Consider the following 56,890-nt stretch of genomic DNA (forward strand, 5'->3'; position numbering starts at 1 on the left):
GAAGGTGAAGACGCCGGGGCTGGATTCGGTGGCGTCGGGTTTCATTTCGTTGACGGCGGTCATCATGTCGAACTCGCGGTTGGCGATGGTGAGGAAGCCGGAGTCGCTGAGCCGGTCTCCGCCCATGGCGGCGCCGAAGTAGCGGCCGCTGCGTTCGGCGGCGGCTTTGAGGGTGGTGCCGGGTTGGCCGGGGAGGTCGGCGTGGGCCATGGTGGCCATGGCCATCGAGGAGATGGCGGTCACCGCGGCGCAGACACCGCCGAGGAGTAGTCGGGTACGCCGGTTGGTACGGCGTTGTGGTGGAGCGGGAACGTCATTCATGTGGGTGTTTCCTCCTTGATGTTTCGGCTGGACCGTCACCGGCCACGACCTGACCTCGACCCGAGTCACCAACCAACCGGTCGGCGGCTGGCTGCTCGACCCGTTCGCCAAGCACGTGCCTCCTCCGATGTCGGGTCCTCGCACCGCGCGGCACCGCCCTCCCGGAAGCGGGCATGGTGGCGCTACGTCCCGACGATGATATATCGAGCTAAGTCGATCGGCGATATTCGGCCTCACCTGAGCCGTCGAGGATGCGGTTGCGGGACATCCGGCAGCGGCACGGCAGGGGATCGCATCAGATGGCAGATCGCTGTGCGCTTTTTGCAGGAATCTGACGTACGATTTCCGGCGTGACGAGACGACTCACCGAGGTTGCCAAGAAGGCCGGCGTCAGCGAGGCGACGGTCAGCCGGGTGCTCAACGAGCGGGGTGGCGTCTCCGAGTCCACCCGGACCGCCGTGCTCACCGCCCTCGACGTCCTCGGCTACGAGCGTCCCACCAGGTTGCGTGGCGAGCGGGCCCGGCTGGTTGGCCTGGTGCTGCCCGAGTTGCAGAACCCGATCTTCCCGGCCCTGGCCGAAGTGGTCACCGGGTCACTGGCGCAGCGGGGCTTCACCCCTGCGCTGTGCGCGCGGACCATCGGTGGGGTCTCCGAGTCGGACTACGTCGAGATGCTGCTCGACCACCAGGTGTCGGGAGTGATCTTCGCCGGCGGGTCGTACGCGCTGGCCGACGCGCGGCACGACCACTACCGGCGGCTGACCGACCGGCACCTGCCGGTGGTGCTGGTCAACGCCGGCGTGGACGAGTTGGGCTTTCCGCGGGTCTCCACCGACGACGCGGTCGCCGTCGAGCAGGCGTACGGCCACCTGAGGTCGCTGGGTCACGAGCGGATCGGCATGGTGCTGGGCCCGGAGGACCACGTGCCGTCCCGCCGCAAGCTCGCCGCGATGGTCCGGGTGGCTGGCTGGTCGGACGACGCGGCGGGGGATCACGTGGAGCGGTCCAACTTCTCGATGGAGGGCGCCCGGGTGGCCGCCGGCAGGCTGATCGAGCGGGGTGTCACGGGCATCGTCTGTGCCAGCGACGTCCTCGCGCTCGGCACGATCCGGGCCGCCCGCCGGATGGGTCGGGCGGTGCCGGCCGACGTGTCGGTGGTCGGCTATGACGACTCGGCGTTCATGACCTGCACGGACCCGCCGCTGACCACGGTGCGTCAGCCGATCGAGATGATGGGCCAGGCGGCTGTCGACCTGCTGGTCACCCAGATCGAGGGGGCCGGAGTGCTGCACGACGAGCTGCTCTTCGAGCCCGAGCTGGTGGTACGCGGCTCGACCGCGCCGGCTCCCCGCAGCTGAGCCGCCCCGCGCCGGCTCCCCGCCGGTGAGCCGCCCCGCGCCGCCTTCCTGGCCTGGACGACGCTCGGCCGCCGACCGCTTCGCGGTCGGCGGCCGTTTTGTCGTGCCCGCCCAGGCGGGCACAGGTCGGCACCTCCGTCTGAACGGTCGGGCTGTCGAGATCTGCCACCCTGATGTCGCTTACTTTCACAACCAAATCGAAACCTTGCCGAAATGAGTCGGCCTGGCTACAGTGACTCGACTCACACCTGACCCCGGATGCACCTACCCGGGATCAGCTCCGATCGGGTACGCCACCCACTAAACAGGGCATCGCGGACAGCGCGGGTCATACAGCCACTCATTCGGCGAAGGGATGGACAGATGTCCGTACCGCACTACCGGAAGGCCGGGGCGCTCGCGCTCGTGGCCGGCCTGGGGCTCAGCCTCGCGGCGTGCTCCACGAAGAGCGACACCTCGACGAGCGACGCAGGCGGCAAGGTCACCATCACCGTCGACTGCCAGCCGGTCGGCTCCCAGAAGGAGCTGTTGAAGAACTGGAACGACGATGTCGCCGAGTTCCAGCGGCAGAACCCGGACATCGTCATCAAGAGCGTCAGCGTCGGTGAGCAGTGCAACAACCCGCCCGACTTCACCGCCCGGCTCGCCGGCGGCACCGTGACCGACGTGTTCTACGGCTACATGACCGACCTCAAGCAGGTGCTCGACTCCGGCCAGGCCATGGACGTCACCGACTTCGTCAACCAGGAAACGGTTCCGACCTGGGAAAGTGTCGACCCGGCACTCAAGGGCGTCTTCACCGACGGCGGCAAGCTCTACGCCGTCCCGGTGAAGAACTACTCGATGGGCCTGGTCTACAACAAGGTGCTGTTCCAGCAGGCCGGGCTCGACGTGAACAACCCGCCCAGGACCTGGGGCGAGGTCCGGGCCGCCGCCAGGAAGATCGCCGCGCTGGGCAAGGGCATCGCCGGCTACTCGGAATACAGCGCCGGCAACACCGGCGGCTGGCACTTCACCTCCCTGCTGTACTCGCAGGGCGGTCAGGTGCTGACCGACGACGGCAGGAAGGCCGACTTCAACAACGCGATGGGCCGGCAGGTCCTGCAGAACCTCAAGGACATGCGGTACGGCGACAACAGCATGGGATCCCGTCAACTCCTGCAGTGGGGCGACCTGCTGACCAACGCCGGCGCGGGCAAGGTGGGCATGTTCATCGGCGCCCCGGACGCCACCCAGGCGATCGTCAGCCAGTTCCAGGGCAGGTTCCAGGACTGGGCGATGGGCCCGCTGCCCGGCCAGGACGGCCCGGCGAAGGCGACGCTCGGTGGCGGCGAGGGCTACTTCTTCAAGAAGGGCCTGACCCCCGACCAGGTCAAGGCGGGTCTGAAGTGGATCGCCTACCAGAAGTTGACGCCCGGCAAGGGCCAGTTCGACTACGTCCGGGCCAAGCCGCAGAACTATCCGGTGGGCCTGCCCCAGCCGTTGCTCTTCGCCAACGGCACCGCCGCCCAGAAGCAGGAGGTCGAACTGCGCAAGGCGAACGCGAACGTCGACACCTCGAACTTCGCGATCTTCGAGGCGAACCCGATCCCGATCAAGGGCGAGCCGCGCGACGCGCAGGCGATCTACGCGGTGCTCGACGCCGCGGTGTCCGGGGTGCTGACCAACCCGAACGCGAACATCGACGCGCTGCTCAGGACGGCCGAGGAGAAGGTCAACCAGCTCCTCGCCGCGCAGAAGTGACCCGGTGGCGTGGGAGCCGGCCCGCCGACTCCCACGCCACCCGCACCGCAGCCGCCCGTTCGCCGACTCACCGTAGGAGCTGCCTTGGCGATCACCACCGTCCCGGGGACCAGGAGGAAACCGGGTCGACCTGTCCGGCCGTACCCGGCGGGGGCGCCGCGAACCGGTCTCGGCCGCAAGGTGCGGGACAACCTGACCGGGTACGCGTTTCTGATCGGGGCGGTGCTCTGCTTCGCGGTCTTCTCCTGGTATCCGATGATCCGGGGCGTCGTGATGAGCTTCCAGCGCACCCGGCGCGGCGAGACCACCTGGGTGGGCTGGGCCAACTACGACCGCATCATCGCCGACCCCAGCTTCTGGAACGCCTGGCGGAACACCCTCTTGTTCACGGTTCTGGCGCTCGTCCTCGGCTACGCGGTGCCGTTCCTCGTGGCCGTCCTGCTCAACGAACTCCGCCACCTGAAGGGTTACCTGCGGATCCTGGTCTACCTGCCGGTGATGCTGCCGCCCGCCTCGGCGCTGTTCCTCTTCAAGTACTACGCGTACGACCCCAGCGAGGCGGGGCTGTTCAACGCCATCCTCAAGGCCCTGCACCTGCCGACGTCACAGTGGATGCAGTCGCCCGGGATGACGATGCCGGCGATGGTGCTCGCCTCGACCTGGATGAACATGGGCAGCGCGGTGCTGATCTATCTCGCGACGCTGCAGAACATCCCCGGCGAGCTCTACGAGGCCGCCGAACTCGACGGGGCCGGGGTCTGGCGGCGGATCCGCCACGTGACGATCCCGCAGACCAGGCTGATCCTCGCGCTCCTGGCGATGCTGCAGATCGTCGCCACGATGCAGTTCTTCATCGAACCACTGATCCTCGCCAACGGCGCGGGCGCGGAGGACTCCGCGACGTCGGTGGCGTACCTCATCTACCAGCACGGGTTCTTCCAGAACGACCTCAACGGCGCCGCGGCGCTCGGCGTGATCATGCTCGTGGTGCTGGCCGGCTTCTCCGCCGGCTACCTGCGGCTGAGCGCGAAACAGGACTAGGACGGGCGGCGACATGGCACAGGACTCCGGCGGCCGGACGCTCATCTCTCCGGGGCAGCTCAACCGGGGACGCGGTCGGGTCATCTACTGGACGCTGCTCGTCGTGGTCGTCGTGGGCTTCACCCTCGTCTTCCTCGGACCGCTCTACTGGATGGTCACCGGCGCGCTCAAGTCCGGCCAGGAGATCGCGCAGACCCCGCCGTCGCTGTTCCCGCACGATCCCCGCCCGCAGAACTACGCCGACGCCTGGAACCACCTGGATCTGGCCAAGCTGCTGTTCAACACGTTCTACTACGCGGCCGGCGCGGTGCTGTTCCAACTCGTCCTGGACACCGCCGCGGCGTACGCCCTGTCCAAGCTCCGGCCGATGTTCGGCAACGTGATCCTCGCCCTGATGCTGGCTACGCTGATGATTCCCGCGATGGTCCTGATCGTCCCGCAGTACGTGACCGTGATCGACCTGCCGATCCTGCACCTCAACCTGCTCGACTCGCCGTTCGCCATCTGGCTGCCCCTGGTGGCTAACGCCTTCAACATCTTCCTGCTCAAGCGGTTCTTCGACTCGATCCCGGACGAGCTGATGGCGGCCGCCCTGGTGGACGGGGCGACGCCGCTGCGCACGCTGTGGTCGATCATCCTGCCGATCTCGCGCCCGATCCTCGGGGTGGTCTCGATCTTCGCGGTGACGGCGGTCTGGAAGGACTTCCTCTGGCCGAAGCTGGTCATGCCGTCACCGGAGACCCGGACGGTGAGCGTCGGCATCTACGCCTTCTCCGGTGGGACGCCGATGAACGTGGTGATCGCCGCCTCGGTGATCGCCGCCATCCCGACCGTCGTCATCTTCCTGATCTTCCAGCGGAACATCATGTCCGGCCTCACCACCGGCAGCCTCAAGGGATAGCCCGATCCGGCGGACCCGCCGACGTGACACACAGAAAGACGTAACACCCAGAACGCAGAAAGCAGGTGCTCGTGTCCTCAGCAGACAGCGGTCCGTGGTGGCGTGGCGCGGTGATCTACCAGGTGTATCCGCGCAGTTTCGCCGACGGTGACGGCGACGGTGTCGGCGACGTCGCCGGCATCCGGTCCCGGCTGAGCCACCTGTCCGCGCTCGGCGTCGACGCGATCTGGTTCAGCCCCTGGTATCCGTCGCCGATGGCCGACGCCGGCTACGACGTGACCGACCACCGCGACATCGACCCGGTCTTCGGCAGCCTGTCGGAGGTGGAGACGCTGATCGAGGAAGCGCACGGGCTCGGCATCCGGATCATCGTCGACGTGGTGCCGAACCACTGCTCGGACGCGCATCCGTGGTTCCGGGCCGCGCTCGCCGGTGGGCCCGGCGCACCCGAGCGGGATCTGTTCTGGTTCCGTCCCGGTCGGGGTCCGAACGGTGACCGGCGGCCCACCGACTGGATCGGCGAGTTCGGCGGGGAGACCTGGACCCGGACCACCAACCCCGACGGCACTCCCGGTGACTGGTACCTGCACCTGTTCACCGCGCAGCAGCCGGATCTCAACTGGGATCACCCCCGGGTGCGGGCCGAGTTCGAGGACATCCTGCGGTTCTGGTTCGACCGGGGGGTGGACGGCATCCGGATCGACTCGGCCGGGCTGCTGGTCAAGGACGGGATGCTGCCCGAGGTCCGGCCGGACCGTCCACACCCGTTCCACGACCTCGACGGGGTGCACGATGTCTACCGGGCCTGGCGGCGGGTGGCCGACGGGTACCCGGGCGACCGGGCGCTGATCGGCGAGGTGTGGCTGCCGGACCGGCAGCGGTTCGCGAACTACCTCCGCCCGGATGAACTGCACGCGGCGTTCAACTTCGACTTTCTCGGTTGTGCCTGGGACGCCTCGGCGCTGCGCGAGAGCATCGACGGGACGCTGAGCGCGCACGCGCCGGTCGGGGCCCCGGCCACCTGGGTGCTCTCCAACCACGATGTCACCCGGCACGTCACCCGCTACGGTCGGGCGGACACCACGTTCAGCTTCGCGGCCAAGCGCGAGGGGATCCCCACCGATCTTGCGCTGGGCACCCGCCGGGCCCGGGCCGCCGCGCTGCTGTCCCTGTCCCTGCCCGGCGCCGCCTACATCTACCAGGGCGATGAGCTGGGCCTCTGGGAGGTCGAGGACATCCCGTACGCGCAGCGTCAGGACCCGATGTGGGAACGCTCCGGGCGGGTCGACCCCGGTCGGGACGGTTGCCGGGTGCCGCTGCCCTGGGCCGGGGACGAGTCGCCCTTCGGCTTCAGCCCCGACGGCGCCGCGCAGCCGTGGCTGCCGCAGCCGGCGGACTGGAAGGCCCGGACGGTCCAGGCGCAGACCGGCGACCCGGACTCGATGCTCGAACTCTATCGGGCGGCCATCCGGATCCGGCGGGCCGAACCGGCCCTCGGCGCTGGCGCGCTGGCCTGGCTGCCGGCCCCGGAACGGGTGCTCGCCTTCACCCGTGGCGGCGGCTTCCGCTGCCTGGTCAACCTGGCCGACGCGGCCGTCCCGCTGCCTACGGGCGGCGAACTGCTGCTGGCCAGCGGGCCACTCGGGGACGGTCTGCTACCGCCGGACACCGCCGTCTGGCTGCGGGTCACCGAGCCGGCGGACTGAGCCGGCCGGGCCTGAGGCGCCCTGACCGGCGCGGCGGTCGATCGGTGCCTCCTGGTAAAGTGGACGTTCATTCATTATTGTGTCGGCATGCTTGACGACGCCAGTCGCACCGCCGCGCACGTGGCGTTGTTCCGGGCCCTTGAATCGGCCCGGCCCGGCCCGCGCCTGTTCGACGATCCCTACGCCGCCCGGTTCCTGTCGGGCGGGTACCGGCTGGTCGCCCGGGCCGCCCGGTGGCAGCCCCTCGGGCGGTACATCGAGCGCTGTATCGACGAGCGGTGGCCGGGTGGACCACGGGCCTCCGCGATCGTGCGTACCCGGCTCATCGACGACCTGGTCGACGACGCGGTGACCGCCGGCGCCACCCGGGTCGTGCTGCTGGGTGCCGGATACGACAGTCGGGCCTACCGGCTGCCCGCCCTGGCGGGTACGCAGGTGGTCGAGATCGACCACCCGGCCACCCAGCAGGTCAAGAAGCGGGTTGTGGCGGCCCGCGTTCCGGCGGAGCGGCGCCGCCACGTTCGGTTCGTACCCGTTGACCTGAGTCGGAACGAACTCGGCGCGGCCGGGCTCGACGGCGGTCCACGCACCGTCGTCGTCTGGGAAGGGGTGACCAACTACCTCACCGCTGACGCCGTGGACGCGACCCTGCGTACCCTCGCCGGAGCCCTCGGTCCCGGCAGCCGCATCGTCTTCACCTACGTCGACAGGTCCGCGCTCGACGGCACCGGCGGGTACACCGGCGTCGACGAGTGGCACGCCGAGGTGCGCCGCCACGGCGAACCGTGGACGTTCGGCTTCGACCCGGCGCAGCTGCCGGCGCACCTTGCCGAACGAGGGCTCAGCCTGCTGCTCGACATGTCCGCCCGCGACGCTGCCGCCCGTTACCTCGTACCGCTGGGGCGGGACGAGCCGACCGCCGAGTTCTACCGGATCGCGCAGGCGGAGGTTGATGGTGCCCAAGGTCAGTGACGCGCACCGCGCCGGGCGGCGGCAGCAGATCCTCGACGCCGCCGCGGCCTGCTTCGCCCGGGACGGCTTCCACAAGACCTCGATGCAGGACATCGTCACCGCGTCCGGGGTCAGCGCGGGTCTCGTCTACCGGTACTTCGCCGGCAAGGACGACATCATCACGGCCATCGTCTCGGCCTGGCACGAGCAGCGATCGGCCGCCGTCGCCGACGATCCGGTACGGGCGTATCTGACGCTGTTGCGTTCCGTCGGCGACCCCGACGCCCGCGAGAACCTGCGGGTCGGCGTACAGGCGTGGGCCGAGGCCGTCCGCTCGCCCCGGATCCGGGAACTCGTCCGCGACGGCGTCGACGAACCACGGCGGGCCGCCGCCGCGTTCATCAGCCAACAGGTTCCGGACGTCGACGCCGACGCGCTCGCCCGGGTGCTCATCGCGATGTACCAGGGGCTGCTCCTGCAGACCGTGTGGGATGACACCGTCGACAACGCCGCGTACGTGGCCGCCGTCGAGTCCCTGCTGGCCCGGCTGCTGTCAGCTTGACGCGGGCTCCGGTCCGACCCGGCGGGCGTCCGCTGACGAACCTGATCGGCCTGGCCGCCCTGCTGCTGGCCACGCCGGCGTTGGCCCACTGGGCGCCGATGGTCGGGCAGAGCGTGGTGGCCGGCGTGCTGGCCCTGGTCGCGCTGTTCGTCCAGCCACGCCGGCCACCCCAAAGGCCCCGTACCCCTCGTTCAGGTACGCGGACACCGACACCGCGGACCATCGACCGGTCACCGCACCGGTCGGCCGCGATAGAACGATCTGTCTTGACGGTTGGTGGGCGGACCGGTACGGTCTCTAGAGACAGAACGTTCGTTCTATCTAGCGTCGGCTAGTTGGTGTGGCGCTCAGGTTGAGATCACCGGGCTGTTCTCGGATATCGAATAACACCGCCGCCCCTCCCGGCGGTGGCCCGCACCCCGCCGTGCGTCCCTTCGTTCCGGAGCCTTGAGAGGATTACCATGACCACCGTTGCCGTTCCCGGCATCTCGACGACGGCCGCTGCCTTGCGGCGGTTGTACTTCGGTCGCTTCGCCTTCGCAATCGTCTGGGCCGCGGTGACGTTCCCCCTCGCGAAGCATCTCACCCCCCTCACCGCCGCGCTGCTCGTGCTCTATCCGCTGTTCGACGTGGTCGCCGCCATCGTCGATGTCCGCGCGTCGCGGACCACCGGATCGCCCACCCTGCTGTACGTGAACGTCGCGATCAGCCTGCTCGCCGCGGTGGGTCTGGTCATCGCCGGCACGTCCGGCGTCCCGGCGGTCCTGCGCGTCTGGGGTGCCTGGGCCGTCGTGGCCGGGCTGGTGCAGTTGATCGTGGGCGTCACCCGCCGCCGGATGGGTGGCCAGTGGCCGATGATCATCAGTGGTGGCCTCTCCGTACTCGCCGGCGGGTCGTTCTTCGCGGCCGCCGCCGCGGACAACCCGGCGCTGACCAACGCGATCGGGTACGCCATCCCCGGCGCCATCTTCTTCCTCATCGCCGCCATCCGGCTGGGCCGTACCGCGAAGGAAAACTGACGTGCGGAACGCCACCTACGACGTCGTTGTCATCGGCGCGGGGCCGGCGGGGGAGAACGCCGCCGATCGCGTTGTGCGGGGCGGCCTGACCGCCGCGATCGTCGAGCGGGAGCTGGTCGGCGGTGAGTGCTCGTACTGGGCCTGCATGCCGACCAAGGCGTTGCTGCGCAGCCAGACCGCGCTCCGGGCGGCCCGTCAGCTGCCCGGTGCCCGCGAGGCGGTGACCGGCGAGTTGGACGTGGCCGCCGTGCTGCGCCGCCGGGACTCCTTCGCCGCCCACTGGAAGGATGACGGGCAGGTGTCCTGGCTGAACTCGGCGGGGATCCCGCTGTATCGGGGCCAGGGACGGATCAGCTCCGACCGGACCGTCGAGGTGACCGGCGCGGACGGCGCCCCGACCTCGCTCACCGCCCGACAGGCGGTCGTCATCGCGACCGGCAGCAGTGCACTGCTGCCGGACATCGCCGGTCTGGGCTCGGCCTGGAGCCGGGTGCCTGGCTCACGGTCGACGACACACTGCGGGTGGTCGACGGTACCGGGGCGTTGATCGGCGACGGATGGCTGTACGCGGCCGGGGACGTCAACCGGCGTGTGCTGTTGACCCACCAGGGCAAGTAACAGGCTCGTGCGGTGGGCGACGTCATCGTGGCGCGGGCCAGGGGCGAAGCGGCAGACGACCGTCCCTGGGGTCGGCATGTCGCCACCGCCGACGTCCGCGCCGTGCCGCAGGTCGTCTTCACCGATCCGGAGGTCGCGTCGGTGGGGCTGACCGCAGCCGCCGCCGGGGCCGCCGGGCTACGGATCCGGGTCGTCGACTACGACCTGGCCGCGACGGCCGGGTCCATGCTGCATGCCGACGGCTACCTGGGGCACGCCCGGATGGTCGTGGACGAGGACCGGCGGGTGATCGTCGGCTGCACCCTCGTCGGCCCGGACGTCGCGGAACTGATCCATGCCGCGACGATCGCCGTCGTCGGCGAGGTCCCACTGGAGCGGCTGTGGCACGCCGTGCCTGCGTATCCGACCGTCAGCGAGGTCTGGCTGCGCCTGCTGGAGGCGTACGGGCCGCTGACCTGGGCCGGTCGGCCGCGCGCGCCACCCGGCGCGGGGCGGGGCGGTCGTCCGGGGGGTTAATTAACGGGCCGAGTCCGCCGACTGACGCTCCGAGTTGATCCTGAGAAGCCCTTCGATACCGCGCAGGAAGGTCTCGGACACCAGTGTGGGGTCGGAAAGGCATCCGGCCGCCATGGCGCCGTCCCGCAGCATGACGAAGTGCCGCGCTGCGGGATCCGCCGTTTCTTCGTGGACCTGCGCCATGAGCGTGGTGATGGTGTCCAGGAACCATTTCCGATGGGCCAGGAGTTCCTGGTGTACGGGATGGTTCGTGTCGGGATATTCCGCTGCGGCGTTCAGGAACGCGCACCCACGGAATCCGGGGGACTGGATGTTCTGCGCGATGGAACCAGCGATGGCCAGGAGAGGATCGACCGGCGACTGGTTGGTGGCGAGGGCCTCGTCCACCATGCCGCGCTCCAGCTGGTGCACCTCACGCAGGTAGGCCAGGATGAGGTCGTCCTTGCTGGGGAAGTGCCGGTAGAAAGTGGCCCTGGTCACGTTCGCCTCGGCGACGATCCGGTCGACGCCGACGGAGTGAATGCCCTCCGTGTAGAAGATCCTGATCGCCGTGCGGAGAAGCCTGAGTCGTGCCTCAGAAGGCCGGGCCTCGGGTTCGTCGCGCGTCATCCGACCATCTTAGCGAATAGAACGTTCGGTCGAGTTGCGCCCGGTTTCGTACCGCCCTCGCCGGCACCTGACCCTGACCCTGTCCGTCGGTCGTTCCGGTCGGCCCGGCCGGCTCGTACGCTTGGTTGATGAGTTTGCCTGATGAGATCGCCCGCAGCCGGTACGTCAGTTTGACCACTTTCCGCAAGGACGGCACACCGGTGGCCACTCCGGTCTGGCAGGTACCGCACGGCGCTGAGTTGTGGATCGTGACCGAGGCGGGCTCGGGCAAGGTCAAGCGGATCCGGAACAACCCGCAGGTGCGGGTGGTGCCGTGCTCCGTACGCGGCACGGTGGCCCCGGACGCGCCGAGCGTGACGGGAACCGCCCGGTTGCTCGACGGCGACGGGACGGCGCTGGCCCGGAAGCTGCTGGCCCGCCGGTACGTGATGTCCCGGGCGGGCAACTGGTTCGCTCGGCTGCTTCGACTACGCCGCCCCCCGATGGTCGGCATCATCGTGTCGTTCTGATCGACCCCGGCCTTCCGACCCGCGTCGAGGGCTTCGGCGCTTCCACTGCCACCGCAAAAAGAAGAGCAGGGAATCGTCGACTCCCTGCCACTCCTAACGTATACCGCAATGGGGGACTTGCGGCAAGACCCCGGGTTTGTTGCAGAATCCTCGGCCGAAGCCAGAACCTGGCGAAATCGGGGGTTCGCGAAGCGCGCCGTTGTTTGTTGACGTGCCGGGCTGCGCGAGAAATCGAACGGGGATTCCATGATCGACGTGATCATCGTGGGCGGCGGACCGACCGGCTTGATGCTGGCCGCCGAGTTGCGGCTGCACGACGTGCGGGTGGTCGTGTTGGAGCGGGACGCGGAGCCGACAAAGGTGGTCCGCTCGCTCGGCATGCACGTGCGCAGCATCGAGGTGTTGGCTCAGCGCGGCCTGCTGGAGCGCTTTCTCGCGCACGGGCACAGGTTCCAGCTCGGTGGTTACTTCGCCGGGATCGCCAAGGCGTGGCCGCAACGGATGGACACCGCACACGGGTACATCCTGGGCATCCCGCAGCCGGTCACCGAACGGCTGTTGGCCGAGCACGCCACCGAGGCCGGCGCCGAGTTCCGGCGCGGGAGCGAACTTGTCGGGTTGAGCCAGGACGAGGACGGGGTGACCGCTGAGCTGGCTGACGGCACCCGGTTGCGCTCGCGCTACCTGGTCGGCTGCGACGGCGGTCGCAGCACGGTGCGCAAGCTGCTGGGCGTCGGTTTTCCAGGTGAGCCCACCAGATTCGAGACGCTGCTGGGCGTGATGGAGTTGACCGCGGCGCCGGACGAGGTGATCGCCGTGATGACGGAGGTACGCAGGACGCAGCTGCGGTTCGGCGTCGGGCCGGTCGGGGACGGGGACGGGCTGTACCGCGTTGTCGTGCCCGCGGCGGGAGTGACGGACGACCGCACGGTCCCGCCGACGATCGAGGAGTTCAGACAGCAGCTGCGGGCGACCGCCGGGACCGACTTCGGGGTGCACTCGCCGCGTTGGCTCTCCCGGTTCGGCGATGCCACCCGCCTGGCCGAGCGCTACCGGGTCGGCCGGGTACTGCTGGCCGGTGACGCGGCACACGTTCACCCGCCACTGGGTGGGCAGGGACTCAACCTCGGTATCCAGGACGCGTTCAACCTGGGCTGGAAGCTGGCCGCGGAGGTCGACGGGTGGGCCCCGGCCGGTCTGCTGGACACGTACCAGGCCGAACGGCAGCCGGTGGCGGCGGACGTACTGGACAACACCCGCGCGCAGACGGAGCTGATGTCGCTGGAATCGGGTCCTCAGGCCGTCCGGCGGCTGATGGCGCAGCTGATGGACTTCGAGGAGGTGAACCGGTACCTGATCGAGAAGATCACCGCGATCTCGGTCCGGTACGACTTCGGGGAGGGCCATGAGCTGCTCGGCCGGCGGTTGCGGGAGGTGGAGCTGAAGCGGGGGAGCCTGTACGGGCTGCTGCACCGGGGACGCGGGCTGCTGCTGGATCAGACCGGCGGGCTGTCGGTGGCGGGCTGGGCGGACCGGGTCGACCGCGTCGTCGACATCAGCGCGGAACTGGACGTGCCCGCTCTGCTGCTGCGCCCGGACGGGCACGTGGCGTGGGTCGGTGACGATCAGCGGGAGCTGCTCGACCGGCTGTCTCGGTGGTTCGGGGCCGCCAGGTGAGCAGTCACTGCCCAGGCGAGCAGCTAGGCGTTGCAGCGGGCGTGCCAGTCCGCGCTGGCCCTGGCGGCACAGAGATACGGATTGCTGACCGATACGTCCTCGGTGCTCAACTGAGTTGTCACATGTTTCAGGGCGAGCACTCCGTCAGCCGCGACGGTCAGCTCGATCGTGTCACCTGCCGCAAGGCTGGAGTCGCCGGGATCGAATTCTGGTACTTCCGCACCGTTCTGGTCCGTGTACCACACCTTCGTGTAGGTGCCGGCCAGGCCGGTGCCGGTGGGCGAGAAGTGGAGGTTGGCGTGACCGGAACACATGTCGGGATTCGACTCCGTCATCGAATCAGCACACGGGCCCGCGTTCCAGGTGTCGGTACCGCTACCGTCGCTGTTGATGACCAGTGTCTCGCCATGAACGGCCCAGGTGCCGACGAAGGCCACGAATTCGGGGCCGGTGGCCGTGGTCTGACTGGCCGTGCTGGTGCGATCGGGTGCAAGCGGTTGAGCCCCATGCGGGCCACGTCGGTCGCGCAGGGCGGCGTTCATAAGGAACACCGCAACCGTGAGGAGTACGGCCACAACCGCGACAATTGGCCAACTGCGCCGGATATCACCCACCGGAATCACCTCAACGGGGTCTGTCGGCGGGTGTCCATCTGTGGACACGGGAATCGAAATAATACGGCTCAGCTGCCGAGTCCCCGGTGAACCGGAAGGGCTTTCCGTGGTCGTTCACATCGAGTGTGCCGGTCCGGCCGGCGGACGCCCAGTCGATCTGGACGATCCAGTCGACGTCATAGCGACGCCCGAGCGGGGAAAGTTCGAACACCTCCACGTCGCTGGCGGACACCTGGTACGGGAACGTGACCGCCGGGATGGGGTTTCCGGTGGCGTCCTGGCCGTCCTGGGGTGTGACGTGGATCGGGTCGGAATCCAGATTGTCGAGGGCGAACCATCGGGAAGAAACGCCGCCGCACCCAAGAGCGACCATCCCGGTGCCGGCAACCGCCGGTCTGCGCGTCACCGCTTTGGCGCGTAGGCCGGTGAGGACGACGGCGGCGTCACCGCGTCCCTGTATCGTCAGGGTCAGTACCGTTCCGGCGGTTGGCACCCCGCCATTCGCCGCGGCAAACCGAATCTGTTCATCTCTGCTGCCCGGCAGTGGTGGCAATTGGCCGGCCGCCTTTGGAAACACCCACTTCAGACCGCTGGAGCAATCGTTGTTCGTTGTCGAACCGTAGGTTACGGCCACCACAGGCCCCGCATCGGGCACTGCCGACGGCGAACCGACAATCGCCTTCTTCACCTCTTCCGCGCCGCCGCCGATGATCTGCGTGAACAAGGTTGTTGTCGCACCCGTCAGCGCGGCGACCAGGATCCCGGCCATCCATATGACTGTCCTGCGATACCAGGGAATGGGCTGCCTGTCGGACGAGTCCTTCGTGGTCCGCCTGTTGTGGTTAGCTTTGCGCGACACACGGCCCCCAGTCCGGCGAAACCCGAGGCAGAATTGTATCTTCCGCCACGGCGGATTCGAGAGTCAGATCCGTGACAGCGGGGGGAGATGGCCCGGCGCGCGGATTCGGGTGAAGCCGTGTAGCGACTGCCTGAGCGACGTCGGCCACGGACTCCACCGTGGGCTCGGTCCCGTCCCGGTGAGGCCCGGCGCTGAGCTGGGCGTGAGCGGTTGACTGCCTGGTCAGGGGCCGTGGCAAAATCCGCTGCGTGCAGATCGGGATGCTCGGCCCGTTCGAGGTTCGCACGGGCGACGGGGTCCTCGTCGACGTGCCGGGCGCGCGGCTGCGCGGACTGCTGGTCGTACTGGCGCTCGAACCCGGTCGGGTGGTCCCGAAGTCGACGCTCGTCGACTGGATCTGGGGTGAACACCCGCCGGCCGACGCGACGAATGCCCTGCATCGGCTGGTTTCCCGGCTCCGCAAGGCGCTACCGGGCGGATGGGTCGAGGGGCGGACCGACGGCTACCGGCTGACGGTGCAGCCCGACGCCGTCGACGCCGTGCGGTTCGAGCGCCTGATCACCGCGGCCCGGGTACGGGAGCACGACGAGCCGCGGCGGCTCCGGCTGCTCGGCGAGGCCCTCGCGCTGTGGCGCGGCGCCGCGATGCAGGACGTCGGTCTGGCCGACAGCGCGGCGTTCGACGCCGCCGCCGGCCGGCTGGACGGGCTGCGGCTGACCGCGCTGGAGGACCGGTTCGACGCGGCGGTCGGCCTCGGCCAGGGTCCGGAGTTCATCCCCGAACTGACCGATCTGGTGACCGCGTACCCGGTGCGGGAACGGCTTGTCGCCGCGCTGATGCGGGCCCTCGCCGCGGCCGGGCGCGGCAACGAGGCGCTGCTGGTGTACCAGCGCACCCGGGAGACCCTGGCCGACACCCTGGGCGTCGACCCCGCGCCGGGGCTGTCCGCGCTGCACGTCGCGCTGCTGCGCGGCGACCTGGAGCAGCGGGAGGAGGATGTTCCGGCGCGGTGGGAGGCGCCCGGGCCGCAGCAGCGCCGGACCAACCTGCGTGCCGAGTTGACCAGCTTCGTCGGCAAGGACGCCGAGATCGCCGCGGTCCGCGAGATCGTCGCCGAGCACCGGCTCACCACCCTGGTCGGGCCGGGCGGCTCGGGGAAGACCCGGCTGGCCACGGAAACCGGGCGTACGCTGCTCGGCGACCTGCCGGACGGGGTCTGGCTGGTGGAACTGGCCGCCCTCGGCGCGGACGGTGACGTGGCGCAGGCGGCGTTCGCCGGGCTCGGGCTGCGGGACGGGCTGCTCGGCGAGGCGCCGTACGTGGAGCCGACGGACCGGCTCATCGCCGCGATCCGGGAGCGGGACGCGCTGCTGATCCTGGACAACTGCGAGCACCTGATCGAGTCGGCGGCGGCGTTCGCCCACCGGGTGCTCGGGGAGTGCCAGCGGCTGCGGATCCTGGCCACCAGCCGGGAACCGCTCGGCATCACCGGCGAGGCGCTGTGGCTGGTCGAGCCGCTGGCCCTGCCGGCGGAGGACGCCGGTCCCGGCGAGATCGGGTCCGCCGCGGCTGTCCGGCTGTTGCGGGACCGGGCGAACGCGGTACGCCGGGACCTCGCGGTCGACGCCCGCACGCTGTCGACGATGGCGCGGGTCTGCCGGGCGCTGGACGGGATGCCGCTGGCCATCGAACTGGCCGCGGCCAGGTTGCGGACCATGTCTCTCGACCAGCTCGCTCACCGGCTGGACGACCGGTTCCGGCTGCTGACCGGCGGGAGCCGGACCGCGTTGCCGCACCACAAGACGTTACGGGCCGTGGTCGACTGGAGCTGGGAGCTGCTCACCGACGCCGAACGGGCGGTCCTGCGCCGGCTCTCGGTGTTCGCCGGTGGGGCGAGCCTGGCGGCGGCCGAGCGGGTCTGCGCCGGTGGCGGGGTCGAGCCGGAGCGGGTGCTCGAGCTGCTCACCGCGCTGGCCGAGAAGTCGCTGCTGCTCGTCGAGGGCGACGCCGCACCCCGCTACCGGATGCTCGGCACCATCAGGGAGTACGCCGGGCACCGGCTGGCCGAGGCGGGGGAGTCGGACCGGACCCGGCGGGCGCACCTCGGGCACTTCGTCGACCTCACCGAAGCCGCGGAACCGCGCCTGCGCCGCGCCGACCAGCTGGACTGGCTGGCCAGGCTCGAGGTCGAACACGACAACATCACCTCCGCGCTGCGGGCGGCGGTCGCGGCCGGCGAGGCGCGGGGGGCGATGCGGCTGGCGGCGGCGGCCGGCTGGTACTGGTGGCTCAGCGGGCACAAGGCCGAGGGCATGGAGCTGATCACCGCGGCCATCGACACGCCCGGCGAGGTGGCCGACGAGATCCGGGCGATGGTGTACGCCCTCACGTCGATGTTCGTCAACTCCGGGCCGGGCGACCAGCACCAGTCGGCGGAGTGGATCCACAAGGCGTACCGGCTGAGCCAGGGCGGTGCCCGGGGTAACCCGCTGCTGGGACTGGTCGTCCCGCTGGAACGCATGCTGCGCACGCCGGGCGCGGTCCTGTCCGCCTGGGAACCCCTGCTGGACAACCAGGATCCCTGGGTACGCGCGCTGGCCCGGCTGCACCTCGGCAAGATGCGGATCATGCTGGGCCATCCCGGGCGGGACGCGGACACGTACCTCGAGACGGCGCTTGCCGAGTTCCGCGCGCTCGGCGAGCGGTGGGGGATCTCGTTCGCCCTGTCCGAGCTGGCGGACCGGATCGCCGTGCGCGGCGAGTTCGCCGAGGCGTGCGCGTACTACGAGCAGGCGGTCGCGGTCGTCACCGAGGTCGGCGCGGTCGAGGATGTCATCCGGATGCGGTCGCGACAGGCCCAGCTGTACTGGCTGCTCGGCGACGAGAAGGCCAGCGCGGCGGCGCTGGCCGAGGCGGGCCGGTGCGCGGAGCGGGTCACCTGGCCGGACGCGCTGGCCCTGCTGGCCCTCGCGAAGGCGGAACTCGCCCGGTGGGGCGGCGACGCCGAGGAGGCGTACGAGCAACTCGGCGTCGCCACCACCCTGCTGGGCGCCGAGGCGGACCGGGCCAACCTCCGGGCGGAGCGGCACGACCTGCTCGGCTACCTGACCGACGATCTCGACGCGACCCGTACCCATCGCGCGGCGGCCTGCGCGGCGGCGGCGGAGGCGGGGCACGCTCCGGTGATCGCGCGGGTGATCGTCGGTGTCGCTGATCTGGCCGTGCGGCGCGAACGGTACGAGCAGGCCGCCGGGCTGCTCGCGGCCAGCGCCGCCGTGCGTGGGCTGCCGGATCGCTGCCACCCGGACGTGGCCCGGATCGAGCGGTACGCGCGCAGCCGCCTCGGCGACGAGGGCTTCGCCGAGGCGGCTGCACAGGGTACGCGGACGAGCTGGTCCGAACTGGTGACGGTGGCGCTCGCTCCATGAGGGCGGCGGGCCGCGACCCGGGGGTCAGGCCGCCGCGCGGCGGATGGTGATGTCGCCGTGCCGGGTGCGGGCGTGGACGGTGACGCTGCCCTCGGACGGTTGGGTGTCCGGCTGGGTCGAGACGGAGTCGCGGACCGACCCGCGCTTGCTGCTGGCGTCCACCCGGGCGGCGGTGCCCGCGCCGATGCCGACCTCGATGTTCCCGGAGTGGTTCGACAGCTCCGCCCGACCGCCCGTCAGCCGGCCGATCCGGATGGCGCCGTCGCCGGTCCGGGCGCTGACGCCGCCGTCGGCACGGTCGATGTCGAAACCGCCGCTGCCGCTGTTGAGGTCGAGGTCGGCGAACGCGTGGCCGATCCAGATCTGCCCGCCCGAACTCGAGAGCCCGACGGCGCCCCCGACCTCGCCGATCCGGGCGGCGACCACGCTGCCCTCGATGTCGGCACGTCCGGCGATGTGACCGATCTCGACCTCACCGGCGGCGACGTTCGCCCGCAGCGCGTTGACCCGGTCCAGCTGGACCCGACCCTTCGCCATGTGCAGTTCGCACTCGCCGAACGAGCCGTCGGCGCGGACGGTGGAGTGCGCGAGGTAGGCGACCAGGCTGGAACCGGCGGGCAGGTCGATGGTGATGGCGACCGAACCGGACTTGTCACCGGAGACGGTCGTCTTGACCGACAGCCGGCCGTCGGCGAAGTCGACCCTGGTCTTGTCGGCGACCCGCAGATCCGAGCGGCTGGCCGGGTCGATGGGTTCGACCAGCACCGTGGTGTCGGTCCGGTCGCTCGCGGTGACCCGTACCCGGGCGCCGGCGACCTGCACGGTGGCGGCGATGGGACCGGGGGTGGTGAAGATGGGCATGAGTTCGCTCCTGTTGTCTGCTGTTCGGCGGGTCTTGGCTGCTGGCTGGCAGGTCATCGGGGTCAGGCCCGCTTCTGGAAGGTGGACCGCGCCCACAGGTAGCCGACGACGGCGATGCCGGCGCACCAGGCGATGGCCGCGATCGCGTCGTGGGTGGACGGTGCGCCGTTGAGCAACCCGCGCAGGGTTTCGATGATCGGGGTGAAGGGCTGGTACTCGGCGAACTGCCGGACGCCCGGGCCCATCTTCTCGGCCGGCACGATCGCGCTGCTGAAGAACGGCAGCATGATCAGCGGTACGGCGGCCAGGCCCGCCGTCTCCGGCGACTTCGCCGACAGGCCCAGGGCGACCGTGAGCCAGCCGGCCGCGGAACCGAGCAGTACGACGAGGCCGACCACACCGAGCCAGTCGAGGAGGCTGGCCGCCGGGCTGAACCCCAGCAGGAAGGCCACCCCGACGAGTGCCGCGATGGCGACCAGGTTGGTCAGCACACTGGCGACGACGTGACCGGTCAACACCGCGCCCCGGGAAACGTCCATGACCTTGAACCGGTTGATGATGCCCTTGGTCATGTCGGAGTTCACCGCTGTCGCGGTGGCCCCCAGCCCGTAGCAGACGGCCAGCAGCATCAGCCCCGGCGTCGCGTAGTCGATGTAGTTGACCCCGACGTCGAAGGCGTCTCCGAAGACGTACACGAACATCAGCGCGATCACGATCGGCATCAGGACCGCGTTGAACACCGAGGTCGGGTTCCGGGCGATGTGTTGGAAGTTGCGCCGCAACATGACGATCGAATGGGACTTGGCACTCATTTCGCAGCCTCCGTGGTGTGGCCCGTCAGGGCGAGGAAAACGTCGTCGAGGTCGGGTGTGCGGACGGTGAACTCCTCGGCGGCCAGCGAGTGCTCGTCGAGCCTGTCCAGCAGGGACCGCAGCGACCGCGTCCCGCCGTCGCTGGGCACCCGCAGGGTGAGCGTCTCGTCGTCGCGGGTGGCGTCGGTGAGGACCCGGGCGGCCGCGTCGAGTTCGGGGGCGGTGCCGAACCGGAGCCGGACGTGGGTACCGGGCATCCTGTGCTTCAGCTCCTCGGGGGTGCCCTGGGCGACCAGCCGGCCCTGGTCGAGTACCGCGATCCGGTCGGCGAGCTGGTCGGCCTCGTCGAGGTACTGCGTGGTGAGGAAGATGGTCACGCCGTCGGCGACCAGGTCGCGGACGATCTGCCACATCGTGCGGCGGCTGCGCGGGTCCAGCCCGGTCGTCGGCTCGTCCAGGAAGATGATCTGCGGGTTGCCGACGAGCGTCATCGCCAGGTCCAGCTTGCGGCGCATGCCGCCGGAGTAGGTCGACACGGGCTTGCGCGCCGACTCCACCAGATCGAACCGTTCCAGCAGGTCCGTGACGACCCGCCGGCCCGGACCGGCAGCCATCCCGTGGAGATCCACCATCAGTCGCAGGTTCTCCTGACCGGACAGCAGGTCGTCCACCGCCGCGAACTGGCCGGTCACCCCGATGGCCGCGCGGACCGCCCTGGCCTCGGTCGCGACGTCCCGCCCGGCGACCCGCACCGTTCCGCCGTCGGCCCGCAGCAACGTGGTCAGCACGTTCACCGTTGTCGTCTTGCCCGCCCCGTTCGGGCCGAGCAGGGAGAAGACCGTGCCCGCCGGAACGTCCAGGTCGATGCCGTCGAGCACCACCCTGTTCCCGAAGGCCTTCCGTAGCCCGGAAACCTCAATCGCTGAATTTCTCATGCGGTCCACGATCGGCACCCGCCCTGTCACCGCCCTGACACGGCTCTGACACGACACCGGGAATTCCGGCGCGGAGGCGTCGTTTCGTCATCTGAACCGGGCCCCAACCCCGTCGCGGGCAGCGCGGACGCCGGCGGTCGTCAACCGACGGAGGAGATCCGTGGTGTCGATGTTGGTCGATGGTTGAAGTCCGGTCTCAATCATCGAGCGATGACTGCGCGCGTACGCCTCCCTACGGTTGGTGTTGTGTTTCCGGTGCGTTACGGAGGCACGCAGGCGCCGTGAAGACGCCACCCAAGCCGACGATCAGTAGGACGGGAGACCCGTGGACACAGACGTCATCGGGGTGGGATTCGGGCCGGCCAACATCGCGCTCGCCATCGCCATGGAGGAGCTGGAGGTACCGCTCGACGCGATCTTCGTCGAGCGACGGCCCCGGCCGGAGTGGCAACCGGGAATGTTGCTCGACGGCTCGGACATCCAGCACCATCCGGCCCGCGACCTGGCCCTGCCGAGCAACCCCCGTAGCCGCTACACATTCTTCAACTACCTGTTCGAAGAGGGCAGGCTGTTCGAGTTCCTCAACCTCGGCCTGCCGTTCCCGCTGCGCAAGGACTACGCCCGGTACGTCTCCTGGGCCGCCAGCCAGGTGTCCGCCCGGGTGCGGTACGGGGTGTCCGCCGAACGGCTGGAGCTGGTCGACGGCCCGGACGGGTCACGGGTGCAGGTCGTCCTGGACGACGGAACGACCGTGCGGGCCCGCGCCGCGGTCGTCGCCCCGGGCCGGCCACCCCGGATCCCGCTGCCCTTCCGGGGGATCGAGGACCCTCGGGTGTTCCACTTCACCAGCTATCTCGACCGCGCCCCGGAGCTGGCCGCGCTGCCGAACCCCAGGATCGCGATCGTCGGGGCCAGCCAGAGCGCGGTGGAGCTGGTGCTCGACAGCGCCCGACGGTTCCCGCACGCGTCGGTGACGAACATCCTGCGCGGCTTCGGCTACCGGCAGAAGGACCTCAGCCCGTTCCACGGCGAGGTCTACTACCCCGAGTTCGTCAACTACTACTTCGGCGCCAGCGAAGAGTCCAAGAGCATGCTGGACCAGCAGCTGCGGTTCACCAACTACTCGGCCGCCGACATCGACGTGCTCCAGGCCCTGTACGCCCAGCTTTACGAGCAGCGGCTCGACGGTGGGAACCGGATCCAGCTACGCCGCAACACCGACATCCTGACCTGCGAGCCGCAGCCCGACGGCGTCCGGCTGACCCTGCGCGAGCAGCACCTCGGCGTGGTCGACGAGATCCAGGCCGACGCGGTGATCCTGGCGACCGGCTTCCTGGACCTCACCAGCGAGAACGAGGAGCTGTTCCTGCCCGCGCTGCTGTCCCCGGTCGCGCCGGCGGTCTCCCGTACCCCGTCGGGACGGGCGGTGATCGGCCGGGACTACCGGATCGGCACCACCGGCGCGCACCTGCCGCCGATCTATCTCAACGGCCTGTGCGAGACCACGCACGGCATGGGCGACGCCGGATCGTTCAGCCTGCTGGCGCTGCGGGCGGCGACCATCGCCGAGAGCCTGCACAAGGCCGTCATCTCGACGGGCGACGCCGCCGGCGGCCGGGTCGAGCGAACGGAGGTTCGGGCATGATCTCCACCCAGTCCGTCGAGGATGTCCGGCTGCGGGTCCGCACCGCGATTCCGGGACCGCGCTCCCGGGAACTGCTCGACCGCCAGGAGGACCGCGAGTCGAGCGCCCGGACCTATCCGCGCCGGCTACCGATCGCGGTACGGCGCGGGTACGGCCCCTACGTCGAGGACATCGACGGCAACGTGTTCATCGACTTCCTCTGCGGTGCGGGTGTGCTGCCCCTGGGCCACGGGCACCCCGAGGTCGTGGACCGGGTCGCCGAGCAGCTCCACGAGCACGTACACGGGCTGGACCTGCCGACACCCACCAAGGACGAGTTCGTCGACGCCACGCTGAGCCTGCTGCCGGAGCGGATGCGGGACCGGATGAAGGTCCACTTCTGCGGGCCCACCGGCGCCAACGCCGTCGAGGCCGCGCTGAAGCTGTGCAAGACCTTCACGAAGCGTACGGACGTGGTGTCGTTCCAGGGCGGCTTCCACGGGTCGACGCACGGAGCCATGGCGGTCACCGGGCTGGTCGGGCCGAAGGCCGCCGTTCCCGGCCGGATGCCCGACGTCCACTTCTTCCCGTACCCGTACTGCCTGCGGTGTCCGCTGTCGCTGAACCCCAGCGACTGCGACACCAACTGCGCCACCTACCTGCGCAAGGCCCTGCTGGACACCCACGGCGGCGTCCCGCGCCCCGCCGCGATCCTGCTGGAACTGGTCCAGGGCGAGGGCGGCGTCATACCCGCCACCGCGGGCTTCGCCCGGGAGGTGGGCCGGCTGGCGAAGGAGCTGGACGTACCGCTGATCGTGGACGAGATCCAGACCGGGTACGGCCGGACCGGTACGTGGTTCGCGTTCGAGCAGTTCGACCTGGATCCCGACGTGGTGCTGCTGTCCAAGGCGGCCGGCGGGATCGGCCTGCCCGTGGCCCTGATGCTCTACGACCGCCGGCTGGACACCTGGCAGCCCGGCGCCCACATCGGCACCTTCCGCGGTCACCAGCTGGCCTTCGCGGCCGGCACCGCCGCCATCGAGGTGATGCGGCGCGACAACATCCTGGAGAACGTGGCACGGCAGGGCGCCTACCTGCGCGAACGGCTGTACGCCCTGGCCGGGCCGTACCGGTTCGTCGGGGAGATCCGCGGGCTCGGGCTGATGCTCGGGATGGAGATCGTGGATCCGGAGAACGGACTGCCGGACCCGGTCCGGGCCGCCGCGATCCAGCGGGCGGCGCTGGCCCGCGGCCTGATCATCGAGCTCGGTGGCCGGTCCGACGCCGTGGTGCGGCTCCTGCCCCCGCTGAACGTGACCCGACCGGTGGTCGACGCCGCCCTGGCGGTGCTGACAGCCGCGTTCGCCGAAGCATGACCCGTCGAGGACCCAACGAGGAGTGGCAGATGCAACACCACTGGCAGGCGGTGGAACCGCGGTACGAGCCGGACTACGACGTGCTCGCCAGACGGCTGCCGCAGTTGGCGAACGAACCGTACGAGGGCGGCGCGTGGGTGATCGTCGAGCCGGGCCGGACGATGTCCGAGCACGTCAACCCCGATCACGAGTCCGAGATCTTCTTCTTCGTGGACGGCAACGGCGTGATGCGGGTGGCGGACCAGGACTACCGGGTCGGGCCCGGCGACATCGTGATCATCCCGCCCGACCAGAAACACTCCCTGACCAACGATGGCACCGCCCCGCTGCGGTCGCTGGCCCTGTGGTGGGGAGCCGAGCACGCTGAGGAGGAAAGCCGATGACCGTAGCGGCGCCGGTGGGTCTCCTGCCGGAATACGACGACCTGCTGCGTCCGGACCTGATCGCCGACCCGTACGAGGTCTACGCCCGGTGGCGGCAGATCGATCCGGTGCACTGGAACGCGCACCTGGACGCCTGGCTGCTGCTGCGCTACGACGACGTGGTCAGCGGCCTGAGCCAGCCGGACCTGCTGTCCTCGGACCGGACCGAGGCGTTCACCGCGCACCTGTCGGAGGCGGAGAAGGAGAAGTTCCACGCCTTCATCGCGGTCCGCAAGCGGATGCTGCTGTACAACGACCCGCCCCGGCACACCCGGTTGCGCCGACCGGTGCAGCGCGGGATGGGCGTACGGCTGGTCAACACGATGCGACCGAAGATCCAGCGGATCGCCGACGACCTGGTGGACGACGTCATCGAGCGCGGCGAGATGGACGGCATCCAGGACATCGGTTACCGCCTGCCGGTGATCGTGAACTCCGAGCTGATCGGCGTGCCGCCGGCCGACCGGGAGAAGGTCAAGGACTGGACCGCGGACTTCATCGCGGCGATCAACGCGGGCGGCGCGAACGTCGGCACCAACGACCTGGAACGCGGCCAGAACGCGGTGCTGGCGATGGGCGAGTACTTCCCCGAGCTCGCCCGGCGCAAGCGGGAGGAGCCCGGTGAGGACCTGTTGTCCTCCCTGGTCCACCGCCAGGAGCAGCCGATCGGCGACGACGACCTCATCGCCACCTGCATCGTGCTGATGTTCGCCGGTCTGGAGACCGCGCTGAATCTCGTCGGCAACGGGCTGCTCGCGCTGCTGCGGCACGAGGACCAGCTGCGGCAGCTGCGGGCCGACCCGTCGCTGACGCCCAACGCGGTGGAGGAGATCCTCCGCTACGACGGTCCGCTGCACCTGGTGGGACGCCGGGCGACCCGCACGTTCGAGTTGCGCGGCCGGACCATCCGGGCCGACGACAAGGTGCTGGTGATGCTCGGCGCGGCCAACCGCGATCCGGAGATGTTCCCCGAGCCCGACCGGCTGGACATCCACCGCCATCCCAACCAGCACGTGTCGTTCAGCCACGGTGTCCACTACTGTCCGGGCGCGGAGCTGTCCCGCATCCTCGGGCAGGCCGCCTTCGACACCATCCTGCGGCGGATGCCGGACCTGCGGCTCGGCGACGGCGAGCTGGAGTACCAGCCCAACCTGTCGTTCCGGGGGCTGCGCACGCTGCCGCTGCGGTTCACGCCCGGTCCCCGGGTGGCGACCCGGTGACCACAACGGCCGACGTCGTCGTCATCGGCGCGGGGGTGGTGGGCGCGAGCATCGCCTACCACCTCGCCGCGACCGGCGCGCGGGTGGTCGTCCACGAGGCGGGCGCGATCGCCTCGGCCGGGTCGACGGTCAGCTCCGCGGGGCAGGTCCGGATGTACCACCCCGACCCGGCCGACGCCGAACTGGCCGTGCGCAGCCTGCCCACGTTCCTGAACTGGTCGGACACCGTGGGCGGCTCCTGCGGATTCCAGCGGACCGGGTTCGTGTTCCTGGCCCGCGCCGGCCGGGGCGCCGACGTGGCGGGCGTGGTGGACTGGCTGTCCGGGCGCGGTGTCGACAGCCAGGTCCTCACCCCGGGACAGTGCCGGCAGCGGTATCCGGCGTTGCTCCTCGACGGAGTGGACACCGTCGCGTACGAGCCGGCCGGCGGGTACGCCGATCCGGCGCGGACCATCCGCAGCCTGCTCGACGCGGCGCGGCGGCACGGTGCCACCGTGCGGGCCGGTGACCCGGTGCGGTCGCTGATCCACCGGGCCGGTGTGGTCACCGGGGTCCGCTCGGCGACGTCGGAAACCCATGCCCGGCACGTGGTGGTCGCGACCGGGACCTGGGCCCCGGACCTGCTCACCGACCCGCCGGTGTCGCTGCCGCTGCTGTCCAGGGCGGTCGGCTGGTGCGTGGTGGCCACCTCCACCGTGCCGGCCTCCACCGGCCCGGCGGAGGCCGGGCCGGTGCCGGTCACCATCGACGACGGGGCGGGCACCTATTTCCGGCCGGACGGCCCGGGCCGGGTGCTGCTGCGGGCGGTGCTCGACGGCACCACGGTCAGCCCGGGGGAGGGGACCGTCCCGCCGGACGTCGTCGCGGCCTCCGTGCGGCGCGCCGGCCGGCGGCTGGCGGCCGTCCGGGAGGCACCGCTGCTGGGCACGCGCGTCGAGTACGAGGCGTACACGCCGGACGAGCGACCGCTGATCGGGCCGGTGGCCGAGGTCGGCGGGCTCTACCTGGCGACCGGCTTCAGCGGTGGCGGGTTCAAGGCGGCACCGGCGGTCGGTGAACTGGTGGCCGCCGAGCTGCGCGACGGGGAGGTCCGCGAGGAACTCGCCCGGTACCGGCTGGACAGATTCGACCACGCGACACGGTCGTGAACTGAGCCACGGCGCAGTGGCTCACAAAACGGAAGAAGACAGACGATGATTCGTCACCTCAGAGACCTGCTGACCGTGCCTCGCGCGTTCACCGGCGCGGTGCGCGACGGGCTTGACCGCATGCGCGAGGACATTCAGGTGGTGCGGGAGAAGGATCCCGCCGCGAGTTCCACCATCGAGGTACTGCTGTACCCGCACATCCACGCCCTGTGGCTGCATCGCGTGGCACACCTCGGTTACCGGCGTGGCCACCGGACGACCGCGCGCGCCATCGCCCTGTTCGGCCGGTTCGTCTCCGGTGGCATCGACATCCATCCGGGGGCGCGCATCGGCCGGCGGTTCTTCATCGACCACGGCGCCGGTGTCGTCATCGGGGAGCACGTGGAGATCGGTACGGACGTGATGCTGTACCACCTGGTGACGCTCGGCTCGATCGGCTGGTGGCGGGACATCGCCCGGGGCCCGGGGGCCAAGCGGCACCCGACCGTCGGCGACAGCGTCGTGCTCGGTACGGCGGCGACGGTCCTGGGACCGGTCACCATCGGCGCGGGCAGCCGGGTCGGCTCGCACGCCGTGGTGCTCAGCACCCTCCCGCCGGGTTCGCGGGTGCCGACCGGGCAGGTCGTCCGGGCCGGACGGTCCCAACCCGGGGGCCAGGACGCGGTGGACACCGTCGACGGGATGCCGCCCGAGGAGCCGTTGAACGGCTTCCAGCCGGATCTCAACGGAATCCGCCCCCACCTGATCGAGACCGGAAGGAGCAAGGACCATGGCTGACCTGACCGGGCACGTTCTGGTCAACTGCGCCCCACCCAACCCGAACGGGGATCTCCACCTGGGCCACCTGTCCGGGCCGTTCCTGGGCGCGGACGTGCTGCGTCGGCACCTGGCCTCGCGGGGGGTGCCCGCCAGCTACGTCAGCTACACCGACGACCACTCCTGCTACGTGCCCCGCCGGGCCGCCGAACTCGGCTGGACCCCGCGGGAGACGGCGTTCCGCTTCACCCGTCGCATCGAGCAGACCCTCGCGTTGGCGGGCATGTCACCCGACTGCTACTCACACCCCCACCGCGAGCCGCGGCACGACGACACGGTCCAGCGGCAGTTCCTGCGGCTGCGCGACCGTGGCGCCGTGGTGGAACGGACCATGCCGACGCCGTACTGCCTGGTGTGCGAGCACTTCGTGTACGAGGCGTACCTGCGGGGGCGGTGCCGGTTCTGCGGCCTGCCCTGCGACGGCACCTACTGCGAGGACTGCGGCTACCCGCAGGACCCCGAGGGGGTACGGGAGGGAAGGTGCATCACCTGCGGCACCGAGCCGGTCTGGCGGGACAGCCGCCGCTGGGTGGTGCCGCTGGGCGAGTACACCGACCGCCTGGCCCGGCTGTACGAGGGCGCGGAGTGGTCGCAGCGGGTCCTCGACTACTGCGAGAAGCTGCTCGCCAGCGGGCTGCCCGACGTCCCGATCAGCCGGATCGACGGGTACGGCATCCCGGTGCCGTTGACCGGTTGGGAGGGGCACGTCCTCGACACCTGGTTCAGCGGGATCTTCGGATACCAGGCGGCCACGGACGGTCACAACGCGGCCCTCGGTCTCCCGGGCGAGGGGCAGCGGCTCTGGTCGGATCCCGGCACCACCCTCGTCCAGTTCATCGGCTTCGACTGCAGCTTCTCCCACGCGGTGCTGTGGCCCGCGCTGTTGATCGCGCTCGACCAGCCCGTCCTGCCCCGGCACATCGTCAGCAACGAGTTCTACTACCTGGAGGGGGAGAAGTTCTCCACCAGCCGGGGACACGCCATCTGGGGCGCCGACTTCCTCAACGAGATGCCGGCCGACGCGGTCCGGTTCCATCTCTGCCGCACCCGGCCGGAGTCCGACCAGACCAACTTCCGGCGCGCGGAGTTCGACCGCACCCTGCGGGAGGTGCTGTCCGGGTTGGACGGTTGGACCGGCGGTTTCGTCGAACTCCTGGCCGAGGCGTCCGGGTCCGTCGTGCCGGACGTCGCGGTGGCCGACCACCCGGGCCAACTGCGCGGGCTGGCCGACCGGCTCCGGACGGAGACCGCGGCGGCGCTGGACCCGGCCCGGTTCTCCCCGCGGCGCGCCGCGGCCGTCGTGGTGGAGACCATCGAGCGGGCCGGGGCCGAGCTGCGTACCCTGCGGGCCGGTACGCGCGGCGACGGTCCGGAGGTGTCCCGCGCGCTGGCCGGCCACGCGGAGCTGCTCGCGACGCTCGCCGCCGTGTCGGCGCCGCTGCTGCCGGTCTGGGCCGGCAGCGTGCAGCGCCAGTGGGGTCTGCCCGGCACGGCGGACGGCACACCGGCGTGGCCGGTTCCCGGTACCCGCCTGCTGCCCGGCGGACGTTCGATACCGGCCGGACACCACCCGGCGTTCGGGCGGTCGTGACCCCCGTGTCGACGGGCTCCCGGGTCGACGGCTCGGTGGCGGTCGCGCTGGCCGGCACCGTCGTCGGGGTCGGCGCGCTGTTCCTGCCCGGGTACGCCCGCGCCGGCCTCGCGGGGAACGCGCCGATCGCCTGGGCGTACCAGCTGGTCTGCGGCGGGTTGCTGGTCGTCGGGCTGGCCCTCGCGCGCCGGGTCGCCCGGCCCGGCGTGCCGGTGGCCGAGCTGGCGGCGGCCATCCTGGGCAGCGTCGCGGGTCGGGCGGTGCGGTGGTGGTACCTGGTCGGGGTGAGCGTGGGGCAGGGCGTCGTCGCCGTCGTCGGCGGGTGGTTCGCCGCCTCGGCGCTCGATTGGCCCACGGCCTGGCCGGTCGCCGCCGCGCTGGTCCTGGCGGTGGCCGCCGCGCTGGCGTCGGCCGGCTGGTCGGGGGCGACCGTGCCGGCCCCGGTGACGCTGGTGGTCACCGCGCTGACCGGGTTGCTGGTCGCCGGCCTGACGCCGGCGCCGGACGGGTCTGTCCCGCCGGCCGGTGGGCTCGCCGCGATCGGCGGGGTGACGTTCATGCTGCTGTTCGCGTTCGTCGGGTGGGAGGCGACCGCCCGGCTGGTACGCCCCTCGGCCGCCAACCGGGTCGGCCTCGGTCTCGGCGTCGTGCTGGTGGCCGTGGTGTATCTCGGCACGGCGGTGCTGGCCGGCGCGGACGCCGGTGGGTGGCGGCCGGGCTGGGCCGCCCGGGTGGGCGCGGGGCTCGCCGCCCTGCTCTGCACCGTGGCCTGTGTCCGCAACCTCACCACGGTCGCCGCGCTCGGCACGACGGTGTTCCCCCGGTCCCGTACCGCGGCGGGCCGGTTGGGGGTGACGGCCGTCGGCGCCGTGGTGGCCGGCCTCGGGCTGGCGCTGGTCGCCACGCACCACCTGAGCGTCGTCGATGTGCTGGCGGTGCCGAACGCGATGGCCCTCGCCGTGTTCCTGACCGCGGCGGTGACCGTGCTGCGGACCGGTCCGGCCGTGGCCCGGGGGTGTGCCGCCCTCGCCCTGCTCGGCTACGCGGTTCTCGTGCCGTTCGGCTGGCCGGCCGTCCTGCTGCCGGTGTCGTTGCTGCTGGTCACCGCGCTGCGGGCCGCCGTGCCACGGCGGGCCGGGCCGTGGACCGTACGGCCGGTCCGAACTTCCGATCATCCAAGCTAGACCACCACTGCCAGGAGGTTGACGTGCCACTGATCACAAGGGGTTCGCTGGATCAGTTCACCGCATCCGCCACCGACCCGCGGGTGCGTGACCAGGGCCTCGTGGATGCCCACTCGTTCGCGGTGTTCCGGGAGGTGACCCGGCAGTTGCAGCCCGTGGCTCTCGACTTCACCCGGTCCATCGCCGCGCGGGGACTGGAACTGTCCGACGTCGAGCTGCGGCCGGACAGCCGGGTCATGCTGCGGCGGGTCGGCGAGGTGGACCACCCGGTGTACCTGCTCGGCTGGTGGTGGGACCTGGCTGGCGGCGGCCCCACGGTGGTCCCGGCGCCGGCCGACGCCAAGGACTGGTCGCTGTCGCTGGACGCGGACGGTGTCCGGCGACTGCCCGGCCCGGTGCGCCTGGCCGACCCGGACCGGCCGGTCGTGGGCGGTCTGGCGGTCCGGTTGATCCCCTGGCAGGCCGAGCCCGGGACGGACCCGGCGGCGCTCGTCAGCGAGGTGGCGGAGGCCATGCGGCACACCACGCTGGCCGGCACCCTGGACATGCTCAGCGCGGCGTCGCACACCACGATGGCGACCGTGATCGCGGTACGTCAGGCCGCGGCGGCCCTCGGTCCGGAGATCGCGCCGGTGCTGCGCGCGCTGTGCGGCGACTACATCGATCTCTTCGAGGGCTTCTACCCGGCGGCCGGACCGGAATCCGTCGCGGAGCGCAACGAGGGATACCAGAGCGTTGTCACGCTGCGCGCGTTGGCCGGGTAGCGCGTCGGCATGACTATTCGATTTGTGAAATTGCACAGCGGTGGACGAAGCTTTCTGGTGGTCAATGTCGTGGACAGCCACGGGGAGGAGGGCAAGAATCTGGCCTTGGCGCTCTGCGGTGAGCTGGTGGGCGGGGCCGGATTGGCAACGATACGTAATGATGGATTGATTGGATTTCGGATCGAATGCTTTCAACCGGATGGTTCACCCCTGTGGCCCGACGGGGTCCTCGGCGGCCCGTTCATCGCCTGCGCCGCCTACGGCATCCATGATCGATACGGGCTGCGCGACCCCGTGTTGCTCTGGCACAAGCAGCGTCACGCAGCAGAGGTACGAAAAAATGTGGTACGGATCACGGCCGCCCCGGGCCCGGCCGGTGTCCGCCCCAACCCGGGCCGTTCGCGCAGTTACCCAGTGGTAGCGCTCTTCGAAGGCGAGGTCACCTGGCCACCACCGCGGTTGGGTTCCGCGGGTGCGTTTTCATGATTAAGAACCGAAATGTCCATTGACGTGTTACAATTTGAATGCAGTCCGGTTACTGACTCTTGCTACTATCGATGAATGCGTTCACGATCGATCATCCCATTGAATGCAGGAGCCGTTGAGCACGGGGGAAGTGATCTGGACTTCGGTGGTCCAGGCGCGGGGTGGACGACCATTCACAGACCGTGGCTCGGGACGCGACAAACCTCATCGTTACCAGTGGCTGCGCCGCTCGACCCCCGGCTGATCGACTCGCAGCGGTGGATCGACTCGCAGCGACCAGTCGGCTCGGATCGGGAGTGCCGCTGATGGCCCTGTCGTCCGGCACGCTGACCGTCGTTGTCTTCCACGAGTTCGACCTCACCCGCGCCGGCCTGCGGGCGGTCATCGACGCCGAGCCTGACCTGGCCGTCCTCGGGGACACCGGGCAGGTCGACCAGATGGTCGGGATGGTCGGCCAACTCCGTCCCGATGTGTTGATCACCTCCCTGGGCGCGATCGACGAGTTCGGACCCTCCGGCCGGCTACGCGACTACTGGCGCCGCCGGCCGCCGGTGGTTGTCCTCGTCGACGACTGCGACGAACCCGCGCTGATCCGGACCCTGCGTCTCGGGCTGCGCGGGATCGTCCGCAACGACCACCTGGGGCGCTTCGTCGTCGACGCCGTCCGGGCCGTCGCACAGGGGGACGCCTTCCTGGCGCCCGCGGCCACATCCTTCCTGCTCGATCGGCTGGTCGAGTCCCTCCCGGACGCCGAGGCCGTGAGCCGGATCCAACACGCCGAACTGACCAGCCGCGAACGGGAGGTGCTGCGCCTGGTTGCCGAGGGCCTGACCACGAGCGAGATGGCGATCAAGCTCGGCGTGACGGCGGGCACGGTCAAGTCGCACCTTTCCCGGGTGCTCGGCAAACTCGGGATGCGCGAGCGGGGCCAGGCCGCCGCGCTCGCCCACCGGGCACGCATCACTCATGACGGGAAGGCGTCCGCCCTGCGGCGCCGGGCCGGGTAGCCGGGCTCGCCACCGCCGCCACCCGTTCACTCGCCCCGACGGTCGGAGCCGACTCCGCCGGGGAGAAGACGACGAAGACGTCGAGGTCTTCGGTGATCGTGTGGAAGCGGTGCTCCACCCCGGCGGTCACGTACACCACCGAACCCGGCCCGACCGCGGTGTCCCGCTCGCCGACCGTCATCCGTGCCTGCCCGCGCAGCACCAGGTACAGCTCGTCCTCCTGGTGTGGACGTTGCGGGTCGGTACCACCGGCCGGCAGGCGGTAGATCCCCGCGCTCATCGCGGCGGTGCGGAGGAATTCCAGGTAGGGCGGTGATCCCCCGCTCCACGACCGGATGAGTTCGTCGACCTCGTGCAGTTCCATCAGCTCTCCACGGTCTGGCTGACCGGCAGCGGCCGGGCGTCCTCCCGGGGCGGCCGGCCGCGCCGGCTCCACCGCCGGTAGGCCAGGGCGAGCGCGGCGACGATGAGCGGGATGACGAGAGCCACCCCGGCGAACGGCAACAGCACGACGCACAGCAGCGCGGCGATGGTGGCGAGAACCCGGCGGCCTCCGGTCAGCAGTCGCATCCCGGCCAGCATCGCCGCGATGTAGGTGAGGATGACCAGGGAGGTGGGCACCTTCAGCAACGCCTCGGGTCCCCAGTCCAGCAGGTAGCTCGCCAGCAGGCAGAGCCCCGCGTACCCGCCGACGATCAGCACGGACGTGAGTGGAACTCCGCGACCGCTGACCGTGGCCAGTGGCCGGGGGAACGCGCCGTCCCGGCCCAGGGCGTAACCCAGTCGGGACGTGGCGGCCACGAAGGCGTTCGCGGTGCCCACCGCGATCAGCAGGGCGATCGTCGAGGCGATCGCGCCGACGGCGGAGGTCGACGATCCCGCCAGCAGCCGGGCGATCACGGTCCGGTTCAGTTCGTCGGTGCCGTAGGTGCCGGTACCGATGGCCGCGACGGCGACCCCGGCGAAGAGCACGGTGATCAACGCGACGCTGATCACCGTGCTGCGCGGGACGTCCCGGGCCGGGTCCCGGAACTCCTCGCTCAGATGCGTGATCGCTTCCCAGCCGAAGAACGCGAAGAAGAGGATGACGCCGGCCGAGCCGACCGCGGTCCAACCGTGCGGCGCGAACGGCGTCCAGCGTTCGGCCTCCATCTGCGGCACGGCGACCAGGACCGCGGCCACCAGCAGGACCGCGACCGTGGCGCTGAACAGCAGCTGCAGGCGCGCGCTGACCCGCAGGCCCCAGGCGTTGGACAGGGTGGCGACGGCCAGGATGGCGGCGGACAGCACGTAGATCCCGCCGTTGCCCAGCCCGAGGTACGGCCCGGCGTAGTAGGCACCGGTCAGGGCGACGAGCGCCTGCGCGGTGGCCGCGCCGATGAAGTAGAACCATCCCGCCACCGCGCCGGCGGCCTCGCCGAAGGCGCGGGTGACGTAGGTGGCCACTCCGCCGGCGTCCGGGATGCGGCTGGCCAGAGCGGCGAAGGTCAGCGCCAGCGGGATCCCGAGCATGGCGTCGAAGAGCCAGGCCACCACGGACGCGGGGCCGGCCATCGTCGCGCTCACACCCGGCAGCAACAGCACGCCCGCACCGATCACCGCGCCGAGATAGAGCGCGACCCCCTGGGGAAGAGAGATCGTCCGCCGCAGTTGATCTTGCTGCATCTGCTCCTCCTCGGGGACGATGCCATTGCGCTTCGCGGAGCATACAGTTGAGGTCGGCCCGGGTTCAACACTAGCTAACGGAGTTGCAGGTGTCGCAGATGGACGAGCGTCCGGTTGACCTGGGGCGGATCCAGGACTTTGTCAACACGCTTGATCTGCGCCGGTTCGTCCGGCACGGCCGGCCGCTACAGGCGGGCGACGCGCTGTCCACACCCGCCGCGCTCGCCGACTGGCTCGTCGCGGCGGGTCTGCTGCCCGGTCCGGCGACCGCCGATGACTCGGACCTCCGGCTGGCCCACACCCTCCGCGCCATGCTGCGGGCGGCGACCGTCCAACCCGGCGAGCCGACGCGGGAGCCGCCTGATGCGCGGCCGTCTGCGCTGGAGCCGCTGGCGCCGGCGGCCCTGGACCAACTGCTGCGCGTCCGCTTCCCGCCGCACGCGGCACCGACCCTGCTTCCCGCCGTCTCCGGCGTAGCGGGAGCCCTCGCGCTGATCCTCGCCGGTGCGGTGGCTGCCGGCGTGAACGGTAGCTGGCGGCGGCTGAAGATGTGTCCCGCGCCGGACTGCCAGTGGGTGTTCCACGACCGTTCACGACCGGGCAACGGACGCTGGTGCGACCCCGACCGGTGCGGCAATCGGATGAAGACCCGTGCCTACCGGGTCCGGGCCGCGAGCAGGAAGGTCCGATGACCGGTGCGGAGCGGGTGGGTCAGCCGGCCGCCCACCTGCGCACGTGCTCTGGTACGGGAATGCCCTCCGGCATCCGCGGATCGGGAACCGGGGTCCCCCAGGAGACCGTCCGGGGTACGACGCCGGCCCAGATCGGCAGCGCGTAGTCGTCCTCGTCGTCGATCGGCGGTCCCTGGCGGATCTTGACTGATGCCTCGGTCAGGGGCAGGGCGAGCACGAGCGTGGCGGCCAACTCCTTACGGGTCGGTGCCCGCACCGCCGTCCACTGTCCAGGGGCGAGCTGTTCGGAGATCGCCCGCAGCCCGGCCAGCTGCTCGTCCGGATCGGTCACCTGCCGGACCACCCCGTAGATCATCGCCGACCGGTAGTTGACGGACTGGTTGAACGCCGAGCGCGCCAGGACGATGCCGTCGAGATGGGTCACGGTCACGCAGACCTGCTCGGCATGGCGCAGTGACCGCGCGCCACTCGATCCGTGCAGGAAGAGCGTGTCGTCGATCCGGCCGTACCCGGTCGGCACCACCATCGGCGCGCCGTCGATGACGAGTCCGAGATGGCAGATCAGGCCGGCGTCGAGGACCGCGTACAGGTCGGCGGGATCGGTGCGCCCCCGCTCCTTGGCGCGACGCAGCGTCGTGCGTTCGGTCGCAGATAGCATTCTCACAACGTAGGGAGAGGATCGGTGCGGCGCCACCCAACAGGTCAGCGGTGCTGGAGGAAGTCGAGCACCCGCCGGGTGAGCAGGGCGGCGGCCTCCGGGTCGTACGACGGCAGGCTGGAGTCGGCGAACAGGTGCCGGTCGCCGGGATAGAGGAAGAGTTCGGCCTGGTCGGTCGAGCCGACCAGGGCGCGGGCCGCGTCCAGGTCGCCGTCCTCCTCCGTGAACAACGGGTCGGCGTCCATCCCATGGACCTGCACCGGTACGCCGTCCGGCCAGGCGGTCCCGAACTCCGAGACGGGCAGGCACCCGTCGACCAGCAACGCCCCGCGGGCGCCGGGCCGGGTCTGCGCCAGCTTCTGCGCCGGCATGACCCCCAGGGAGAAGCCGGCGTAGACCACCTCGGCGGGAAGCTCGTCGGCGGTCCGTACACCCCGGTCGAGCAGGTCGTCGAAGCCGACCTGCCGGGCGTACCCGATGCCCTCGTCCAGGCCGTCGAAGGTACGGCCGTCGTACAGGTCGGGCGTGTGCACGGTGTGCCCGGCCTTCCGCAGCTCGTCGGCGAAGGCGTGGAAGCCCTCGGTCTGCCCTTGCGCGTGGTGGAACAACAGCACCCCAGCCATGTGACCCTCCTCGGTCTCGTCCCGGTCGCCCTTCGGGCGGCCGGCGGCTCATCGGTCCCGCGCACGAGCCGGCGCCGATCTTGCCCGAACCCTCCGACACTTTGTGCCATCCGCCTCGACCCGGTGGATGAGCGGGCTGTGGCCCGCTACCGGCTGCCGACACCGATGGGCGCTCCGAGGCGCTCCGACGGCGATCATGGTCGCCACGCCGTCGGGCGGTCTCGTCTGATGAGCGGTTGGCCGCTGTTGGGGAAGAAAAAATGGCTTTGCTGCCTGTATGACCGTTTTGTACCTATACGATAACGATCGCGTATAGCTGAGGGGACGGGCGAACGCGATTGGACGGCCGCGCTGGAGGGGAACCGTGGGGAAGAGGAAGGTACGGAACCGGCAAGCAAGCCCCAAACAGGTCACGGCCGTCTCGGGTCTGAGTTCGCTTCTCATGATGGCCGGAATGACCGCAGGTGTCAGCCCTGCTCACGCGGCCGAGGTGGTTCACCGGGCCCGCGCGGAGCGTGCCCAGCTCGGTACGCCTGGGCCGTTCGGGCAACTGCGCGCCTGGCAGCCCTCCGTGCCCCTCGTGCGAGACGATGGCCCCGACGGATGGATCGGGCCACAGGGCTGGCAGTGGCAGGACAATGGGCCGGATTGGCACGGCCGCGGCGGCAAGGTAGGTCCGCAGGGTGCGCAGGGTGCGCAGGGTGCGCAGGGCGTTCAGGGTGCTACCGGTGCTCAAGGCACGCAGGGCTTCCAGGGTGATACCGGTGCTCAGGGCGATACCGGTGCGCAGGGTTTCCAGGGCGATACCGGTGCGCAGGGTGCGCAGGGTTTCCAGGGCGATACGGGTGCGCAGGGTGCGCAGGGCGCTACCGGTGCTCAAGGCACGCAGGGTTTCCAGGGGACGCAGGGTTTCCAGGGCGATATGGGCGCTCAGGGTGCCCAGGGTGATGTCGGTGCTCAAGGTGCGCAGGGTGCGCAGGGTTTCCAGGGGACGCAGGGTTTCCAGGGCGATATGGGCGCTCAGGGCGCCCAGGGTGATACCGGTGCGCAGGGCGTTCAGGGTGCTACCGGTGCTCAAGGCACGCAGGGCTTCCAGGGTGATACCGGTGCTCAGGGTGCGCAGGGCTTCCAGGGGACGCAGGGCGTGCAGGGCGCTATCGGTGCTCAGGGTCCGCAGGGTTTCCAGGGCGATACGGGTGCTCAGGGTGCGCAGGGTTTCCAGGGCGATACGGGCGCTCAAGGCGCGCAGGGCTTCCAGGGGGATACCGGTGCGCAGGGCGCTACTGGTGCTCAGGGTGCGCAGGGCGTTCAGGGCGCTACTGGTGCTCAGGGTGCGCAGGGTTTCCAGGGCGATACGGGTGCGCAGGGTGCGCAGGGTGATACCGGTGCCCAAGGCACGCAGGGCTTCCAGGGGGATACCGGCGCGCAGGGTGCGCAGGGCGCTACCGGTGCTCAAGGCACGCAGGGTTTCCAGGGGACGCAGGGTTTCCAGGGCGATATGGGCGCTCAGGGCGCCCAGGGTGATATCGGTGCTCAAGGTGCGCAGGGTGCGCAGGGTGCGCAGGGTTTCCAGGGCGATACGGGTGTGCAGGGCGCTACCGGTGCCCAGGGCGCGCAGGGCTTCCAGGGCGATACCGGCGCTCAGGGTGCGCAGGGTTTCCAGGGCGATACGGGCGCTCAGGGCGCCCAGGGTGATACCGGTGCGCAGGGTGCGCAGGGCGTTCAGGGTGCTACCGGTGCTCAAGGCACGCAGGGTTTCCAGGGCGATACGGGCGCGCAGGGTGCGCAGGGTGCGCAGGGTGATACCGGCGCTCAGGGTTCGCAGGGTTTCCAGGGGACGCAGGGCGTGCAGGGTGCTACTGGTGCTCAGGGTGCGCAGGGCTTCCAGGGCGATACGGGTGCGCAGGGTGCGCAGGGTGCGCAGGGTGATACCGGCGCTCAGGGTTCGCAGGGTTTCCAGGGGACGCAGGGCGTGCAGGGTGCTACCGGTGCTCAAGGCACGCAGGGCTTCCAGGGCGATACGGGTGCTCAGGGTGCGCAGGGTTTCCAGGGGACGCAGGGCGTTCAGGGCGCTACTGGTGCTCAGGGTGCGCAGGGTTTCCAGGGCGATACGGGTGAGCAGGGCGCTACCGGTGCGCAGGGTGCGCAGGGTTTCCAGGGGACGCAGGGTGTTCAGGGTGCTACTGGTGCTCAGGGTCCGCAGGGTTTCCAGGGGACGCAGGGCGTGCAAGGCGCTACCGGTGCTCAGGGTCCGCAGGGTTTCCAGGGCGTTACGGGTGCGCAGGGCGTTCAGGGTGCTACTGGTGCTCAGGGTCCGCAGGGTTTCCAGGGCCCACAGGGTGCGCAGGGTGCTCAGGGCGCGCAGGGCGCGCAGGGCGCCGGCTTCGGCAGCGCGTACATCCGGACGGCCTCGGTGGGTTCCGGCACCCAGAACATCAGCTGCGACGCGGGCGACGTCGCTACGGGTGGTGGCTTCAACAATCCCACCGGATCGATTCTCGCTAGTCGCCCGATCCCTGGGACGAACGGTTCTCTGCCGACCGGATGGCAGGCCAACTTCACGAACGCCGGCAATGACATCTACGTCGTGTGCGCGAACGTCACGCCGTGATCCCGAGGCAAGCCGACAGGACGATCGACAGGAAGAGGAAGACAGTGAAGATGCGACAGGTGTTCAGCACACTTGCCTGCGGCGCTGTGCTGTTGGCCGGGGCGGGCGCGTGCAGCGACGACAAGACGCCCACGGCCAAGGATCCCAGCGATGCCGCCGCCGCGCCGGGGGCCGAGCAGGCCGACCCGGCGGCGCTGGTCAAGCAGGGTATCGAGCAGGGACAGGCTGGTAAGCCCGATGAGGCGAAGGCCACCTTCGAGAAGGTGCTCGCCATCCAAGGGGACAACAAGTTCGCCTGGTTCAACCTGGGCTATCTCGCCCAGTCACGCAACGCGATCGACGAGGCGATCACCGACTACGACAAGGCTTTGGGAATCGACAACTCGTACCGACCGGCGATGTACAACAAGGCCATGCTGCTGGAGGAGACGAAGCCGGACGAGGCGGTCGCGCTGTACCGCAAGATCACTGAGGCCAACGAGAGTGCTTCCACCGCGTACCTGCGGTTGGGTCTTCTGCTGGTGAAGCAGGACGACCGCCACGGAGCCAGGGACGCCTTCAAGTCCGCGCTCGACCTCGACTCGAGCCTGGTCACGGCGGTTCCCGCCGAGTTCCGTACCAAGAAGTCGGCGAGGTGATCGTTCGGTGAAGACGCCACACGTCACGGTTTTCACCGGTAGCAACCGGACCCGTTTCCTCGACGAGTGCCTGCAGTCGTTGCTGGCGCAGACGTACTCGGACTGGGAGTGGGTGGTGATTCTCAACCAGGGGACCCGGTGGCGCCCCGAGGCGAACGATCCACGGATCCGCCTCGTGGTCCGGGACGGACTGGTCGGGGTCGGAGCGGTGAAGCGGCAGGCCTGCGCGGAGGCGTACGGGGACATCCTCGTCGAACTCGACGACGACGACCTGCTCAGCAGCGACTGCCTGGCGGAGATCGTTACGGCCTTCGCGGCAAACCCGGCGGTGGGCTTCGTCTACAGCGACACGGCCCAGATCGGGGAGGACGGTGGCCGGGATGACTCCCGGTTCGCCGCCGCTCACGGGTGGCGCTACCGCGACGAACGGGTCGACGGGCGCGAGGTGTTGGCCTGCCATTCGCTGGAGCCGACTCCACACAACGTCAGCTACATCTGGTACGCCCCGAACCACGTCCGGGCGTTCCGCCGGGATGTGTACGAGAAGGTGGGCGGGTACGACGAGGAACTCGATGTGGCCGACGACCTCGACCTGATGTGCCGGCTGTACCAGGCCGCCGAGTTCCACCACATCCCGAAGTGTCTCTACCTGCAACGGATACACGCCAGAAACACCCAGCGCGATCCGGAGTTCAACGCGCGCATCCAGCGGCGGTCGGTGGAGATATACGACCGGAACATGCAGCTCAACGCGTTGGCCTGGGCCAAGCGGCGGGATCTGTTGGCCCTGGACCTCGGCGCGGCGCACAACAAGCCGGAGGGTTTCCTCGGGCTGGACCGCCGACCCGGCGAGAGTGTGGACATCATCTGCGATGTCAGCAAGGGGATCGACCTGCCGGACAACAGCGTCGGGGTGATCCGGGCGGTCGACTTTCTGGAGCACGTCCCGGACAAGATAGCCATCTTCAACGAGTTGTACCGGATCCTCGCCCCGAACGGACTGCTGCTGTCGCTGACGCCCAGCACGGACGGGCGGGGCGCGTACCAGGACCCGACGCACGTCGCGTTCTACAACGAGAACTCCTTCTGGTACTTCACCAACGAGCGGTACGCGCGCTTCGTACCGGAGATCCGGTGCCGGTTCCAGCTGTCCCGCCTGGCCACGTACTTCCCGACCGATTTCCACAAGGCCAACAACATCCCGTACGTCGTCGCGAACCTGATCGCGGTGAAGGACGAGGTACGCAACGGAGGTGTGTTGACGATCTGAGCGCGTACGTTTCCGAGCGGGCGGTCGGTGGGTATGCGGTGATCAACGGATCGCTACGAACAACCGAAGGGGTAACCAACCATGGTCAATGCCCGAGTCACCGGAACCGTCCGCGTCGAGGGTGAGGTACGGCGATGAGCACCTCGGCGACACCGGCCACCGTGGCGGACTGCCTGCGCGTCGGTACCGGATTCTCGCAGGGGGACCGCAACTGGATCGTCGAGCAGTTCGGGACCCTGGACGCCCGGCTGGCCGCGTTCCCGGTGGACGGGACCGAGCTTGAGGTGACGGTCAAGGACCGGGCGGCCAGGGGACAGAAGGTGACCCTGGAGTGCTGGATCGCCGGTCGACCCAAGATCGTGACCACCTCCAGCGAGGAGGACCTGCGGGCCGCGCTCAACGACTGCCGCGACGACCTGCGGCGGCGGCTCAACGACTCGAAGACCCGGCAGGAGCCTCGGCACAACCGGCGGCTGCGCGAGAACACGCTGCCCGACTCCGGGGCGCCGGACGAGGGGGACCTGCTCGCCGACGACGAGCCGGCCGGTTCGGCGGACGCCGCCAGCCCTGCCTGACGTGGGTGTCCCGCGGCGGCCGGGCCGGACTCCGCTCGAGTTACGGCCGGCTCGCCGAGGCCGATGGTCGTTCACCCGGCGGGTGACTAGCCGGACCGCGACACCAGGCGGAGGAAGCGGATCTGCTCGCCGACGGCCCGGAAGTCGGCGACCGAGCCGTCGACCTCGTACCCCATCAGCCGGCACAGCCGGCGGGCGACGAACCGGTGTCGGGGGGCGTACCGGGCCATGATGTCACCGCCGGTGGCCGGCGGCAGCGGCACCGCGGTGACCGGGTGGCGACGACCACCGACCTGCACGTCGACCTGTGGATGTGCTCGCAGGTTGCGGTACCAGTCGGACCGTGCTCCGAAGCCGGCGGCCACCACGTAGCTGCCGTCGGCGGACCGCTCGACCACCTCCACCACGACCTGCCGCAACCGGCCGGTTCGGCGGCCGACATGGTTGATCAACACGAACCGGCCGCCGAGCAGGATGCCCAGGTGGGCCCGATAGAGCAGGATCGGCAACCGGAACAGCAGTCTGCCCAGCCCCCGGGGTGAGGACGGGGTGCTCAGCTTTCGCATCGGGTGCTCCTTGTCACGTCGGACGCACCGTCCAGGGGCTTCGTCGTCTCGTCCACCAGTCCGGCCAGATCCGGCGCGCCGGCCTCGATGCTACCGGGCCGTCCCGATTGGGCGGTTGCGACCGGGGCGACCCGATCGGTAGCCGGGAAAGGGGCCCTGACCTGGGCCGACGCTGGGTGCTCCGGGTGAAGTTGCTGACAATCGGCCGGCCGCTTTGGCATCCGGCGGAACACGGGCAAATCTGGAGGGATGCCACCTCGCTCGAAGCTGCCCCGTGCCGCCACGCTGCTGCTGACCGGCCTGCTCGCCGGCGCGGTGCTGGCGGTTGCCGCCTTCCCGACCAACGCGCTGCTCGGCGTGGCCGTCAAGGTCGTCGGTGACAGCTTCGCGGAGCTGCCGGCCAACCTGCGGACGCCGCCCACCGCGCAGCGCAGTTACGTGTACGCCAGCGACGGCCGGACGCTGATCACCAGCTTCTACGACGTGAACCGCCGGGACGTGCCGATCGACCAGATCGCCCCCGTGCTGCGGCAGGCGATCGTGGCGGCCGAGGACACCCGCTTCTACCGGCACAACGGCGTCGACCCGCGCGGCCTGGCCCGAGCCCTGGTGGCCAACCGGGGCGGCGAGGTCCGGCAGGGCGGGTCGACGCTGACCATGCAGTATGTCCGCAACGTCCTGAAGACCGACCCGTCGTCCACCCCCGAACAGCGGGCCGCGGCGACCGAGGAGACCGTCGGGCGCAAGCTCCAGGAAATCCGGTACGCCGTGGCGCTGGAGAAGAAGCTCTCCAAGGACGAGATCCTGGACCGGTACCTCAACATCGCCTACTTCGGGTCCGGCGCGTACGGCATCGCCGCCGCCAGCGAGCGGTACTTCGACAAACCGCCCGCGGACCTCACCCTGGGCGAGGCGGCGCTGCTGGCCGGCCTGGTGCAGTCGCCCGACGCGTACAGTCCGATCGACGGCGACCGGGCCGCGGCGCTGGACCGCCGGTCCTACGTGCTGGACTCCATGGTCAAGATGGGCGACATCACCGCGGCGCAGGCCGCCTCGGCCAAGGGGGAGCCGCTCACCCTGCATCCGACCGAACAGCCGAACGGCTGCACCGGTACCCCGGCGGGGCACGACGACTGGGGCTTCTTCTGCGACTACCTGCGGGACTGGTGGCTGAGCCAGCCCGCGTTCGGCGCCAACCGGGCCGAGCGGGAGGCCGCGCTCAACCGCGGCGGCTACAGCATCGTCACCTCGCTGGACCCGACGGTCCAGGCCGCCGCGCAGCACCAGGCGCTGACGGTGTACGGCTACAACAACAAGCGGGCCATGCCGATGGCGGTCGTGCAGCCGGGCACCGGCCGGGTGCTGGCGATGGCGGTGAACCGGCACTACAGCCTGGCCGACAATCCGACCGGTCAGAACAACTACCCCAACACCGTCAACCAGCTCGTCGCCGGGGATGGCGCCATCGACGGCTACCAGGCGGGTTCGACGTTCAAGATGTTCACCATGCTGGCGGCGCTGGAGGCTGGACTGCCGCTGGAGACCGGGTTCGACGCACCCAGTCGGCTCCGCACCGACTATCCCGGCAGCGGACCCGAGAGCTGCGGCGGGTCGTGGTGCCCGGCCAACGCCAACCCCGACTGGATGGACGGGTACCGGACCATGTGGACCGGCTTCGGTCGCTCGGTCAACACCTACTTCGTCTGGCTGGAGCAGCGGGTCGGTGCCGAGAAGGCGGTCGAACTGGCCCAGCGGCTCGGCATCAGGTTCCGGGCCGGCTCCGACGCCGACTTCGCGAAGAACAACCCCAACGGCTGGGGTTCGTTCACCCTCGGCGTCGCCGCCACCACCCCGCTCGACCTCGCCAACGCCTACGCGACGGTGGCGGCCGAGGGGACGTACTGCTCGCCGCTGCCGGTGGACTCCGTGACCGGCCCGGACGGCCGGAAGGTGGACGTCGGCCAACCGGCCTGCAAGCGGGTGCTCGACCCGAAGATCGCCCGGGCGGCCACCGACGCGGCCCGCTGCCCGGTGGGCCAGCAGTCGGCGTACGGCCGCTGCGACGGCGGTACGGCGACCCAGGTGGACGACATCCTCGACGGCCGGCCGGTGGCCGGCAAGACCGGTAGCTCCGAGCAGAACGCGACCGAGACCTTCGCCGCGTTCACCCCGCAACTCGCGATCGCCGGCATCGCCGCCAATCCCGACGATCCGGCCGACCACGTCGGCTCGGCCGTCCAGCAGAAGGTGATCAACGCCGTGGCCCGTACCATGTCGGCGACCCTGGCCGGCCAGCCGGTGCGGGACTTCACCGCGCCGGACCGGGACCTCGCGTTCGGCCCCGACGGCCCGGACCCCGACCCGAAGGTCGAACCAGCCGTTCCCGAGGTCCCCGATGTGGCTGCGGGCGCCAATCCCTGGTCAAACCGCCGCCGAGGCTGACCTACCGCCGCCGCGGCTGACGGGTGGGTGGACCGGGCCGTCAGTCTGCTGGCGGGTGGGTGGACCGGAACGCGCGCCGGTAGGAGTCCGGGGCCACCCCCATGGTCCGGGTGAAGTGCCGGCGCAGCGTGTCCGCGCTGCCGAACCCGCACTGCCGCGCGACCGCTTCGACGGTGTCGTCACCGCGTTCCAGCAGCCGCCCGGCAAGCACCACCCGCTGAGCGTCGAGCCAGGCCCGTGGGGTGGTCCCGGTGACCTGGCGGAACCGGCGGGCGAAGGTACGCGGTGACATCAGCGCGCGGGACGCCAGTTCCGGGACACGCACCGGCTCATGCGGGTTCTCCACCAGCCAGGCCAGCAGGTCCCCCAGTTCGCCGCCGACCGGCACCTCCGGCACCGGAGCCTCGACGTACTGCGCCTGTCCACCGTCCCGGTGCGGCGGGACCACCATGTCCCGGGCGAGGCTGTTGGCCACCTCGGCGCCGTGGACCCGGCGGACCAGGTGTACGCACAGGTCGATGGCCGCCGCCGAACCGGCACCGGTGATGACCGGGCCATCCTCGACGTACAGCCGATCGATCTCGACCGTGACGGCGGGATGGAGACGGGCCAGGCGTGGCGCGTGCGCCCAGTGCGTGGTGGCCCGCCGGCCGTCCAGCAGACCGGCCGCCGCCAGGATGAAGGCGCCGGTACAGAGGCTGGCGACCGTCGCGCCCCGGTCCACCGCCGCCCGGAGCTGCCCCAGCAACGCCGCCGGTGGCGGCCCGCCGGGCGTTGCCGACGGCATCGTGCCGCCGTCGGCTTCCGTAGGTCCTGTCCCCAGCGATGCCGGCGGCGTGCCACCGGTCTCCACCGGCGCTGTTCCGCCGGGCGGGGTCGCGGTGAGCGGCGGCGGCGCCCCGATCACGATGATCAGGTCCGCGCTGGCCAACCGGCTCAGATCGTGGCTGGGGGACACCGTGAAGCCGGAGGTCGTGCGTACCGGGGCCATCCGCTCCGCGCAGACCGCGAAGTCGTAGTCCGGGAGCCCGGCGACCGACCGGTCCAGGCCGAACACCTCGCAGGCCACGCCGAGTTCGAAGGCCGGTACGGGAGCGACCACCGGCACCGCGACGCTGAGCCTCCGGTCAGTGCTGGGCGTCGGTCCGGTGTTGGGCGTCGGTCCGGTGTTGGGCGTCGGTCCGGTGTTGGGCGTCGGTCCGGTGCTGAGCATTCGGTCAGTGTGGCAGAAACTGCGGCCACCGTGGCAGTACTGCCATCCGCCAGGTGCCGCAGAGCGGGGAACAGTTACCCGGGTGACCACGCGAGATGATCGGAGGTCGGAGATGCCGTCCGCACGTTGGGTCAGGATCGGCCTGGCACTGCTCGTCGTCTATCTGGTCTGGGGCTCCACGTACGTGGCGATGCGGGTCGCCGTACACGCGATGCCGCCGCTGACCCTCAGCGGCGTCCGGTTCCTGATCGCGGGCCTGCTGCTCTACGGTTGGGCCGCCTGGCGGCGGCGCCGGGAACCGGGCCGGTGGCCGGCTCCGTCAGCCCGGCAGTGGGCGATGTGCGCCGTCCTCGGTCTGGCGCTGCCGGCCGCCGGCACCGGTGGCGCCACCTGGGCCGAGCAGCGGCTCTCCGCCGGAAGTACGGCCCTGCTGCTGGCCACCATCCCGGTGTGGTTGACCATCGCCGTGAGGGTCGTCGACCGGGAACGGGTCAGCCGGGCGGCCGGTGTCGGCCTGCTGCTGGGCCTGGTCGGCGTGGCCGTACTGGTCGACCCGTTCGGCGGGCGCGGACTGGATCTGCCGGCCGCGGCCGTGGCACTCGGTGGGGCGCTGAGCTGGGGCTGCGGTTCGGTGTACGCCCGGCACGCGGCGACCCCCGAGCAGCCACTGCTGTCCAGCGGGATGGAGATGATCTGCGCCGGCGCCGCGCTGCTGGTCCTCGGCGGGCTCGGCGGGGAGTTCGGCCGGATCCATCCGGCGGCGGTCAGCCCCGGCTCGCTGCTGGCCCTCGGGTACCTGATCGTGTTCGGCAGCCTGCTCGCGTACACCTCGTACGAGTGGCTCATCCATCACACCTCGGGGCAACTGGCCGGCACGTACGCGTTCGTCAACCCGCTCGTCGCGGTCATCCTGGGCGCGTTCCTGCTGTCCGAGCCGGTGACGGGACGGACGGTTCTGGCCGCGGGAGTCATCGTCGTCGGCGTCGCCCTGATCGTGTCCCGACGAACCCAGCCATCGTCTGGCGACGGTTCCCGGTCGCCGGTCGAGGACGATCCCCGGCGGGCAGTCGAATCCAGGTCCGTGGTGGAGTCTGGGCTCGCGGCGCGGTCCCGGGTCACGGCGTCTCGGGTCACGGCGTCTCGGGTCACGGCGTCTCGGGCCGGCGGGGGGTCTCAGCCGGTGGAGGGTTCCGGACCAGGGTAGGGATCGGGTCGACGGTGGCCGGTCGCGACTTTCCCGCGATGCCGCTGATGCCCATAAGCTGATCCAGGTGTGCAGCCTGTCGGCAGTGTCCCGGTGGTGGAACCCGGCTTCATCCCCCGGGACTTCGGTCTCGCCCAACCGGACCGCGCCGGGTGGTGGACCCCCGCGACCTGCGTCGAGTGGGCTCGGCCGTGACCGCGTCGGTTGGTAGCCGGCCGGTACGGCGTCGGATGGTCCCTGACATCTGACGCAGTGGCCGGTCCGGCCGCTTCGTCCGGCGGGCCCGTTGGTTGGCTTCCAGCCCGGTCCGCTCAAGTTTGGTCGCTTCGGCTTGGGTCGTTTCAGCTTGGGTCGCTTCGGCAGCGTGGATGGTGGTGGTTCCGCAGGGGTCGTTGTGCGGGGTCGATCCAGGGTGGTGGGAGGAATTCGGGACGACCGTCCGGGTCCAGTTGGACGGCCCATTCGCCCTGGTGGACGAGACGATGGTGGTATCGGCACAGCAGGACGGCGTTGTGTAGTGCTGTTTGGCCGCCGTCCGCCCAGTGTCTGAGATGGTGTCCGTCGCACCAGCGGGGTGGCCGGTCGCAGGATGGGAAGGCACAGCCACGGTCGCGCAGCACCAGCGCCCGGCGCAACGGCCCGGTGAACAACCGCCGCTGCCGGCCCACATCCAGCACCTGACCGCGACCGCCCAGTACCGCGGGCAGGATCGTCGCATCGCAGGCGAGTCGGCGTACGGCCTCGGGTGTGAGGCGCAGGCCGCTGTCCAGTGTGCCCGGGCCGAGGAGGCCGGCGGGGACCCGAGTGCCCCTGTCCACGGGCGCCCCGGCGGTCCTGTTGATCCGACGGGAGTTCCCGATGGGCTGGAACCGGGCGGTCATCCCGCTGGTGCGGAACCGGCTGGTGGTTTCGGTGGTCTGGGGTTTTCCGGCGACCGTTCCGCCGGAGCGGAATCGGTTGGGGGGTTCGTTGAGCTGGGATTGGTTGGTGGTCGTTCCGCTGGTGCGGAGCTGGCCGGCGGTCGTACCAGCAGGCGGGTAGCCGAGGATTGCGATACCGGTGTCGTGGAGAGCCGCGGCCAACTCGCGGTAGTCCGTGGTGACGACGATCTGTGCCGGGTCGCCACCGTTCTCTGGCAGTTCGCCCGTGCGCAGGGCCAGGCGGGTCAGCTCGGCGAGGGCATCGTGCCGGCGTTGGCCGGGCGTGCGGTCGTCCCCGGGTCCGTTGGGTCCGGTCAGCGGATCGAGGGCGGCCAGCAGCGTCGCGCCGGCTTCGGCGTCGAGGAGCCCCCGTAACCGTATCGAGCCGTTCTCGCCGCTGAACAGGGTGAGGTGCCGATGCCGGTGTGTGTGCCGCTCGGCCCGCCGCAGAGCGCGGCGGTCTGCCTCCTCGGCGGCCTCCGGGGCCACATGCCAGAGGACGCGGTCGGCCAGTCTCCGGAGGGCTGCTGGTTCGAATCGGTGTGCCTCGGCGAGCAGGGTGGACAGGGCCTTGCCCGCGATCTCCGGGCCGGCCTCCGCGCGGACATTGCCGACAGCTTCGGCGATGATCCTGGCCTGGCGCAGGGTGACCCGACCGGTGGTCACGGCTTCCTGGAGGGTCGGACCGGCGGTATCCCTGCCGCATCCCGAGGTCGTCTCCAAGCTCGGGCCGCCGAGGTCCGGAGGGGCGGTGCTCGGGCCGGCGTCGGACCCGGTGATGGCGTCGGGCCCGGTGGTCGGGTCGGGCCCGGTGGTCGGGTCGGGCTCGGTGGTGGTGTCGGGCCTGGTGGTCGCGTCAGGCCCGGTGGTCGGGGTGGGCGCGCTGCCGCTGATGCCTGAGGTGTCACCGCCACCATCCAGCCAGGCGGCGTCGGCGACCAGCCGGCGGGCGTCGGCGATCGGTGTCCGGAGTCGGTCCCGCAGCCAGGTCGCGGTTGAGGTGGCGCCGTGGGTGCGGGCGAGACCGCGACCGTCCACTTCCCGCACCAGCATCAGCTCCAGCGCAGCCAACCGCTGACCCAACCGGTGCGCCTCGTCCAGCGCGTCAACGAGCCTGGCCTCGGGCATGGCCCAGACCGGCGCGGCCAGGCAGGAGCCCACCGCGTCGTCAATCCGTGCCAACCGCCCGAGCATGTCTTCACGTTCGCACGGACCTCCGACAGTTCTTCGCGTCGTAGAGCGACCAGCCGCTCACACTCAGATACTGCGGCAAGCGGCAAATCCGAAGCTCATGGAACCGTGTGGGAGCGGCCTGGTGGCCTGGTCGGCGGGTCGGCTGAAGTTCGTCGGGGTGGAACGAGACAGGGTGGTACCGGCAGACCTCCAGCGACCTCGGGCTCAGCGGTCGTCGCCGCTGCCGCCCAGCACGCCACGGCCCTGGCGGCTGGCCAGCTTGGCCAGATTGGCCGTCGCGATGTCGTCCAGGGACAGATCGAGGTAGTCGGCGAGCACCGCCAGATACCAGAGCACGTCACCGAGTTCCTTGGCGATGTCGGCACGGTCGATCCGCGACTCGTCACTGTCGAGGTCGCGTACCCATTTCTTGAATTTTTCGGCGACCTCTCCCGACTCGCCAACCAGTCCGAGCACCAGATGCAGCAACTCGTTCTTCTTGTCGCGCGCAGCGGCAGTGCGGAGAGCGCCGCGCTGGTACTCGGCCAGGTCCATGGCCGACCAGTATGGTCGAATCCCTGTCGGAACCGGTCACCACCCGCCGACGGAACCCGCAGGCTGCCGAGGCGGCGCGGAGCGGCGATTGCGGAAATTGACTGATGACTCAGTGTAGTCAGACAACTGCCGGAAAGTACTACGGAAAGAATCGCGAATCCGTTCATCCGATCGGCTCGTCGGCCCGTACCTGAAGTGGAACGTTGGCACGGCGCGAGATCGAGGAGCGGATGGCTCGGAAACAACAGACCCAGCTGCCGGAGGCGCCGCGGAGCACCAGCAGCAGAACTGGTCGTACGGTGTCCCGCCGGGCCGTGGTCGGTCTGGTCGCGTCGATCATGGCCGTGCTCTGGGCCGCGATGATGCTCACCTCGGCCGGTCAGGTCGTCTACGCGTACCTGTTCGTCTTCACCGAGTTCTACGGTGGCGTGGCCACCCTCGTGTTGCTGAGCATCACCGTGATGGTGGGGGTGGTGTCCACCGACCGGATCGTGCTGATGATCCGGCACCGGGTGCTGTTGCAGTCCGCGCACCGCGCCCTCGGCACCATGGCGGTGGGCGCGCTGGGGCTGCACATCCTCACGAAGATCGCCGAGGGGCACGCCGGACTGCTCGACCCGGTGCTGCCGTTCGTGTCGGGTCGCGGGTTCTTCATCGGGCTCGGCACCCTGGCCGGCTGGTCCATGGCCGCCGTGATGTGGACGGGCATCGTCCGGATGCGGTGGGCCGGGGTCGGCAAGCCGTGGATGTGGCGGGCGCTGCACAGCACCGCGTACGTCTCCTGGCCGATCGCGCTGGTCCACGGGCTCAACGCCGGGCGTACCCCGGCGGGCTGGGTGACGGCCAGCTACGTGGTGTGCGTGCTGCTGGTGGTCGTGGCGCTGATCGTGCGGCTGTCGGTGAGCCTGGGCCGGAAGCGGCGGGAGGCCGAGCGTAATCCGGCCGCGGGCCGGGCCGCCGGCGCGGCGGCCGACGAGGTCGGCGGTTCCCGCTCGGTCCGGTGGCCGATCAGCAAGGGCGGGTCCGACGTGCGGGTGGCCCGGAAGGTCCAGGCCGAGCCGATCGGGCCGGCCACCATGGTGGACTCCTGGGCCCCGGCGGCCAGCTACCGGGCGGTGGGCTCACCGCGCCGGCGGGGGGACCGGGACCGCTTCACGGTGCCGCGGGTACCGGCCCAGCCGGGTGACCGGCCGGCGTGGCAGAGCGAACCCACCGGCACCCGGCCGGAGGTCCGGGAGAGCGAGCCGGCGGCATGGGAGCGGGAGCCGGCCGAGCGTCGCCGCGACGAGCACCGGAGCGGCGCCGCCGCGCGGTACGAGCGGTCCGTCGAGCGCGAGACCGAATCCACCGAGCGGCCCCGCTCCCGGTACGCCGAGCGGAACGTGCCGGAGGAGCCCTGGGACAGCCCGCGCCGGTGGTCCGGTGCGGACGACGCCGACCTCGGCGCTGCCGAGGTGGCGGACAGCAACTACTGGGAGGCGCCCCGCAGCTACAGTGCGCCGCCGGTCGAGCGTTCCGTCAGCGGCGGTCGGCCCCGGCACAGCCGGGAGGACGACGAGGACGACTACCCGCCAGCGGAGCGGGAGGAGCGGTACGCCCCCGTCGGCCGCGCCGCCCGGTACGAGCCGGACCTCGCCGGACGCTACGAGCCGGACTTCGAGGATGACACGCCCACCCTGGTCGACCTGGCCTCCCGGCGCGCGATGCGGGCCGCGGAGGGTGCCTCCGGCGGTCGTGCGGGCCGGCGTAAGCGCGGCGGTGCCGAGGACGGTCGCCGGGCCGCGGCGGACGCCGCCGACAGCGCCTACTGGGCGCAGCTGCGGGGTGAGGCGCGGTGATCGCGGCGCCACCGGCCGTGCCGCCGGTCGCGTGCTTCGGCGAGCCACGCCTGACCGCCGGACTCGACGAGTTCGGCGCGTTGGACCTGGCCGCCCACGAGGAGGTACACGGCCCGGTCGGTCCGCTGTCCATCAGCTCGCTGCTGCGGCTGGCCGAGGACATCCGGCTGACCGGGCGGGGCGGCGCGGGGTTTCCGTTCGCCCGCAAGTTGCGGGCCGTGCTGGAGTCGGCCCGCAACCAGCAGTCGCCGCCGGTGGTGGTGGTCAACGCCACCGAGGGCGAGCCGGCGAGCTGGAAGGACAAGGTCCTGCTCACCCGGGCGCCGCACCTGGTCCTCGACGGCGCGGCGCTCGCCGCGTACGCGCTGGACGCCGAGGAGATCGTGATCGGCGTGGCCGACGACGGCGTGGGGGAGGCTTCGCTCGCGGCGGCGCTGCGGGAGCGGCAGATGCCGGTGGACACCGGGATCGTCACCGTGCCGCACCGGTTCATCTCCGGCGAGGGTGGCGCGCTGGTCCGGGGCATCAACGGCGAGGCGCACATCCCGCCGGGGCGCAAGCAACGGGCCAGCGACACGGGCGTCTCCGGCCTGCCCACGCTGCTGTCGAACGCGGAGACGTACGCGCAGCTGGCGCTGGCCGCCCGGCTCGGACCGTACGAGTACGCGGCCGTGGGCACCGAGAAGGAGCCGGGCACCGTCCTGCTCACCGTGGGCGGCGCGGCGGGCCAGCCGGCCGTGGTGGAGTGCCCCACCGGCACCCCGTTGGCCGACGTGCTCGCGCTGTGCGACGCACCGTCCGGCCCCGGGGTGCTGGTGGGCGGCTACCACGGCAAGTGGATCACCGCGGAGGCCGCCGCCAGGGCCGAGGTCTCCCGGGCCGGGCTGGCGGCGGTGGGCGGCACGCTCGGCGCCGGCATCATCCTGCCGCTCGGCGACGACACCTGCCCGCTGGGCGAGGTGGCCCAGGTGGTCCGCTACCTGGCCGGTGAGTCGGCGGGGCAGTGCGGCCCGTGTCGGCTCGGGCTGCCGGACCTGGCCCGGGCCACCGACCTGGTCGTCTCGGGAGCCGGGGCCGCCGAGGTGGTGCGGTCCGCGGCCGGCGTGGTCAAGGGCCGTGGGGCGTGCAGCCACCCGGACGGTACGGGCCGGTTCGCCACCTCGGCCCTGGAGGTCTTCGCGGCCGATGTCGCCGCGCACACCAAGCGGGACGGCTGCGGCAAGCGGGTCAAGAGCGTGCTCGGACTGCCCGAGGCGCCGAACGTCGTCAAGCGGCGGCTCGCCGTGGACTGGTCGCGGTGCGACGGGCACGGCCTGTGCGCGGTGGTGGTGCCCGAGTTCATCCGGTTGGACGACAACGGCTTTCCCAGCTTCCCCCCGACCCCGGTGCCGACCTGGCTGGAGGGCGGGGCGAGGAAGGCCGTGCAGATGTGCCCGGCCCTGGCCCTGCGGCTCAGCGAGGAGTGACATGCCGGTTCCCCGCCGCGCGGCGGTAGCCGTACCGGTGCTGCTGGTGGCCCTGCTCGGCGCCGGCTGCGCGGCCGGGCCGGACCGGGACGCGGCCGGCCCGGCGGGTACCGGTGCCAGGGCGGGCAGCGGCTCGCCGGGCGCCACCGGGCCGGCCGGTACGTCGGTGCCGGTGCCGGCCGCGCTCACCTTCACCGGCCGCACGCTCGACGGCCAGCCGTTCCCGGGCGCCAGCCTCGCCGGCCGGCCGATGGTGCTCTGGTTCTGGGCCCCATGGTGCGCGACCTGCGCCGGCGAGGCGTCCTCGGTGGCGGACATGGCCGCGGCACACGGTGACCGGGTGAACTTCCTCGGCGTCGCCGGCCTGGGGAAGAACAAGGCGATGCGGGACTTCGTCACCGAGTTCGAGTTGCAGCGGGTGCCACAGCTCGACGACCAGACCGGAACGATCTGGCGACGCTTCTCGGTCACCGAACAGAGCACCTACGTGCTGCTGGACGCCGGGGGTCGGGAGGTGGCTCGCGGCTGGTTGGACGACCTGTCGTTCGAGCGGTGGATCACCCGGCTCGCGGGCCGATGACCACCGCGCTGCTGCTGGCCGTCGGCGCCGGGATGCTCGGCGCGGTGAACCCGTGCGGCTTCGCGCTGCTGCCGGCGTACCTGTCGCTGCTGGTCGCCGGCCCACCGACCCGGTCGCCGGCCGCCGCGGTCGGCCGCGCGCTGGCCGCCACCGCGGCGTTGACCTGCGGGTACGTCGCCGTGTTCGGCGCCTTCGGCCTGCTGCTGGCCCCGCTGGCCGGCTGGGTGCAGCCCCGGCTGCCGTGGCTGACCAGCGTGCTCGGGCTGCTGCTGGTGCTGCTCGGCGGTTGGCTGCTGGCCGGTCGGGGCCTGCCCGCCCTGCCGGGCGCGGTGGCTGCGCCGCGGCTGCGCCGGTCGGTCCCGGCCATGGCGCTGTTCGGCGCCGCGTACGCGCTGGCGTCGGTGAGCTGCGCGATCGCCCCGTTCCTGGCCATCGTGGTGACCGGCCTGCGCACCGGCTCGGCGGTCGACGGGGTCGTGCTGCTGCTCGGCTACGCCGGCGGGATGGCCCTGGTGGTGGGGGTGACCGCCGTCGCCGTCGGGCTGCTGCGGGCTTCGCTGGTGGCCCGGCTGCGCCGGCTCGGCGCGCTGGTGCCCCGGCTGGGCGGTGCGGTGCTGGTGCTGGCCGGCGGGTACGTCTGCTACTACGGCTGGTACGAGCGGCGCCTGTTCGGCGGCACGCGCGGCGCGGCCCGGGACCCGCTCGTCGGCGCCGCCACCGGAATCCAGCACCGGCTCGTCGCGCTGGTGGATCTCATCGGACCCGGCTGGTTCGCCGTGGTGCTCGCGCTGCTGGCCGCGGCCGGCTTCGGCGCCGGCCGCCTCGCCCGGTCGTAGACGTGAGGAAGAGAGGTAAGGAAGGGCACCTTCTTATCGTTTTCGGTATAGGAGGGGTCCCTTCCTGACGGGTCAGGCCGGCGCGGTCAGGACGGGGCCGCGCCCGGGACGGACGGGTCAGTAAAGGGCGTAGGCGTAGCCGACGTGCGGGACCCGTTCGATCCGGTCCGGCCGGTCCAGCTTGGCCCGCAGCCGCCGCACGTAGGCGTCCACCACGTTGCTGCCCGGGTCGAAGGTCAGCCCCCACACGTCCGCCAGCAACTCGTCCCGGCTGCACGGTTGCCCCGCCCGGGTCATCAGGTGTTGCAACAGCAGGAACTCCCGCAGCGGCAGGCCGATGTCCGTACCGTTCACCGCGGCTCGACGTCGGTGCAGGTCGAGGCGTACCGGGCCGACCTGGAGCCACCGGGCCGCCGCGCCAGCCGCCGCGGACCGCATCCGAGCGCGGACCCGGGCCACCAGTTCGGCCACCGCGACCGGCTTGGCCAGGAAGTCGGCCGCCCCGGACGCCAGCACGGCGATCCGGGTGCCGATCTCCGGCACCGCGGAGAGCACCAGGAACCGGTGCCCCGGTCGTTCGGCCAGCAGCCGTTGCAGCACCTGCCGGCCGTCGATGCCCGGCGGCACCAGGTCGAGGACCACCAGATCGAACTCCCGGCCGAGCGCGGCGGCCAGGCCGGCCCGCGCGCCGCCCCACTCCGGGGCCGTGCCACCACCGTTCAGTGCCCGGGTGACGAGCCGGCCGACCCGGTCGTCCTCGAACACGGGTACCCATCCCACCCGGTCCCCCTCATTCCATGCCCGCAGCCTCTGCCTTCTATAAAGCCCTGAGTCGCCGCTCAGGGGCACCACCGAACGGTGCCAACTCGTGTCGCCGTTCCGACACGGCCGACCCGGCGGCGCGGGTGGGCGGCCCGACGGCACCAGGTACCGGCTGCCCGAGGGGCGCGGTGTGCAAGGGAGGCGGTGTGCAAGGGGGCGGTGTGCAAGGGGGCGGTGTGCAAGGGGGCGGTGTGCAAGGGGGCGGTGTGCAAGGGGGGCGGTGTTCGAGGGAGCGCGGCTGTTCGACGGCTCGTGGTGTGGTCGGGTGGCGTCCCTCAGCTGAGACCGGTGAGCATCAGGTCGATCTCGCCCAGTTCATCGGGTGACAACTGCGGACCGGTCAGGGTCGCCACGTTCGACTCCAACTGGGCCACGCTGCTCGCACCGATGATCAGGCTGGTCATCCGGGGATCGCGCAGGGCCCAGGCCAGCGCCAGTTGGGCCAGCGACTGGCCCCGGCGGGCGGCCAGTCCATTCAGGTCGTGCACGACAGCCATGGTTCCCGGCGTCAGGTCGCGCTCGGAGAGGAAGTCGCTGGTGCGTACCCGGGAGTCGTCCGGAATGCCGTTCAGGTACCGGTCGGTGAGCAGACCCTGGGCCAGCGGGCTGAACGCGACGCAGCCGGCGCCGGCCTGCTCCAGCGTGTCGAGCAGGCCGTCCCGCTCGGTCCACCGGTTCAGCATCGAGTACGACGGCTGGTGCAGCAGCATGGGGGTGCCGAGGTCGCGCAGGATGGCCGCCGCCCGGGTGGTCTGCTCGGCGGAGTAGTTGGACAGGCCGACGTACAGTGCCCGACCGGACCGGACGGCGGTGTCCAGCGCACCCATCGTCTCCTCCAGCGGGGTGTCCGGGTCGGGGCGGTGCGAGTAGAAGATGTCCACGTAGTCCAGGCCCATCCGGCGCAGCGAGGCGTCCAGGGAGGACAGCAGGGACTTGCGGGAGCCCCACTCGCCGTACGGGCCGGGCCACATCCGGTAGCCGGCCTTGGTCGCGATGATCAGCTCGTCGCGGTACCGACCGAGGTCGTTGAGGAGCACCCGGCCGAACCGTTCCTCGGTCGAACCGGGCGGCGGCCCGTAGTTGTTGGCCAGGTCGAAGTGGGTGATGCCCAGGTCGAAGGCGCGCAGCAGGATCTCCCGCTGGTGGTCCTGCGGTCGGCCGTGGCCGAAGTTGTGCCACAGTCCGAGCGAGATGGCGGGCAGGTGCAGGCCGCTGCGGCCGGCCCGCCGATAGGTCATCGAGTCGTAACGCGCGGGAGCGGCGAGGTAGGTCACGGCCCGAGGGTAGTGCGGACCGGGTCGCCGGTACGGCAGCGGGTTCGGCGTGCCGACCGGACGGTAACATCGCCCCGGTGAGCGGCACGGAGGACGCCGGGGACACGGCCCTGAGCAGCGGCGGCGACCCGCCGCCGACCCGCAAGTCGGACCGGACCCGGTCGGCGATCCTCCGGGCGGCCCGGCGGCAGTTCTCCGCCGTGGGATACGACAAGGCGAGCGTCCGGTCGATCGCCGCCGAGGCCGGCATCGACCCGTCGATGGTGATCCGTTACTTCGGCAGCAAGGACGGGCTGTTCGCCGCGGCCGTGGGTGTCGACCTGGCGCTGCCGGACCTGACCGCCGTACCCGTCGACGAACGGGGTACGGCGATGGCCGAGCACTTCGTCCGGCGCTGGGAGGGTGACCTGCACGACGACGCGCTCGCCCTCGTGCTGCGGTCGGCGGTCACCCATCCGGCGGCGGCCGAGCGGGTCCGGGAGGTCTTCCGGGACCAGCTGGTGGCGATGGTCGCGGCGGTGGTACCGGCCGGTGAGGCGGCCCGGCGGGGCGGGCTGATCGCCACCCAGGTGCTGGGGCTGGCACTCTGCC

54 protein-coding genes (1 of these 54 cut by a window edge) are annotated in these 56,890 nt (G+C 70.9%); 36 read left to right on the forward strand and 18 right to left on the reverse strand.

Annotated elements, in window-relative coordinates; translation table 11 throughout:
- Positions 1-321 (reverse strand): endo-1,4-beta-xylanase (locus ACXN5W_RS14345; RefSeq protein WP_473158758.1); only part of this gene is annotated, 321 nt, incomplete at its 3' end.
- A gap of 350 nt (positions 322-671) precedes the next feature.
- Between ACXN5W_RS14345 and ACXN5W_RS14350 the strand changes: the two genes are divergently transcribed.
- The 10 genes from ACXN5W_RS14350 to ACXN5W_RS14395 all read left to right on the forward strand — a co-directional run bounded on the left by ACXN5W_RS14350 (position 672) and on the right by ACXN5W_RS14395 (position 10,736).
- Complete coding sequence (locus ACXN5W_RS14350) at positions 672-1,679, forward strand: LacI family DNA-binding transcriptional regulator (RefSeq protein WP_473158759.1); 1,008 nt, start codon at positions 672-674, stop codon at positions 1,677-1,679.
- Positions 1,680-2,042: 363 nt separating this feature from the next.
- Complete coding sequence (locus tag ACXN5W_RS14355) at positions 2,043-3,422, forward strand: ABC transporter substrate-binding protein (protein ID WP_473158760.1); 1,380 nt, start codon at positions 2,043-2,045, stop codon at positions 3,420-3,422.
- Between the two features lie 84 nt (positions 3,423-3,506).
- Complete coding sequence (locus ACXN5W_RS14360) at positions 3,507-4,463, forward strand: carbohydrate ABC transporter permease (RefSeq protein WP_473158761.1); 957 nt, start codon at positions 3,507-3,509, stop codon at positions 4,461-4,463.
- Between the two features lie 13 nt (positions 4,464-4,476).
- Entirely contained in the window at positions 4,477-5,364 is an 888-nt protein-coding gene (locus tag ACXN5W_RS14365; RefSeq protein WP_473158762.1) for a carbohydrate ABC transporter permease, read from the forward strand.
- Positions 5,365-5,435: 71 nt separating this feature from the next.
- A complete protein-coding gene (locus tag ACXN5W_RS14370) occupies positions 5,436-7,070 on the forward strand; it encodes a glycoside hydrolase family 13 protein (protein WP_473158763.1) in 1,635 nt (544 codons plus the stop codon).
- Between the two features lie 87 nt (positions 7,071-7,157).
- The gene (locus ACXN5W_RS14375; RefSeq protein ID WP_473158764.1) at positions 7,158-8,042 is read left to right on the forward strand and encodes a class I SAM-dependent methyltransferase; all 885 of its coding nucleotides are present in this window, start codon (positions 7,158-7,160) and stop codon (positions 8,040-8,042) included.
- The gene (locus ACXN5W_RS14380) at positions 8,026-8,583 is read left to right on the forward strand and encodes a TetR/AcrR family transcriptional regulator (RefSeq protein ID WP_473158765.1); all 558 of its coding nucleotides are present in this window, start codon (positions 8,026-8,028) and stop codon (positions 8,581-8,583) included. Before ACXN5W_RS14375 ends, ACXN5W_RS14380 begins: the two co-directional genes overlap by 17 nt.
- Before the next feature lie 461 nt (positions 8,584-9,044).
- Positions 9,045-9,602 (forward strand): hypothetical protein, encoded by a 558-nt coding sequence (locus ACXN5W_RS14385; RefSeq protein WP_473158766.1) that lies wholly within the window; start codon positions 9,045-9,047, stop codon positions 9,600-9,602.
- Between the two features lies 1 nt (position 9,603).
- Positions 9,604-10,149, forward strand: a complete 546-nt coding sequence (locus ACXN5W_RS14390) for an FAD-dependent oxidoreductase (protein ID WP_473158767.1) — start codon at positions 9,604-9,606, stop codon at positions 10,147-10,149.
- 83 nt (positions 10,150-10,232) lie between these two features.
- Positions 10,233-10,736 carry a hypothetical protein gene (locus ACXN5W_RS14395; protein WP_473158768.1) on the forward strand — a complete coding sequence of 168 codons (504 nt, stop codon included), beginning with the start codon at positions 10,233-10,235 and terminating at the stop codon, positions 10,734-10,736.
- Here the strand turns inward: ACXN5W_RS14395 and ACXN5W_RS14400 are convergent, their stop codons facing one another.
- On the reverse strand, positions 10,737-11,345 hold the full coding sequence (locus ACXN5W_RS14400; RefSeq protein ID WP_473158769.1) for a TetR/AcrR family transcriptional regulator: 609 nt from the start codon (positions 11,343-11,345) through the stop codon (positions 10,737-10,739).
- A 128-nt stretch (positions 11,346-11,473) separates the two neighbouring features.
- On the opposite strand from ACXN5W_RS14400, the gene ACXN5W_RS14405 reads away from it, so the two are divergent.
- On the forward strand, positions 11,474-11,854 hold the full coding sequence (locus ACXN5W_RS14405; RefSeq protein ID WP_473158770.1) for a PPOX class F420-dependent oxidoreductase: 381 nt from the start codon (positions 11,474-11,476) through the stop codon (positions 11,852-11,854).
- Between the two features lie 246 nt (positions 11,855-12,100).
- On the forward strand, positions 12,101-13,531 hold the full coding sequence (gene rox, locus ACXN5W_RS14410) for a rifampin monooxygenase (RefSeq protein WP_473158771.1): 1,431 nt from the start codon (positions 12,101-12,103) through the stop codon (positions 13,529-13,531).
- 23 nt (positions 13,532-13,554) lie between these two features.
- Here the strand turns inward: rox and ACXN5W_RS14415 are convergent, their stop codons facing one another.
- Complete coding sequence (locus ACXN5W_RS14415) at positions 13,555-14,145, reverse strand: hypothetical protein (protein WP_473158772.1); 591 nt, start codon at positions 14,143-14,145, stop codon at positions 13,555-13,557.
- A 10-nt stretch (positions 14,146-14,155) separates the two neighbouring features.
- Complete coding sequence (locus ACXN5W_RS14420; RefSeq protein WP_473158773.1) at positions 14,156-14,914, reverse strand: hypothetical protein; 759 nt, start codon at positions 14,912-14,914, stop codon at positions 14,156-14,158.
- 338 nt (positions 14,915-15,252) lie between these two features.
- Here ACXN5W_RS14420 and ACXN5W_RS14425 point away from each other — a divergent pair, with 338 nt between their 5' ends.
- Positions 15,253-18,432 (forward strand): BTAD domain-containing putative transcriptional regulator, encoded by a 3,180-nt coding sequence (locus tag ACXN5W_RS14425; protein ID WP_473158774.1) that lies wholly within the window; start codon positions 15,253-15,255, stop codon positions 18,430-18,432.
- A gap of 24 nt (positions 18,433-18,456) precedes the next feature.
- Here ACXN5W_RS14425 and ACXN5W_RS14430 read toward each other — a convergent pair whose 3' ends face one another.
- From ACXN5W_RS14430 to ACXN5W_RS14440, 3 genes are all read right to left on the reverse strand, one after another.
- Complete coding sequence (locus tag ACXN5W_RS14430; RefSeq protein ID WP_473158775.1) at positions 18,457-19,293, reverse strand: DUF4097 family beta strand repeat-containing protein; 837 nt, start codon at positions 19,291-19,293, stop codon at positions 18,457-18,459.
- A gap of 62 nt (positions 19,294-19,355) precedes the next feature.
- The gene (locus tag ACXN5W_RS14435; RefSeq protein ID WP_473158776.1) at positions 19,356-20,105 is read right to left on the reverse strand and encodes an ABC transporter permease; all 750 of its coding nucleotides are present in this window, start codon (positions 20,103-20,105) and stop codon (positions 19,356-19,358) included.
- Entirely contained in the window at positions 20,102-21,040 is a 939-nt protein-coding gene (locus tag ACXN5W_RS14440; RefSeq protein ID WP_473158777.1) for an ATP-binding cassette domain-containing protein, read from the reverse strand. The genes ACXN5W_RS14435 and ACXN5W_RS14440 overlap by 4 nt, the downstream gene beginning before the upstream one ends.
- 325 nt (positions 21,041-21,365) lie before the next feature.
- Between ACXN5W_RS14440 and ACXN5W_RS14445 the strand changes: the two genes are divergently transcribed.
- The 11 genes from ACXN5W_RS14445 to ACXN5W_RS14495 all read left to right on the forward strand — a co-directional run bounded on the left by ACXN5W_RS14445 (position 21,366) and on the right by ACXN5W_RS14495 (position 32,678).
- Positions 21,366-22,685 carry a lysine N(6)-hydroxylase/L-ornithine N(5)-oxygenase family protein gene (locus ACXN5W_RS14445; RefSeq protein WP_473158778.1) on the forward strand — a complete coding sequence of 440 codons (1,320 nt, stop codon included), beginning with the start codon at positions 21,366-21,368 and terminating at the stop codon, positions 22,683-22,685.
- Positions 22,682-24,040 (forward strand): diaminobutyrate--2-oxoglutarate transaminase family protein, encoded by a 1,359-nt coding sequence (locus tag ACXN5W_RS14450; RefSeq protein WP_473158779.1) that lies wholly within the window; start codon positions 22,682-22,684, stop codon positions 24,038-24,040. The genes ACXN5W_RS14445 and ACXN5W_RS14450 overlap by 4 nt, the downstream gene beginning before the upstream one ends.
- A 29-nt stretch (positions 24,041-24,069) precedes the next feature.
- Positions 24,070-24,423: a cupin domain-containing protein gene (locus ACXN5W_RS14455; protein WP_473158780.1), complete on the forward strand. Its 354-nt coding sequence runs from the start codon at positions 24,070-24,072 to the stop codon at positions 24,421-24,423.
- Complete coding sequence (locus tag ACXN5W_RS14460; protein ID WP_473158781.1) at positions 24,420-25,682, forward strand: cytochrome P450; 1,263 nt, start codon at positions 24,420-24,422, stop codon at positions 25,680-25,682. The genes ACXN5W_RS14455 and ACXN5W_RS14460 overlap by 4 nt, the downstream gene beginning before the upstream one ends.
- Complete coding sequence (locus ACXN5W_RS14465; protein WP_473158782.1) at positions 25,679-26,830, forward strand: NAD(P)/FAD-dependent oxidoreductase; 1,152 nt, start codon at positions 25,679-25,681, stop codon at positions 26,828-26,830. The genes ACXN5W_RS14460 and ACXN5W_RS14465 overlap by 4 nt, the downstream gene beginning before the upstream one ends.
- Before the next feature lie 45 nt (positions 26,831-26,875).
- Entirely contained in the window at positions 26,876-27,607 is a 732-nt protein-coding gene (gene epsC, locus ACXN5W_RS14470) for a serine O-acetyltransferase EpsC (RefSeq protein ID WP_473158783.1), read from the forward strand.
- The gene (locus ACXN5W_RS14475) at positions 27,600-29,237 is read left to right on the forward strand and encodes a class I tRNA ligase family protein (RefSeq protein ID WP_473158784.1); all 1,638 of its coding nucleotides are present in this window, start codon (positions 27,600-27,602) and stop codon (positions 29,235-29,237) included. The genes epsC and ACXN5W_RS14475 overlap by 8 nt, the downstream gene beginning before the upstream one ends.
- A gap of 5 nt (positions 29,238-29,242) precedes the next feature.
- A complete protein-coding gene (locus ACXN5W_RS14480; RefSeq protein WP_473158785.1) occupies positions 29,243-30,421 on the forward strand; it encodes a hypothetical protein in 1,179 nt (392 codons plus the stop codon).
- Between the two features lie 23 nt (positions 30,422-30,444).
- On the forward strand, positions 30,445-31,185 hold the full coding sequence (locus ACXN5W_RS14485; protein WP_473158786.1) for a hypothetical protein: 741 nt from the start codon (positions 30,445-30,447) through the stop codon (positions 31,183-31,185).
- Between the two features lie 9 nt (positions 31,186-31,194).
- On the forward strand, positions 31,195-31,671 hold the full coding sequence (locus ACXN5W_RS14490; protein WP_473158787.1) for a hypothetical protein: 477 nt from the start codon (positions 31,195-31,197) through the stop codon (positions 31,669-31,671).
- A gap of 257 nt (positions 31,672-31,928) precedes the next feature.
- On the forward strand, positions 31,929-32,678 hold the full coding sequence (locus ACXN5W_RS14495; protein WP_473158788.1) for a LuxR C-terminal-related transcriptional regulator: 750 nt from the start codon (positions 31,929-31,931) through the stop codon (positions 32,676-32,678).
- Here ACXN5W_RS14495 and ACXN5W_RS14500 read toward each other — a convergent pair.
- Positions 32,632-33,042, reverse strand: a complete 411-nt coding sequence (locus ACXN5W_RS14500; protein ID WP_473158789.1) for a cupin domain-containing protein — start codon at positions 33,040-33,042, stop codon at positions 32,632-32,634. The genes ACXN5W_RS14495 and ACXN5W_RS14500 overlap by 47 nt on opposite strands.
- Positions 33,042-34,343: an APC family permease gene (locus ACXN5W_RS14505; protein ID WP_473158790.1), complete on the reverse strand. Its 1,302-nt coding sequence runs from the start codon at positions 34,341-34,343 to the stop codon at positions 33,042-33,044. Before ACXN5W_RS14505 ends, ACXN5W_RS14500 begins: the two co-directional genes overlap by 1 nt.
- A gap of 98 nt (positions 34,344-34,441) precedes the next feature.
- On the opposite strand from ACXN5W_RS14505, the gene ACXN5W_RS14510 reads away from it, so the two are divergent.
- Positions 34,442-35,035, forward strand: a complete 594-nt coding sequence (locus ACXN5W_RS14510) for a CGNR zinc finger domain-containing protein (protein ID WP_473158791.1) — start codon at positions 34,442-34,444, stop codon at positions 35,033-35,035.
- Between the two features lie 19 nt (positions 35,036-35,054).
- Here the strand turns inward: ACXN5W_RS14510 and ACXN5W_RS14515 are convergent, their stop codons facing one another.
- The 3 genes from ACXN5W_RS14515 to ACXN5W_RS14525 all read right to left on the reverse strand — a co-directional run bounded on the left by ACXN5W_RS14515 (position 35,055) and on the right by ACXN5W_RS14525 (position 38,546).
- A complete protein-coding gene (locus ACXN5W_RS14515) occupies positions 35,055-35,693 on the reverse strand; it encodes a pyridoxamine 5'-phosphate oxidase family protein (protein WP_473158792.1) in 639 nt (212 codons plus the stop codon).
- Positions 35,694-35,737: 44 nt separating this feature from the next.
- Entirely contained in the window at positions 35,738-36,316 is a 579-nt protein-coding gene (locus ACXN5W_RS14520; protein ID WP_473158793.1) for a dienelactone hydrolase family protein, read from the reverse strand.
- Between the two features lie 292 nt (positions 36,317-36,608).
- Positions 36,609-38,546: a hypothetical protein gene (locus ACXN5W_RS14525; RefSeq protein ID WP_473158794.1), complete on the reverse strand. Its 1,938-nt coding sequence runs from the start codon at positions 38,544-38,546 to the stop codon at positions 36,609-36,611.
- On the opposite strand from ACXN5W_RS14525, the gene ACXN5W_RS14530 reads away from it, so the two are divergent.
- From ACXN5W_RS14530 to ACXN5W_RS14545, 4 genes are all read left to right on the forward strand, one after another.
- Positions 38,541-38,927, forward strand: coding sequence for a hypothetical protein (locus ACXN5W_RS14530; RefSeq protein ID WP_473158795.1), 387 nt, complete (start codon positions 38,541-38,543; stop codon positions 38,925-38,927). The two genes, ACXN5W_RS14525 and ACXN5W_RS14530, sit on opposite strands and share 6 nt — an antisense overlap.
- A gap of 50 nt (positions 38,928-38,977) precedes the next feature.
- Positions 38,978-39,565, forward strand: a complete 588-nt coding sequence (locus tag ACXN5W_RS14535) for a tetratricopeptide repeat protein (RefSeq protein ID WP_473158841.1) — start codon at positions 38,978-38,980, stop codon at positions 39,563-39,565.
- A 7-nt stretch (positions 39,566-39,572) separates the two neighbouring features.
- The gene (locus ACXN5W_RS14540) at positions 39,573-40,835 is read left to right on the forward strand and encodes a glycosyltransferase (RefSeq protein ID WP_473158796.1); all 1,263 of its coding nucleotides are present in this window, start codon (positions 39,573-39,575) and stop codon (positions 40,833-40,835) included.
- A 134-nt stretch (positions 40,836-40,969) separates the two neighbouring features.
- Positions 40,970-41,410 carry an HPF/RaiA family ribosome-associated protein gene (locus ACXN5W_RS14545; RefSeq protein WP_473158797.1) on the forward strand — a complete coding sequence of 147 codons (441 nt, stop codon included), beginning with the start codon at positions 40,970-40,972 and terminating at the stop codon, positions 41,408-41,410.
- Between the two features lie 86 nt (positions 41,411-41,496).
- On the opposite strand, the gene ACXN5W_RS14550 is transcribed toward ACXN5W_RS14545, so the two are convergent.
- Positions 41,497-41,976: a nitroreductase family deazaflavin-dependent oxidoreductase gene (locus ACXN5W_RS14550; RefSeq protein WP_473158798.1), complete on the reverse strand. Its 480-nt coding sequence runs from the start codon at positions 41,974-41,976 to the stop codon at positions 41,497-41,499.
- A gap of 249 nt (positions 41,977-42,225) precedes the next feature.
- Here ACXN5W_RS14550 and ACXN5W_RS14555 point away from each other — a divergent pair, with 249 nt between their 5' ends.
- Positions 42,226-44,418, forward strand: coding sequence for a transglycosylase domain-containing protein (locus ACXN5W_RS14555; protein WP_473158799.1), 2,193 nt, complete (start codon positions 42,226-42,228; stop codon positions 44,416-44,418).
- Positions 44,419-44,458: 40 nt separating this feature from the next.
- Here the strand turns inward: ACXN5W_RS14555 and ACXN5W_RS14560 are convergent, their stop codons facing one another.
- Positions 44,459-45,631 carry a GlxA family transcriptional regulator gene (locus ACXN5W_RS14560; protein WP_473158800.1) on the reverse strand — a complete coding sequence of 391 codons (1,173 nt, stop codon included), beginning with the start codon at positions 45,629-45,631 and terminating at the stop codon, positions 44,459-44,461.
- Between the two features lie 112 nt (positions 45,632-45,743).
- On the opposite strand from ACXN5W_RS14560, the gene ACXN5W_RS14565 reads away from it, so the two are divergent.
- The gene (locus tag ACXN5W_RS14565; RefSeq protein ID WP_473158801.1) at positions 45,744-46,835 is read left to right on the forward strand and encodes an EamA family transporter; all 1,092 of its coding nucleotides are present in this window, start codon (positions 45,744-45,746) and stop codon (positions 46,833-46,835) included.
- Between the two features lie 341 nt (positions 46,836-47,176).
- On the opposite strand, the gene ACXN5W_RS14570 is transcribed toward ACXN5W_RS14565, so the two are convergent.
- Both ACXN5W_RS14570 and ACXN5W_RS14575 read right to left on the reverse strand, forming a co-directional pair.
- Positions 47,177-48,937, reverse strand: a complete 1,761-nt coding sequence (locus ACXN5W_RS14570) for an HNH endonuclease signature motif containing protein (protein WP_473158802.1) — start codon at positions 48,935-48,937, stop codon at positions 47,177-47,179.
- Between the two features lie 216 nt (positions 48,938-49,153).
- Positions 49,154-49,483 (reverse strand): nucleoside triphosphate pyrophosphohydrolase family protein, encoded by a 330-nt coding sequence (locus ACXN5W_RS14575; protein ID WP_473158803.1) that lies wholly within the window; start codon positions 49,481-49,483, stop codon positions 49,154-49,156.
- Positions 49,484-49,686: 203 nt separating this feature from the next.
- Between ACXN5W_RS14575 and ACXN5W_RS14580 the strand changes: the two genes are divergently transcribed.
- The 4 genes from ACXN5W_RS14580 to ACXN5W_RS14595 are packed head-to-tail and all read left to right on the forward strand — an operon-like array spanning position 49,687 to position 54,203.
- A complete protein-coding gene (locus tag ACXN5W_RS14580; RefSeq protein ID WP_473158804.1) occupies positions 49,687-51,321 on the forward strand; it encodes a hypothetical protein in 1,635 nt (544 codons plus the stop codon).
- Entirely contained in the window at positions 51,318-52,787 is a 1,470-nt protein-coding gene (locus tag ACXN5W_RS14585) for an NADH-ubiquinone oxidoreductase-F iron-sulfur binding region domain-containing protein (protein ID WP_473158805.1), read from the forward strand. The genes ACXN5W_RS14580 and ACXN5W_RS14585 overlap by 4 nt, the downstream gene beginning before the upstream one ends.
- A 1-nt stretch (position 52,788) precedes the next feature.
- Positions 52,789-53,367 (forward strand): TlpA family protein disulfide reductase, encoded by a 579-nt coding sequence (locus ACXN5W_RS14590; RefSeq protein WP_473158806.1) that lies wholly within the window; start codon positions 52,789-52,791, stop codon positions 53,365-53,367.
- Entirely contained in the window at positions 53,340-54,203 is an 864-nt protein-coding gene (locus tag ACXN5W_RS14595; RefSeq protein ID WP_473158807.1) for a cytochrome c biogenesis CcdA family protein, read from the forward strand. Before ACXN5W_RS14590 ends, ACXN5W_RS14595 begins: the two co-directional genes overlap by 28 nt.
- A 117-nt stretch (positions 54,204-54,320) precedes the next feature.
- On the opposite strand, the gene ACXN5W_RS14600 is transcribed toward ACXN5W_RS14595, so the two are convergent.
- Positions 54,321-54,983, reverse strand: coding sequence for a response regulator transcription factor (locus tag ACXN5W_RS14600; RefSeq protein ID WP_473158808.1), 663 nt, complete (start codon positions 54,981-54,983; stop codon positions 54,321-54,323).
- A gap of 317 nt (positions 54,984-55,300) precedes the next feature.
- Positions 55,301-56,299, reverse strand: coding sequence for an L-glyceraldehyde 3-phosphate reductase (mgrA, locus tag ACXN5W_RS14605; RefSeq protein WP_473158809.1), 999 nt, complete (start codon positions 56,297-56,299; stop codon positions 55,301-55,303).
- A gap of 77 nt (positions 56,300-56,376) precedes the next feature.
- On the opposite strand from mgrA, the gene ACXN5W_RS14610 reads away from it, so the two are divergent.
- Positions 56,377-56,890, forward strand: the 5' portion of a protein-coding gene (locus tag ACXN5W_RS14610) for a TetR/AcrR family transcriptional regulator (RefSeq protein ID WP_473158810.1). 104 nt of this gene lie beyond the right edge of the window; the window shows 514 of its 618 coding nt (coding positions 1-514); its start codon is at positions 56,377-56,379; the stop codon falls past the right edge of the window.

The organism is Plantactinospora sp. A48 (assembly GCF_055793945.1).

Coding starts and splice junctions, on each gene's coding strand:
- ACXN5W_RS14355 (WP_473158760.1), top strand. CDS start 2,043: ATGTCCGTACCGCACTACCGGAAGGCCGGGGCGCTCGCGCTCGTGGCC.
- ACXN5W_RS14365 (WP_473158762.1), top strand. CDS start 4,477: ATGGCACAGGACTCCGGCGGCCGGACGCTCATCTCTCCGGGGCAGCTC.
- ACXN5W_RS14375 (WP_473158764.1), top strand. CDS start 7,158: ATGCTTGACGACGCCAGTCGCACCGCCGCGCACGTGGCGTTGTTCCGG.
- ACXN5W_RS14385 (WP_473158766.1), top strand. CDS start 9,045: ATGACCACCGTTGCCGTTCCCGGCATCTCGACGACGGCCGCTGCCTTG.
- ACXN5W_RS14400 (WP_473158769.1), bottom strand. CDS start 11,345: ATGACGCGCGACGAACCCGAGGCCCGGCCTTCTGAGGCACGACTCAGG.
- ACXN5W_RS14405 (WP_473158770.1), top strand. CDS start 11,474: ATGAGTTTGCCTGATGAGATCGCCCGCAGCCGGTACGTCAGTTTGACC.
- rox (WP_473158771.1), top strand. CDS start 12,101: ATGATCGACGTGATCATCGTGGGCGGCGGACCGACCGGCTTGATGCTG.
- ACXN5W_RS14420 (WP_473158773.1), bottom strand. CDS start 14,914: ATGGCCGGGATCCTGGTCGCCGCGCTGACGGGTGCGACAACAACCTTG.
- ACXN5W_RS14430 (WP_473158775.1), bottom strand. CDS start 19,293: ATGCCCATCTTCACCACCCCCGGTCCCATCGCCGCCACCGTGCAGGTC.
- ACXN5W_RS14435 (WP_473158776.1), bottom strand. CDS start 20,105: ATGAGTGCCAAGTCCCATTCGATCGTCATGTTGCGGCGCAACTTCCAA.
- ACXN5W_RS14440 (WP_473158777.1), bottom strand. CDS start 21,040: ATGAGAAATTCAGCGATTGAGGTTTCCGGGCTACGGAAGGCCTTCGGG.
- ACXN5W_RS14450 (WP_473158779.1), top strand. CDS start 22,682: ATGATCTCCACCCAGTCCGTCGAGGATGTCCGGCTGCGGGTCCGCACC.
- ACXN5W_RS14455 (WP_473158780.1), top strand. CDS start 24,070: ATGCAACACCACTGGCAGGCGGTGGAACCGCGGTACGAGCCGGACTAC.
- ACXN5W_RS14460 (WP_473158781.1), top strand. CDS start 24,420: ATGACCGTAGCGGCGCCGGTGGGTCTCCTGCCGGAATACGACGACCTG.
- epsC (WP_473158783.1), top strand. CDS start 26,876: ATGATTCGTCACCTCAGAGACCTGCTGACCGTGCCTCGCGCGTTCACC.
- ACXN5W_RS14475 (WP_473158784.1), top strand. CDS start 27,600: ATGGCTGACCTGACCGGGCACGTTCTGGTCAACTGCGCCCCACCCAAC.
- ACXN5W_RS14490 (WP_473158787.1), top strand. CDS start 31,195: ATGACTATTCGATTTGTGAAATTGCACAGCGGTGGACGAAGCTTTCTG.
- ACXN5W_RS14500 (WP_473158789.1), bottom strand. CDS start 33,042: ATGGAACTGCACGAGGTCGACGAACTCATCCGGTCGTGGAGCGGGGGA.
- ACXN5W_RS14505 (WP_473158790.1), bottom strand. CDS start 34,343: ATGCAGCAAGATCAACTGCGGCGGACGATCTCTCTTCCCCAGGGGGTC.
- ACXN5W_RS14510 (WP_473158791.1), top strand. CDS start 34,442: ATGGACGAGCGTCCGGTTGACCTGGGGCGGATCCAGGACTTTGTCAAC.
- ACXN5W_RS14515 (WP_473158792.1), bottom strand. CDS start 35,693: ATGCTATCTGCGACCGAACGCACGACGCTGCGTCGCGCCAAGGAGCGG.
- ACXN5W_RS14520 (WP_473158793.1), bottom strand. CDS start 36,316: ATGGCTGGGGTGCTGTTGTTCCACCACGCGCAAGGGCAGACCGAGGGC.
- ACXN5W_RS14535 (WP_473158841.1), top strand. CDS start 38,978: ATGCGACAGGTGTTCAGCACACTTGCCTGCGGCGCTGTGCTGTTGGCC.
- ACXN5W_RS14545 (WP_473158797.1), top strand. CDS start 40,970: ATGAGCACCTCGGCGACACCGGCCACCGTGGCGGACTGCCTGCGCGTC.
- ACXN5W_RS14550 (WP_473158798.1), bottom strand. CDS start 41,976: ATGCGAAAGCTGAGCACCCCGTCCTCACCCCGGGGGCTGGGCAGACTG.
- ACXN5W_RS14555 (WP_473158799.1), top strand. CDS start 42,226: ATGCCACCTCGCTCGAAGCTGCCCCGTGCCGCCACGCTGCTGCTGACC.
- ACXN5W_RS14560 (WP_473158800.1), bottom strand. CDS start 45,631: ATGCTCAGCACCGGACCGACGCCCAACACCGGACCGACGCCCAACACC.
- ACXN5W_RS14565 (WP_473158801.1), top strand. CDS start 45,744: ATGCCGTCCGCACGTTGGGTCAGGATCGGCCTGGCACTGCTCGTCGTC.
- ACXN5W_RS14575 (WP_473158803.1), bottom strand. CDS start 49,483: ATGGACCTGGCCGAGTACCAGCGCGGCGCTCTCCGCACTGCCGCTGCG.
- ACXN5W_RS14590 (WP_473158806.1), top strand. CDS start 52,789: ATGCCGGTTCCCCGCCGCGCGGCGGTAGCCGTACCGGTGCTGCTGGTG.